The sequence below is a fragment of the Priestia sp. MDV22-iso46 genome, assembly GCF_058629175.1.
In genome coordinates, this window is record NZ_JBZVWT010000003.1 from 112159 (window position 1) to 167673 (window position 55515).

The 55515-nt window shown below is 39.1% G+C and carries 64 protein-coding genes, 6 tRNA genes, 1 rRNA gene, 2 other RNA genes, 1 pseudogene and 2 riboswitches (2 of these 76 cut by a window edge); of the genes and pseudogenes, 54 read left to right on the forward strand and 20 right to left on the reverse strand.

Annotated elements, in window-relative coordinates; genetic code table 11:
• The 7 genes from AC4NPH_RS17710 to AC4NPH_RS17740 all read left to right on the forward strand — a co-directional run.
• Positions 1-56, forward strand: partial view of a RidA family protein gene (locus AC4NPH_RS17710; protein WP_098196798.1) — the final stretch only. Its footprint begins 418 nt before the window's first position; 56 of the gene's 474 nt are visible here — the last part of the coding sequence; its start codon lies off the left edge, out of view; the stop codon is at positions 54-56.
• Positions 53-1522: an aldehyde dehydrogenase gene (locus tag AC4NPH_RS17715; RefSeq protein WP_063672326.1), complete on the forward strand. Its 1470-nt coding sequence runs from the start codon at positions 53-55 to the stop codon at positions 1520-1522. Before AC4NPH_RS17710 ends, AC4NPH_RS17715 begins: the two co-directional genes overlap by 4 nt.
• A gap of 24 nt (positions 1523-1546) precedes the next feature.
• Positions 1547-2326, forward strand: coding sequence for a 2-keto-4-pentenoate hydratase (locus tag AC4NPH_RS17720; protein ID WP_013058276.1), 780 nt, complete (start codon positions 1547-1549; stop codon positions 2324-2326).
• A gap of 23 nt (positions 2327-2349) precedes the next feature.
• Positions 2350-3267: an acetaldehyde dehydrogenase (acetylating) gene (locus AC4NPH_RS17725; RefSeq protein WP_013058275.1), complete on the forward strand. Its 918-nt coding sequence runs from the start codon at positions 2350-2352 to the stop codon at positions 3265-3267.
• Positions 3257-4282, forward strand: a complete 1026-nt coding sequence (gene dmpG, locus AC4NPH_RS17730; RefSeq protein ID WP_387567991.1) for a 4-hydroxy-2-oxovalerate aldolase — start codon at positions 3257-3259, stop codon at positions 4280-4282. Before AC4NPH_RS17725 ends, dmpG begins: the two co-directional genes overlap by 11 nt.
• Positions 4283-4284: 2 nt before the next feature.
• On the forward strand, positions 4285-5073 hold the full coding sequence (locus tag AC4NPH_RS17735) for a 2-keto-4-pentenoate hydratase (RefSeq protein ID WP_013058273.1): 789 nt from the start codon (positions 4285-4287) through the stop codon (positions 5071-5073).
• Between the two features lie 78 nt (positions 5074-5151).
• The gene (locus tag AC4NPH_RS17740; protein ID WP_013058272.1) at positions 5152-5355 is read left to right on the forward strand and encodes a 4-oxalocrotonate tautomerase; all 204 of its coding nucleotides are present in this window, start codon (positions 5152-5154) and stop codon (positions 5353-5355) included.
• A 107-nt stretch (positions 5356-5462) separates the two neighbouring features.
• Here the strand turns inward: AC4NPH_RS17740 and kynB are convergent, their stop codons facing one another.
• The 4 genes from kynB to kynU form a co-directional block, all read right to left on the reverse strand.
• A complete protein-coding gene (kynB, locus tag AC4NPH_RS17745; RefSeq protein WP_013058271.1) occupies positions 5463-6089 on the reverse strand; it encodes an arylformamidase in 627 nt (208 codons plus the stop codon).
• 32 nt (positions 6090-6121) lie between these two features.
• Entirely contained in the window at positions 6122-6976 is an 855-nt protein-coding gene (gene kynA / locus AC4NPH_RS17750; protein ID WP_013058270.1) for a tryptophan 2,3-dioxygenase, read from the reverse strand.
• A 39-nt stretch (positions 6977-7015) separates the two neighbouring features.
• Entirely contained in the window at positions 7016-8458 is a 1443-nt protein-coding gene (locus AC4NPH_RS17755; RefSeq protein ID WP_055992711.1) for an amino acid permease, read from the reverse strand.
• Between the two features lie 117 nt (positions 8459-8575).
• Positions 8576-9862 carry a kynureninase gene (gene kynU / locus AC4NPH_RS17760; RefSeq protein ID WP_098196796.1) on the reverse strand — a complete coding sequence of 429 codons (1287 nt, stop codon included), beginning with the start codon at positions 9860-9862 and terminating at the stop codon, positions 8576-8578.
• 189 nt (positions 9863-10051) lie between these two features.
• Here kynU and AC4NPH_RS17765 point away from each other — a divergent pair, with 189 nt between their 5' ends.
• On the forward strand, positions 10052-10666 hold the full coding sequence (locus tag AC4NPH_RS17765) for a TetR/AcrR family transcriptional regulator (RefSeq protein WP_013058267.1): 615 nt from the start codon (positions 10052-10054) through the stop codon (positions 10664-10666).
• Between the two features lie 184 nt (positions 10667-10850).
• Here AC4NPH_RS17765 and AC4NPH_RS17770 read toward each other — a convergent pair whose 3' ends face one another.
• Positions 10851-11402, reverse strand: a complete 552-nt coding sequence (locus AC4NPH_RS17770) for a DUF4352 domain-containing protein (RefSeq protein WP_063672322.1) — start codon at positions 11400-11402, stop codon at positions 10851-10853.
• 433 nt (positions 11403-11835) lie between these two features.
• On the opposite strand from AC4NPH_RS17770, the gene AC4NPH_RS17775 reads away from it, so the two are divergent.
• Positions 11836-12840 (forward strand): AbaSI family restriction endonuclease, encoded by a 1005-nt coding sequence (locus AC4NPH_RS17775; RefSeq protein ID WP_098196910.1) that lies wholly within the window; start codon positions 11836-11838, stop codon positions 12838-12840.
• Positions 12841-13093: 253 nt separating this feature from the next.
• On the opposite strand, the gene AC4NPH_RS17780 is transcribed toward AC4NPH_RS17775, so the two are convergent.
• Complete coding sequence (locus AC4NPH_RS17780; protein WP_013058266.1) at positions 13094-13249, reverse strand: hypothetical protein; 156 nt, start codon at positions 13247-13249, stop codon at positions 13094-13096.
• 356 nt (positions 13250-13605) lie between these two features.
• Between AC4NPH_RS17780 and AC4NPH_RS17785 the strand changes: the two genes are divergently transcribed.
• The 12 genes from AC4NPH_RS17785 to AC4NPH_RS17840 all read left to right on the forward strand — a co-directional run bounded on the left by AC4NPH_RS17785 (position 13606) and on the right by AC4NPH_RS17840 (position 17455).
• On the forward strand, positions 13606-13866 hold the full coding sequence (locus tag AC4NPH_RS17785; protein WP_013058265.1) for an Rpn/YhgA-type helix-turn-helix domain-containing protein: 261 nt from the start codon (positions 13606-13608) through the stop codon (positions 13864-13866).
• A 526-nt stretch (positions 13867-14392) separates the two neighbouring features.
• Entirely contained in the window at positions 14393-14572 is a 180-nt protein-coding gene (locus AC4NPH_RS17790) for a small acid-soluble spore protein H (RefSeq protein WP_013058264.1), read from the forward strand.
• Positions 14573-14837: 265 nt separating this feature from the next.
• A non-coding RNA gene (gene ssrS / locus AC4NPH_RS17795) (6S RNA) lies at positions 14838-15026 on the forward strand.
• Positions 15027-15039: 13 nt separating this feature from the next.
• Positions 15040-15304: signal recognition particle sRNA large type (gene ffs, locus AC4NPH_RS17800), an RNA gene on the forward strand.
• 52 nt (positions 15305-15356) lie between these two features.
• Positions 15357-15472, forward strand: a 5S ribosomal RNA gene (gene rrf / locus AC4NPH_RS17805).
• 125 nt (positions 15473-15597) lie between these two features.
• Positions 15598-16449, forward strand: coding sequence for a tyrosine-type recombinase/integrase (locus AC4NPH_RS17810; RefSeq protein WP_029323362.1), 852 nt, complete (start codon positions 15598-15600; stop codon positions 16447-16449).
• A 340-nt stretch (positions 16450-16789) separates the two neighbouring features.
• Positions 16790-16866: transfer RNA gene (locus AC4NPH_RS17815), tRNA-Ile, on the forward strand.
• Between the two features lie 15 nt (positions 16867-16881).
• Positions 16882-16974: transfer RNA gene (locus tag AC4NPH_RS17820), tRNA-Ser, on the forward strand.
• An 18-nt stretch (positions 16975-16992) separates the two neighbouring features.
• A tRNA-Met gene (locus tag AC4NPH_RS17825) sits at positions 16993-17069 on the forward strand.
• Positions 17070-17079: 10 nt separating this feature from the next.
• Positions 17080-17164 (forward strand) — tRNA-Leu (locus tag AC4NPH_RS17830).
• Between the two features lie 9 nt (positions 17165-17173).
• Positions 17174-17250 (forward strand) — tRNA-Arg (locus tag AC4NPH_RS17835).
• A gap of 114 nt (positions 17251-17364) precedes the next feature.
• Positions 17365-17455 (forward strand) — tRNA-Ser (locus tag AC4NPH_RS17840).
• Between the two features lie 341 nt (positions 17456-17796).
• Here the strand turns inward: AC4NPH_RS17840 and AC4NPH_RS17845 are convergent.
• Positions 17797-18972 (reverse strand): NupC/NupG family nucleoside CNT transporter, encoded by a 1176-nt coding sequence (locus AC4NPH_RS17845; protein ID WP_098196795.1) that lies wholly within the window; start codon positions 18970-18972, stop codon positions 17797-17799.
• A gap of 434 nt (positions 18973-19406) precedes the next feature.
• Here AC4NPH_RS17845 and AC4NPH_RS17850 point away from each other — a divergent pair, with 434 nt between their 5' ends.
• Complete coding sequence (locus AC4NPH_RS17850; protein WP_013058261.1) at positions 19407-20072, forward strand: MOSC domain-containing protein; 666 nt, start codon at positions 19407-19409, stop codon at positions 20070-20072.
• A gap of 57 nt (positions 20073-20129) precedes the next feature.
• Here the strand turns inward: AC4NPH_RS17850 and AC4NPH_RS17855 are convergent, their stop codons facing one another.
• Entirely contained in the window at positions 20130-20969 is an 840-nt protein-coding gene (locus AC4NPH_RS17855) for a C40 family peptidase (protein WP_013058260.1), read from the reverse strand.
• A 514-nt stretch (positions 20970-21483) separates the two neighbouring features.
• Between AC4NPH_RS17855 and AC4NPH_RS17860 the strand changes: the two genes are divergently transcribed.
• Complete coding sequence (locus tag AC4NPH_RS17860) at positions 21484-22398, forward strand: DMT family transporter (protein WP_063672313.1); 915 nt, start codon at positions 21484-21486, stop codon at positions 22396-22398.
• Positions 22399-22446: 48 nt separating this feature from the next.
• On the opposite strand, the gene AC4NPH_RS17865 is transcribed toward AC4NPH_RS17860, so the two are convergent.
• Complete coding sequence (locus tag AC4NPH_RS17865) at positions 22447-23097, reverse strand: DUF975 family protein (RefSeq protein ID WP_013058258.1); 651 nt, start codon at positions 23095-23097, stop codon at positions 22447-22449.
• Positions 23098-23290: 193 nt separating this feature from the next.
• Here AC4NPH_RS17865 and AC4NPH_RS17870 point away from each other — a divergent pair, with 193 nt between their 5' ends.
• Complete coding sequence (locus tag AC4NPH_RS17870) at positions 23291-23644, forward strand: DUF4181 domain-containing protein (RefSeq protein WP_057273695.1); 354 nt, start codon at positions 23291-23293, stop codon at positions 23642-23644.
• On the opposite strand, the gene AC4NPH_RS17875 is transcribed toward AC4NPH_RS17870, so the two are convergent.
• Together AC4NPH_RS17875 and AC4NPH_RS17880 are read right to left on the reverse strand one after the other, a co-directional pair.
• Positions 23619-23801, reverse strand: coding sequence for a hypothetical protein (locus tag AC4NPH_RS17875; protein ID WP_098314723.1), 183 nt, complete (start codon positions 23799-23801; stop codon positions 23619-23621). The two genes, AC4NPH_RS17870 and AC4NPH_RS17875, sit on opposite strands and share 26 nt — an antisense overlap.
• 142 nt (positions 23802-23943) lie before the next feature.
• Positions 23944-24957 carry a S66 family peptidase gene (locus AC4NPH_RS17880; RefSeq protein ID WP_098196794.1) on the reverse strand — a complete coding sequence of 338 codons (1014 nt, stop codon included), beginning with the start codon at positions 24955-24957 and terminating at the stop codon, positions 23944-23946.
• A 148-nt stretch (positions 24958-25105) separates the two neighbouring features.
• Between AC4NPH_RS17880 and AC4NPH_RS17885 the strand changes: the two genes are divergently transcribed.
• A complete protein-coding gene (locus tag AC4NPH_RS17885) occupies positions 25106-25618 on the forward strand; it encodes a sigma-70 family RNA polymerase sigma factor (RefSeq protein WP_098196793.1) in 513 nt (170 codons plus the stop codon).
• 19 nt (positions 25619-25637) lie between these two features.
• Positions 25638-26801 (forward strand): DUF5643 domain-containing protein, encoded by a 1164-nt coding sequence (locus AC4NPH_RS17890; protein ID WP_098196792.1) that lies wholly within the window; start codon positions 25638-25640, stop codon positions 26799-26801.
• A gap of 45 nt (positions 26802-26846) precedes the next feature.
• On the opposite strand, the gene AC4NPH_RS17895 is transcribed toward AC4NPH_RS17890, so the two are convergent.
• Positions 26847-27266, reverse strand: coding sequence for a MarR family winged helix-turn-helix transcriptional regulator (locus AC4NPH_RS17895; RefSeq protein WP_013058252.1), 420 nt, complete (start codon positions 27264-27266; stop codon positions 26847-26849).
• 143 nt (positions 27267-27409) lie between these two features.
• Here AC4NPH_RS17895 and AC4NPH_RS17900 point away from each other — a divergent pair, with 143 nt between their 5' ends.
• Both AC4NPH_RS17900 and AC4NPH_RS17905 read left to right on the forward strand, forming a co-directional pair.
• Positions 27410-27757 carry a DUF6054 family protein gene (locus AC4NPH_RS17900; RefSeq protein WP_491938837.1) on the forward strand — a complete coding sequence of 116 codons (348 nt, stop codon included), beginning with the start codon at positions 27410-27412 and terminating at the stop codon, positions 27755-27757.
• A gap of 202 nt (positions 27758-27959) precedes the next feature.
• Complete coding sequence (locus AC4NPH_RS17905) at positions 27960-28343, forward strand: FixH family protein (RefSeq protein ID WP_097812302.1); 384 nt, start codon at positions 27960-27962, stop codon at positions 28341-28343.
• An 80-nt stretch (positions 28344-28423) separates the two neighbouring features.
• Here AC4NPH_RS17905 and AC4NPH_RS17910 read toward each other — a convergent pair whose 3' ends face one another.
• Positions 28424-28804, reverse strand: a complete 381-nt coding sequence (locus AC4NPH_RS17910) for a VOC family protein (protein ID WP_029323343.1) — start codon at positions 28802-28804, stop codon at positions 28424-28426.
• Between the two features lie 329 nt (positions 28805-29133).
• Between AC4NPH_RS17910 and AC4NPH_RS17915 the strand changes: the two genes are divergently transcribed.
• Positions 29134-29301, forward strand: a complete 168-nt coding sequence (locus AC4NPH_RS17915; RefSeq protein ID WP_013058248.1) for a hypothetical protein — start codon at positions 29134-29136, stop codon at positions 29299-29301.
• A gap of 247 nt (positions 29302-29548) precedes the next feature.
• Here AC4NPH_RS17915 and AC4NPH_RS17920 read toward each other — a convergent pair whose 3' ends face one another.
• Complete coding sequence (locus AC4NPH_RS17920) at positions 29549-30478, reverse strand: DUF3298 and DUF4163 domain-containing protein (protein WP_013058247.1); 930 nt, start codon at positions 30476-30478, stop codon at positions 29549-29551.
• Between the two features lie 408 nt (positions 30479-30886).
• On the opposite strand from AC4NPH_RS17920, the gene AC4NPH_RS17925 reads away from it, so the two are divergent.
• The 5 genes from AC4NPH_RS17925 (at position 30887) to AC4NPH_RS17945 (ending at position 34563) form a co-directional block, all read left to right on the forward strand.
• Entirely contained in the window at positions 30887-31144 is a 258-nt protein-coding gene (locus tag AC4NPH_RS17925; RefSeq protein ID WP_013058246.1) for a FeoA family protein, read from the forward strand.
• On the forward strand, positions 31137-31868 hold the full coding sequence (locus AC4NPH_RS17930) for a FeoB small GTPase domain-containing protein (protein WP_013058245.1): 732 nt from the start codon (positions 31137-31139) through the stop codon (positions 31866-31868). Before AC4NPH_RS17925 ends, AC4NPH_RS17930 begins: the two co-directional genes overlap by 8 nt.
• Positions 31869-31881: 13 nt before the next feature.
• Entirely contained in the window at positions 31882-33249 is a 1368-nt protein-coding gene (locus tag AC4NPH_RS17935; RefSeq protein ID WP_053487989.1) for a nucleoside recognition domain-containing protein, read from the forward strand.
• Positions 33250-33429: 180 nt separating this feature from the next.
• Positions 33430-33993 (forward strand): hypothetical protein, encoded by a 564-nt coding sequence (locus AC4NPH_RS17940; RefSeq protein WP_491938838.1) that lies wholly within the window; start codon positions 33430-33432, stop codon positions 33991-33993.
• 192 nt (positions 33994-34185) lie between these two features.
• Positions 34186-34563, forward strand: a complete 378-nt coding sequence (locus tag AC4NPH_RS17945; RefSeq protein ID WP_053487569.1) for a hypothetical protein — start codon at positions 34186-34188, stop codon at positions 34561-34563.
• A 45-nt stretch (positions 34564-34608) separates the two neighbouring features.
• On the opposite strand, the gene AC4NPH_RS17950 is transcribed toward AC4NPH_RS17945, so the two are convergent.
• A complete protein-coding gene (locus AC4NPH_RS17950) occupies positions 34609-34989 on the reverse strand; it encodes a FixH family protein (RefSeq protein WP_013058241.1) in 381 nt (126 codons plus the stop codon).
• Positions 34990-35228: 239 nt separating this feature from the next.
• On the opposite strand from AC4NPH_RS17950, the gene AC4NPH_RS17955 reads away from it, so the two are divergent.
• Together AC4NPH_RS17955 and AC4NPH_RS17960 are read left to right on the forward strand one after the other, a co-directional pair.
• Positions 35229-35378 carry a hypothetical protein gene (locus AC4NPH_RS17955; protein ID WP_335482013.1) on the forward strand — a complete coding sequence of 50 codons (150 nt, stop codon included), beginning with the start codon at positions 35229-35231 and terminating at the stop codon, positions 35376-35378.
• Positions 35379-35390: 12 nt separating this feature from the next.
• Positions 35391-36212: pseudogene (locus AC4NPH_RS17960) on the forward strand (HD domain-containing protein); the annotation flags it as partial.
• A gap of 90 nt (positions 36213-36302) precedes the next feature.
• Here the strand turns inward: AC4NPH_RS17960 and AC4NPH_RS17965 are convergent.
• A complete protein-coding gene (locus AC4NPH_RS17965) occupies positions 36303-37409 on the reverse strand; it encodes a GntR family transcriptional regulator (protein ID WP_013058239.1) in 1107 nt (368 codons plus the stop codon).
• A 338-nt stretch (positions 37410-37747) separates the two neighbouring features.
• Between AC4NPH_RS17965 and AC4NPH_RS17970 the strand changes: the two genes are divergently transcribed.
• The 14 genes from AC4NPH_RS17970 to AC4NPH_RS18035 all read left to right on the forward strand — a co-directional run bounded on the left by AC4NPH_RS17970 (position 37748) and on the right by AC4NPH_RS18035 (position 50835).
• Positions 37748-39379, forward strand: coding sequence for a xylulokinase (locus tag AC4NPH_RS17970; RefSeq protein ID WP_013058238.1), 1632 nt, complete (start codon positions 37748-37750; stop codon positions 39377-39379).
• Positions 39373-40071, forward strand: a complete 699-nt coding sequence (locus AC4NPH_RS17975; RefSeq protein ID WP_013058237.1) for an L-ribulose-5-phosphate 4-epimerase — start codon at positions 39373-39375, stop codon at positions 40069-40071. Before AC4NPH_RS17970 ends, AC4NPH_RS17975 begins: the two co-directional genes overlap by 7 nt.
• A gap of 29 nt (positions 40072-40100) precedes the next feature.
• Complete coding sequence (gene araA / locus AC4NPH_RS17980; RefSeq protein ID WP_013058236.1) at positions 40101-41525, forward strand: L-arabinose isomerase; 1425 nt, start codon at positions 40101-40103, stop codon at positions 41523-41525.
• Positions 41526-41672: 147 nt separating this feature from the next.
• Positions 41673-43052 (forward strand): sugar porter family MFS transporter, encoded by a 1380-nt coding sequence (locus tag AC4NPH_RS17985; protein WP_013058235.1) that lies wholly within the window; start codon positions 41673-41675, stop codon positions 43050-43052.
• A 572-nt stretch (positions 43053-43624) separates the two neighbouring features.
• Positions 43625-43762: a hypothetical protein gene (locus tag AC4NPH_RS17990; RefSeq protein WP_156405031.1), complete on the forward strand. Its 138-nt coding sequence runs from the start codon at positions 43625-43627 to the stop codon at positions 43760-43762.
• A complete protein-coding gene (locus tag AC4NPH_RS17995) occupies positions 43759-44499 on the forward strand; it encodes a metallophosphoesterase family protein (RefSeq protein ID WP_491938839.1) in 741 nt (246 codons plus the stop codon). The genes AC4NPH_RS17990 and AC4NPH_RS17995 overlap by 4 nt, the downstream gene beginning before the upstream one ends.
• Before the next feature lie 299 nt (positions 44500-44798).
• On the forward strand, positions 44799-45050 hold the full coding sequence (locus AC4NPH_RS18000; RefSeq protein WP_013058233.1) for a hypothetical protein: 252 nt from the start codon (positions 44799-44801) through the stop codon (positions 45048-45050).
• An 80-nt stretch (positions 45051-45130) separates the two neighbouring features.
• Positions 45131-45241, forward strand: a riboswitch (SAM riboswitch).
• A gap of 79 nt (positions 45242-45320) precedes the next feature.
• Positions 45321-45509, forward strand: a riboswitch (cobalamin riboswitch).
• A 150-nt stretch (positions 45510-45659) separates the two neighbouring features.
• Positions 45660-47954 carry a 5-methyltetrahydropteroyltriglutamate--homocysteine S-methyltransferase gene (gene metE / locus AC4NPH_RS18005; RefSeq protein WP_097812295.1) on the forward strand — a complete coding sequence of 765 codons (2295 nt, stop codon included), beginning with the start codon at positions 45660-45662 and terminating at the stop codon, positions 47952-47954.
• Positions 47955-48096: 142 nt separating this feature from the next.
• Positions 48097-48714 (forward strand): acetate uptake transporter, encoded by a 618-nt coding sequence (locus tag AC4NPH_RS18010; RefSeq protein WP_013058231.1) that lies wholly within the window; start codon positions 48097-48099, stop codon positions 48712-48714.
• A 144-nt stretch (positions 48715-48858) separates the two neighbouring features.
• Complete coding sequence (locus tag AC4NPH_RS18015; RefSeq protein ID WP_098793978.1) at positions 48859-49359, forward strand: GNAT family N-acetyltransferase; 501 nt, start codon at positions 48859-48861, stop codon at positions 49357-49359.
• Between the two features lie 182 nt (positions 49360-49541).
• Positions 49542-49676 carry a hypothetical protein gene (locus AC4NPH_RS18020; RefSeq protein ID WP_255255966.1) on the forward strand — a complete coding sequence of 45 codons (135 nt, stop codon included), beginning with the start codon at positions 49542-49544 and terminating at the stop codon, positions 49674-49676.
• Between the two features lie 187 nt (positions 49677-49863).
• A complete protein-coding gene (locus AC4NPH_RS18025; protein ID WP_013058229.1) occupies positions 49864-50064 on the forward strand; it encodes a helix-turn-helix transcriptional regulator in 201 nt (66 codons plus the stop codon).
• 161 nt (positions 50065-50225) lie between these two features.
• Positions 50226-50390: a hypothetical protein gene (locus AC4NPH_RS18030; protein ID WP_176519014.1), complete on the forward strand. Its 165-nt coding sequence runs from the start codon at positions 50226-50228 to the stop codon at positions 50388-50390.
• 31 nt (positions 50391-50421) lie between these two features.
• Positions 50422-50835, forward strand: a complete 414-nt coding sequence (locus AC4NPH_RS18035; protein WP_097812293.1) for a DUF5301 domain-containing protein — start codon at positions 50422-50424, stop codon at positions 50833-50835.
• A gap of 99 nt (positions 50836-50934) precedes the next feature.
• Here the strand turns inward: AC4NPH_RS18035 and AC4NPH_RS18040 are convergent, their stop codons facing one another.
• Together AC4NPH_RS18040 and AC4NPH_RS18045 are read right to left on the reverse strand one after the other, a co-directional pair.
• Positions 50935-51075, reverse strand: coding sequence for a hypothetical protein (locus AC4NPH_RS18040; protein ID WP_013058226.1), 141 nt, complete (start codon positions 51073-51075; stop codon positions 50935-50937).
• Positions 51076-51241: 166 nt separating this feature from the next.
• Positions 51242-51874, reverse strand: coding sequence for a LysE family translocator (locus AC4NPH_RS18045; protein WP_029323312.1), 633 nt, complete (start codon positions 51872-51874; stop codon positions 51242-51244).
• Positions 51875-52011: 137 nt separating this feature from the next.
• Between AC4NPH_RS18045 and AC4NPH_RS18050 the strand changes: the two genes are divergently transcribed.
• Entirely contained in the window at positions 52012-52623 is a 612-nt protein-coding gene (locus tag AC4NPH_RS18050; protein ID WP_097812292.1) for a transglutaminase-like domain-containing protein, read from the forward strand.
• A gap of 81 nt (positions 52624-52704) precedes the next feature.
• A complete protein-coding gene (locus tag AC4NPH_RS18055; protein WP_013058223.1) occupies positions 52705-52839 on the forward strand; it encodes a hypothetical protein in 135 nt (44 codons plus the stop codon).
• A gap of 77 nt (positions 52840-52916) precedes the next feature.
• On the opposite strand, the gene AC4NPH_RS18060 is transcribed toward AC4NPH_RS18055, so the two are convergent.
• A complete protein-coding gene (locus tag AC4NPH_RS18060; RefSeq protein WP_097812291.1) occupies positions 52917-53357 on the reverse strand; it encodes a DUF5391 family protein in 441 nt (146 codons plus the stop codon).
• Between the two features lie 429 nt (positions 53358-53786).
• Positions 53787-54275, reverse strand: coding sequence for a DUF2500 domain-containing protein (locus tag AC4NPH_RS18065; RefSeq protein ID WP_097812290.1), 489 nt, complete (start codon positions 54273-54275; stop codon positions 53787-53789).
• A gap of 126 nt (positions 54276-54401) precedes the next feature.
• Between AC4NPH_RS18065 and AC4NPH_RS18070 the strand changes: the two genes are divergently transcribed.
• The gene (locus AC4NPH_RS18070) at positions 54402-55367 is read left to right on the forward strand and encodes a 2-hydroxyacid dehydrogenase (RefSeq protein ID WP_013058220.1); all 966 of its coding nucleotides are present in this window, start codon (positions 54402-54404) and stop codon (positions 55365-55367) included.
• Positions 55368-55378: 11 nt separating this feature from the next.
• On the forward strand, positions 55379-55515 hold the 5' portion of the coding sequence (locus AC4NPH_RS18075; protein WP_029323305.1) for a YczI family protein. Its footprint extends 94 nt past the window's final position; only the first 137 of its 231 coding nucleotides appear in the window; its start codon is at positions 55379-55381; the stop codon falls past the right edge of the window.

Here is a 55515-nt window from a genome sequence, read left to right on the forward strand (position 1 = left end):
CAGCTGTAGAAATTGAAATGATTTTAGAGATTGAGGATGAGGAGGATATCCGATGAGTAAAGAGGCAGTTATTGAAAAAATGACGGTAAAAGACGCAAAGCTTTTTATTAATGGAGAATACGTAGATGCCCTATCCGGTCAAACCTTTGATACCTTTAATCCAGCAACGAATGAGAAATTAGCTTCTGTAGCTAATGGCGGCACAGAAGATGCAAAGCGCGCTATCGACGCAGCTCAACGTGCATTTGAAAGCGGTATTTGGAGCAAAATGCCTGTTGAAGAGCGCTCTGCTATCCTTTGTAAAATGGCTGACTTAATTATGGAGAAAGTAGATGAACTAGCTTATTTAGAAACGCTAGATGTAGGCAAACCTATTAAAGAAAGTCGAGAGTTTGATATTCCACGAGCAGCTCAAAACTTCCGTTTCTTTGCTGAGATGGCTAAATATATGGTGCATGAGCATTACGAAAAGCATAATGTAATGTCCTATGCCAAGTATTCACCAGCGGGAGTTACAAGCCTCATTATCCCTTGGAATCTACCGTTTATGCAGATGACATGGAAAACTTCCGCTGCTTTGGCATCCGGTAATACAGTGGTTATTAAGCCTGCTTCTTATACACCGTTAAGTGCAGTGATGCTTGGAGAAATCGCTAACGAGGCTGGATTGCCTCCTGGTGTGTTGAATATTATTACGGGTCCGGGGAATACGGTAGGAACTACTATGTCTACTCACCCGTCCGTTCGGCGTATTTCATTTGTAGGGGAAAGTAATACAGGAAAAACGGTCATGCGAAATGCAGCAGAAAACCTGATTCCTGTTTCGCTGGAGCTTGGAGGCAAATCAGCCAATATTGTATTTGAAGATGCGGATTTAGATGAAGCAGTAAAAGGATCTATCGAAGCAATCTATCGAAATCAAGGAGAGATATGTTTAGCAGGTTCTCGTTTACTTGTACAAGAAAGCATTTATAAGCAGTTTCTTGAAAAGTTCACAGCGGAGGTAAAAAATATTAAAGTAGGCGATCCTCTGAGTGAAGAGACAAACATGGGAGCACTTGTATCACAAAGTCACTTAGAAACGGTCGATGAATATGTTCGAATTGGTTTGGCGGAAGGAGCTAAGCTGGCATGCGGAGGAAAAAGAGTAGAAGGTTTAGAAACAGGAAATTTTTATGAGCCGACTGTTCTTTACGACGTAGATAACAAAATGCGTGTAGCTCAAGAAGAAATTTTTGGTCCTGTACTTGTTGTCATTCCGTTTAAAACAGAAGAGGAAGCAATTCAAATTGCCAATGATTCTATTTATGGATTAGCAGGGGTTGTCTGGACAAATGATTTACGAAGAGCACAACGCGTTGCTTCTGGAGTTACTGCTGGATTACTTTGGATCAACTGCTGGTATATTCGTGATTTAAGAACGCCATTTGGTGGAGCAAAAGCAAGTGGAATTGGTCGTGAAGGCGGCCGGCACAGCTTTGAATTTTATACCGAAGCCAAAACAATTACGATGAAACTTTAACTCTATAAAAGAGGTGATTAACGGATGCGTACACTTATTAGTGAGCTTGCAGAAGAACTTTTAGAAGCAGAAAAGACGAATCAGCCAATTTCTCCTATTACAGAACGACATGCTGCTTTATCAGTAGCTGATTCTTACCATATTCAATTAGAGATTGTAAAAAGAAAGCTGGAAGAAGGAAAAAAAATTATTGGTAAAAAAGTTGGTCTAACCAGTAAAGCAATGCAAGATATGTTAGGAGTTAGTGAGCCTGATTATGGACACTTATTTGATGATATGAAAGTAACGGATAATGAAATAATCAACATTCATTCAATGGTGGCTCCAAAAATTGAAGCGGAAATTGGATTTATTCTAGAAGAAGATTTAAAAGGGCCAAACGTTACCTATTTAGATGTCTTAATGGCAACGAAATACGTCGTGCCGACCATCGAAGTAATCGATAGCCGTATTGCCGATTGGAAAATCAAATTAGTGGATACGGTTGCAGACAATGGCTCTTCTGCCAAAGTAGTGGTAGGGAATAAATATTCCACAATTGAACAAGCCGATTTACGTACGACTAGTATGCTTCTCTATAAAAACAAAGAGCTCGTCGCAACAGGAGCTGGAGCAGCTGCCCTTGGACATCCGGCACATGCGGTTGCATGGCTGGCAAATAAGCTATCTGATTTCGATATTTGTTTAAAAGCCGGCGAATTAATCTTACCAGGGGCTCTATCTTCAGCAGTACCAGTTGCGAGCGGGGATGTAGTAAAAGCAGAATTCGGTTCTCTTGGTTCAGTATCCGTACGTTTTGAATAATATCGGAAAGAAGGTGAAGAGTAGTGGAAAAAGTAAAAGCCGCAATTATTGGCTCAGGAAATATTGGGACCGATTTGATGTATAAGCTTCAGCGCAGCGAATTTATCGAGTTAACAGCTGTTCTTGGAATTGATCCGGATTCAGATGGTCTAAAAAGAGCGAGAGAAGCAGGATATCAAACATACAGCAATGGAATAAAAGCCCTTGCTGAAAATCCAGATCTGGCAGAAATTGTGTTTGATGCTACATCGGCTAAGGCTCACGTTAGACATTCAAAGATTTTAAAAGACTTAGGAAAAATGGTTATCGACTTAACTCCTGCTGCCAAAGGACCTTTTGTGTGTCCTCCTGTTAACCTTGGAGAAAATCTTGAATCAGAAAATGTAAACATGATTACATGCGGCGGTCAAGCAACGATTCCTATCATTTATGCAATCAACCAAGTTGCAGATGTAACATATGGAGAAATTGTGGCTACTATTTCTAGCCTAAGCGCTGGACCAGGAACACGAGCAAATATTGATGAGTTTACTGTTACCACAAGAAAAGCTATTGAAAAGGTAGGAGGTGCAGACTGCGGAAAAGCTATTATTCTCTTAAATCCGGCTGATCCACCTATCTTAATGCGCGATACAATTTATTGTAAAGTGAAAAATGTGAATAAAGAAGCTATTCAAAAGGCTATCAAGGATATGGTCAAAAAAGTACAAGAATATGTACCAGGCTATAATTTAAAGCAAGAACCATTATTTGATAGTGATCAAGTAACAGTCTTTTTAGAGGTAACTGGAGCTGGAGATTATTTTCCTTCTTATGCCGGTAACTTAGATATTATGACGGCTGCTGCAGCGAAGGTTGCGGAAGATTATGCCCGCTATAAAATCGAAGAGAGCTTATATGGAGGAATAAAGAAAGAGAGGGCTATAACGAATGAAACGTAACAGTGATCAGCCTATTAAGATTACAGAGGTCAGCCTCCGAGATGGAAGTCACGTAGTCAAACATCAGTTTACAGAAGCCCAAGTAAAAAGTATCACGAAAGCGCTGGACGATGCAGGGATGCACTATATCGAGGTTAGTCATGGAGACGGGTTAGGAGGCTCGACTCTGCAATACGGAAAGTCTCTCGTTGACGAAATGAAATTAATTGAGGCTGCGGTAGAAGAAGCGAAACAAGCCACCGTTGCTGTTCTTTTAATTCCGGGAATTGGAACGGTACATGAGCTGAAGCAAGCAAATAGCCTTGGGGCAGGCTTAGTCCGAGTAGCTACACATGTGACGGAAGCAGATGTTTCTGCACAGCACATTGAATATGCTCGGAAACTAGGGATGGAAACTTTCGGTTTTCTGATGATGGCCCATTCAGCACCCGTAGAAAAGCTTGTGGAGCAAGCAAAGCTAATGGAAAGCTATGGGGCACAAGGAGTTTACATAACTGATTCAGCAGGAGCTCTTTTGCCTCATGAAGTTCGTGAACGTGTTAGAGCACTGCGTAACTCTCTTCAAGTTGAAGTAGGTTTTCACGCTCATAACAACCTTTCGTTAGCTGTTGCAAATACGCTTGCTGCTATTGAAGAAGGCGCCACGAGAATAGACGGAAGTGTTCGTTGTTTAGGAGCCGGAGCAGGTAACACTCAAACTGAAGCATTGATAGCCGTGTTAAACCGTTTAGGAATAGATGTAGGTATTGATTTATATAAAATAATGGATCTGGCTGAAGAAGTAGTAGGACCTATCCTGCCAGGCTCTCAAGAGATTCGAAAAGGCAGCCTCGCAATGGGTTATGCAGGCGTGTATTCTAGTTTCTTACTTCATGCAGAGCGTGCTGCAAAGCGTTTTAATTTGGATTCACGTGATATTTTACTTGAACTTGGTAAAAGAAAAGCAGTCGGCGGTCAAGAAGATATGATTCTAGACGTGGCTGCTGAGTTAGCTCAAAGAAAGGTGGAAATGTGATAATGCCTTTAACGAAAAGCGCAAATTTAGAAATCGTTGACTATCTTTTATCTGCAGAAAGAGAAGGGTATGAAGTAACAAAAGTGACGGAACGCTACCCTGATTTGACAATTGATGACGCTTACAGCTTGCAAAAACAATTGATTGAACGAAAAGTACAAGACGGTGTAAAACGAGTAGGTGTAAAGCTTGGTTTAACAAGTAAGGCTAAGCAGGAAATGATGGGGGTACATGAAGCGATTTATGGATACTTAACAAGCGACATGTTGGGACTTGAATGGGAACCTATAGTATTTAATCAGCTGATTCACCCAAAGGCTGAGCCTGAAATTGCTTTTTTAATGGGGGAAGACCTCTGTGGAACCAACTTAACTGAAGAAGATGTTTTAAAAGCAGTAAAATATGTTGCACCAGCTCTTGAAATTATCGACAGCCGTTACTTGGATTTTAAATTTACTCTTCCTGATGTAGTAGCTGATAACTGTTCGTCTTCACGTTTTATTGTAGGGAGCAATTGGATAAAGCCTGACCAAGTGAATCTAGCTAATATCGGAATGGTGATGTCTAAAAACGGAGAGGTTGCTACGGTAGGCGCGGGTGCTGCCGTGCTAGGACACCCTGCTAAAGCTGTCGCCTGGGCGGTTAATAAACTAGGTGAACATAAAGAAGGGTTGAAAAAAGGGGATATCGTATTAACTGGAGCGGTATCTGAAGCAATTTCTTTTAGATCAGGTGATAGTATCCATGCACAGTTCGCTGATTTAGGCAGCGTATCATTCAGCTGCAGCTAACTAGAATTTTTTAATAATTATTTCATCTGAACATAAAGGCCCTTTGTTGTATAGAAAACTTTAAGGGAAGTCGATAGTATGCCGATTGTACAAGTTCACCTTTTGGAAGGAAGAGAAGAAAAAGACATTAAAAACATGTTAGTAGAAGTAACCGAAGCAATTTCTAACAGCCTTCACGTTGAAAAGGAGAGAGTAAGGATCATTGTCAACGAGGTTCCATCTTCGCACTGGGGAATTGCAGGAGTATCAAGGAAAGAAATAGATATGAATAAGAAGAAATAATTTGATTAGCTATAATAAAAGAGCGGTATATTTATATACCGCTCTTTTTTGTATACATCGGAAACTATCTAAGGAAAAAGAATCGTTCTTTTAATAGTCGCTTTAAGTTAGTTGATTTTTTTCAACAGCGCGCGCACAGGACTTCCATCAGCTTCAACTAAAGGAAGAGGAGCTGCGATTAGTTCATAGTCTCCTGAAGGGATTTTATCTAGTAAAACACCTTCTAAAATATGAATTTTATGGTATGCAAGTTCATGGTGAGCCGCTAGTTCTTTACTATCGAGTGGATCTACTGAAGGCAGATCAATGCCTAGCAGGCGAATGCCAAGCTTAGCAAGGTAAGGAGCTAAGCTTGGTTCAATGTAAGGAATGGTTTCCGGGAAAACACTTCGGTCTTGCCACGCGTCTGTTCGAATCAATAAGCGTGTAATACCTTTTAAAGTAACATCTGACAATTCATTTATTCCAATGCTTTTATTAGCTGGGATATGGACAACTTTTGTACGTCCAATATATAAATCTAAGTCCAAATCTATAACCTTTTTTCCGTTATCATCGAAATGAAAAGGTGCATCGATATGAGTGCCGGTATGGATACTCATTGTTATTTTTCCAACATTTACAGAACCGGTCTCTTCTTTACTCCAATTCACTTCATAAGAAAAGGGAGTATCACCAGGCCATCCTGCTGTTTTTTCGTCTAGAGGCTGTGAAATATCAATCCATTTGCTCATTCTTACTACCTCTCTATCTTTTTATAGAATATTTATAGCTTAGTTCGCAGGCTCCATAGTTCTGGGAAGAAGTGCTGATCCAGAGCTCTCTTTAAGTAATTCACTCCAGAAGATCCGCCTGTACCTTGTTTGTTTCCAATAATTCTTTCTACTGTACTCATATGACTAAATCGCCACATTTGCTGTTGATTTCCGATATCAACTAATTTTTCTGCTAATTCGTATAAGTCCCAATACTGATCAACGTTACGGTATACGGTAAGCCATGCATCCTCTACGCTGGCATTCGGTTCGTAAGGCTGTGAACAATCTCTTTGTAAAACTTCTTGATCTACCGGCAACCCGCGTTTCATAAGAGCATGAATAGCAGCATCATAGATACTAGGCTCATGAAGAGCCGTTTGCATTTTTTGATACAAATCCGCGTCATGCTGGTAAACAGAGAGTGTATGGACATTTTTATTTCCTAAAGCAAATTCTATCAGGCGATTTTGATAAGATTGAAAGCCAGAAGATTGACCTAATTTATCTCTAAATTCCATGTACTCTGCCGGTGTTAAGGTAGAGAGAACACTCCAAGATTGAATTAGCTGCTGCTGAATTCTTGAAACGCGTGATAACATTTTAAATGAAGGTTCCAGGTTATTAGCACGGATGCACTGAATAGCAGCTGTTACCTCATGTAGAATTAGTTTCATCCATAGTTCACTAGCTTGATGGATGACAATAAACAGCATTTCATCATGGTGATTAGAAAGTCTATGCTGACTAGATAATATTTTATCAAGGTGCAGGTAATCTCCATATGACATAGCTTTCTGAAAGTCCGTTTGAAGTTCTTTCTCTAGTTCAACTGCATTTGGTGCCTTGTTATTTGTCGTTTTCATTTTGTATCCCCCTTGTTTTTATGTAAAATAACTTGAACGTTAACGTAATTCCTCTAATTCCTCTTTCAAGCTGCTATTAGCCATATCTTCTGCAAAATGATGGTTAACTTTTCTTTTCTTAGAGATAAAATAAGCAATGGATAAGAATGCTAACCAAGGAATTCCAAACTGAAGCATAATTTTAAAATCTGTAAACCAAGTGGTAATCATTAAACCGAGTAATAAGATGGCTCCTAAAATCGTAAAATAGGGGAAGCCAAGCATTCTTACCGGTAATTTTCTTCCACCAGATTTCTCCCATTTTTTTCGGAAGTAGAGGTGAGAAACAAATATCATAAGCCATGTGAACATAGCTCCGAACATTGAAATACCCATCATAAAGGCATATGAAGAGCTTGGGAGCAGTCCATTAACTGCTGCCGCAAGAAAAATGCCCAGGGTTGATACAGCAAGGGCCCATAGCGGTACACCTTTTTTACTTAGTCTCCCTAAAAAAGCTGGTGCATGTTTACTTTGAGAGAGAGAGAACATCATACGTGTAGAAGCATATAACTGACTGTTCATAGCTGATAAAGCAGCCGTTAAAATAATGAAATTCATAATTCCAGAGGCAGCCGGGATATTCAGAATTTCCATTACTTTCACAAATGGACTTTTATCAACTTGAGCTGACTTCCATGGAACAATCATTAACATGATGCCTATAGTCAAAACGTAAAAAGTAGTTAAACGAAACACAGTTGCTTTTAAAGCCTTCGGAACGGCTACATCAGGCTCTTTTGCTTCTCCAGCTGTAACTGCAATCATTTCGGTTCCTAAGAAACTAAAGAGGGAAATAAAGACAGCTACCCACATTCCCCACCACCCGAAAGGAAGGAATCCACCATCATTTACAAAATTATCTGTACCCATATTAGGGCGTGCATCTGTTCCAAACAGAACATAGGATCCTAAAAGAATAAAGCCCACAATTGCACTGATTTTTATCATAGAAAACCAATACTCAAAAGTAGCAAACGTATTAACACTAGTTGCGTTTACATAGATTAGTATAGCAGCAAACACTAAAATCCAGACAATACCCGGAACGCTTGGAAACCAGTACTTCATATACACGGCTATTGCACTTACTTCTACTCCAACGGCGAGAACGTTGGCTATCCAATATGAATAGCGAACCAAAAACCCTGCCAGGGGATGTACATATTTTTCAGAAATTGTTCCAAACGATCCAGAGGTAGGGTGGGCCACTGTCATTTCTGCCAAACACCCCATTAAGAGTAATACAACAAAAGCTCCTAAGGCATAACTAACCAATACACTAGGTCCAGCTGTTTGAATCGCAAGTCCACTGCCTAAGAATAGTCCAGTTCCAATTGCACAGCCCATCGAAATCATTGTCAATTGACTTGTTTTTAGATTTCGTTTTAATCCCTTTTCTGCGTCATCTTTGTTTGGCAATTGAGTATTGTGGTTTTTCATATTTCATCTCCCTCATAGTTTCAAAATAATGGTTTGGCTGCATATCTACGTAAAATAGCTTCCTTAAGAATTAGAAAGCGCTTACTTTTCTCGTTAAAAAAACAAGTAGTTTAGCTTTTACGCCACTACTTCACGTTCGTTTTTAAATTTTTCATATTCTTTATCGTTCATAATTTTCTTCAAAGTTTGTACTACTTCCCAGACTTCTGTATAAGAAGTATAAAGAGCAACAGGAGCAAGACGAATAATATTCGGAGCGCGAAAATCTGGAATGATACCATTCTCTTTTAATGCTTTACAAATGCGCGCTGCTTCCTTATGTTCAAGACTTACGTGCCCTCCGCGCTTTTTATCTTCTCTAGGGCTTCCGAGGGTAAAATTGAAGTCACTCAGTTCTTTTTCTAATAAATACATTAAATAATGATTGATTTTAAGAGATTTAGCTCGAATATTATCTATACCAGCCTCAGTGAAAATTTCTAGCGATCCAATTAAAGGAGCAAGACTTAAAACGTGGGGTGTTCCAATTTGATAAGCACCGGCTGAATCAGCAGGTGTTAATGTGTGCTCCATATCAAACTGCTTTTCTTTTTTTGAACTAAACCAGCCTGCTAAACCAGGTGCTGTTCCAAAATGTTTTTTATTTACATATAAACCGCCTACACAGCCAGGTCCACCGTTTAAGTGCTTATAATTACACCAATATGCAAAGTCTACATCCCATTTACTAAATGAGTGAGGAATTGCACCAATAGAGTGGCAGCCATCAAATCCAATCAAAATTCCACGTTTGTGTGCTTCAACCGTCAATCGTTCCATATCTAATATTTGGCCGCTGCGATAGAGTACAGTTGGTAGGATAATTAAAGCAATCTCATCGGTCATAGCCTCAATAATGTCATCTTCTTCTAAAAAACGGCCATCGCGGCTTTTTACACGTATAAGGTGAGTGTCTGGACTGTATCCGTGGGTTCGCAGCTGACTTTGAAGCGCATAAATATCAGATGGGAAGGTCAATTCATCAGCTAAAATCTTTGTGCGCGTTCCTTTTGGGTTGTAGAAAGTAGCTACAAGCTGATGAAGGTTAACTGTTGTCGAACCAGTTACAATGACTTCTTCGCTAGAAGCCCCAACTAACGGCGCACTCATTTCACCTAATTTTTCGGACAAGGAGAACCATGGATGTTTCCCCTGAGTCCATCCATCAATTCCTTGTTCTTTCCAATCATTTAATACTTCTATAAGTCTGCGTTCAGCTCTTTTAGAAAGGAGCCCCAATGAGTTTCCATCCATATATATGGAATCAGGCTTTAAATAAAATTCGTTACGAAAACTTGAAAGGGAGTCTTCTTGATCCAACTGTTTGGCATACTCTAATGTGGGTTTAAAGGTATTTAATTGCATAATTTTCCTCCTCTGCATTACTTAATATGTATCCTAGAAGAATCGTAACAAAGAATATGACACAGTGTCAATAATATAATTTTGAAAATTAAAAAAATAATTTTTGTAATAAATTCTCTTTATTACTTTTCGTTTTGTGAAAACTTCTATATCCTAGAGAGTAAAACGGATAGGGAGGAAGGAGCCTTAATGAATGAAAATAATATTGAAGATAAACGGCATTTACGTTCAATAAAGACTCGACAAAAATTATTAGAAGCTGCAAGAGAAGTATTTATACAAGAAGGTTTTCACAAAGCAACTATCACTCAAATAATAAAAAAGGCAAGGGTTGGGTATGGGACTGCATACGTTCATTTTGAAGGAAAAGAAGACTTTTTAGTTGTATTAATGGAGAATGTTATGGAGAAATTTTATGAAATTGCCGAGGCTGCATTTTTACCCGCATCTGTAAATGAAGCAGAAGAAATGATTCATAAACAAACGAACGAGTTTTTAAAAATGGCTGAGGATGAACAAAAAATGCTGCAAGTGTTTGAGCAGGCTATTGGTATTTCTCCTCTCGTTTCAGAGAAATGGAAGAACATTCGGGAAAAGTTTATTCAACGAATTTCAGAAGACATTGCCTATGCGCAGCGCAATGGATTAGCACGTAAAGATGTACATAACGAGTTAGTAGCAAGAGGGTGGTTTTTCACTAATGAAATGTACCTTTGGGAAATTGTTCGTAATGAATATGAGCACCCTGTCGAACAAATTGCTAAGAATATCGCATCTATTTATATTAAAGGACTCTATTTATAATTTCGGTGCGTAAATTGCACTTGTTTGAAACAAGTATATAGTATCCCGTTACTATTCAACATTCTCTGCAGAAAAAGGGGCCGTTTCCCCATATACTCTCTCACGGGTATAGATAATAGTATAAATATAATAAAGCTCACTAAACGTTGAACGTTTAGTGAGCTTTTTACTCTATGGAAAAGTATTATTTAATTTGAACTTTACTTCCGTTTATTTCAATATACCATTTACCTTTTGCATAGCTATCTTTTGAAACCTCAAATACGTCAACATCCGTAACTTTGATACCTGGATTTAAATCACTTGCAATCTTAGAGTCATCAATGTTAGTTTCAACTGCATAATTTGATGTTGCATCAATATCAGCGTCATATTTTGTTCCTTTTTCATCAATGAGGTTAATTGTTGGGGTTGAAAAAGCACCTAATGGTTTGTCAGAGATGTTTTTAACAGTCCATTGGATAGCAACAAGTGTACCGCCTTCAGAAGCTTTTTTATTTGCATATTGGTTTCCAACTTGTTCTCTTTCTTCTACTTTTGTTACAGAAACTTCTGCTTTATCATCTACTGTAAAAGTGTCTCCCACTTTATGAGCTTTTTGTTCTTCTGATTTTGAAGAGTTAGAACTAGATCCAGAACCACTATCGTCTCCACCTGATGCTACGACAGCAATTACTACAATAAGTGCAATAAGAATAATAAATCCTAAACAGCCAATCTTAAAAAATTTTTTCATTTCAGTACATTTCCTCCTGTAAACATTAAACATGCATTTATTATGTATTTAAAATACATGTTTAATGTTTACATATATATAGTTATATTACAATATTAAATTTCCTTATTTTAATAATAGGTTAGATCAAACTGCTTAATATACACTAATATGGACTTGTTATACTTAAATTAAGTCTCGATATGTTTGTTTTGGTTAATTTTAGTATATATAAATTATTTTACCAATATATATATACTAAAATAGGATGTGAGTATGTATATCAAAATAACTAGCAGAAACTTCTAGCAATAAGAAGAGGGAATCGTAAATGCAAGGTCCAGTAGACAGTTTATTAAAAGAGTTGCACTCCCCTCATCGTTCGGATATGGTTATTTAGGAATTCATTTTCATAATGCTACAGAAGAGGAAAAAGAGAGGATCTAGAAAAGTAATGAGCAAGTATGACTATATCAAAAGACAATTAGCAAAAACGAATAAAAAAAATGATGAGAATTATATCATTACAAGGATCTGGCATTTGCTTGATAATTACGATATAAAAATAAATACTCAACAGTATGTAGTACGATCAAATAAAAACCAAAGGGTCGAATACGGCTTAATTGATTTGTATTTTCCACAGTTTAATTTGGCCATTGAAATTGATGAAGCCCATCATATGAATGATATAAATCAAACACTGGATGAAATTAGAAAAAACGATATTGTGAACGCCTTAGATTGTGATTTTATAAGAATAGATGCTACTCAATCTCTTGAAAAGATTCATGAAAAGATCGACCAGGTAGTAGAAAAAATTAATCTGCTAATAAAAGAGCAATGGTTTATTCCATGGGATTTGGAGAAGGAATATGATCCAAATACTTATATTGAACAAGGATATATAGATGCTGATGACAATGTTTCTTTACGGTTAGTTGCAGACTGTTGCAATGTGTTTGGAGCTGGCTATGCTCACGGAATTCAAAAAAGCGGAGCCCCGCACAAATTTGAAGAAGATACAGATATTAAAAGATTAAAATTTTTCCCTAATGAAACTTGGAACAATCAACTTCTTGAAAATGAGGAAATATTTATTGAATATAATACAATTCCAGAAGAGAACGAAGCCTACTTTCAAAAAAGAATGTATCAGCTGAATCAGAAGATCGCGCTATTTGCATATGCTAAAACTTCTTCTGAACGATTTGAAGCGATATTTAAAGGACTTTATGTACTAAATCGTGAAAAAAGCAAAGATACAGGCGTTCTAACTTATAATCGTATATCGACCATAATGCCGACTTACTATCCAAAAGATGTTAAACAACCTCTTAGAATCGCAGAAGCCTATAATAACGAAGGATATAAAGTAGCACACTTTTATACAGAGAATCAGGTTAGAAAATTTGAAGGTAAATATAAAAAGAGATATAAGATAATATCGTATTCATAAAAAAATGTTTTTATTATAAGTTTCGGAAAGAATGGTTATGTTAAGCTACACTTTTTTATTTTGTTATAATACTTAACGATTATCTAATGTGAGATACTTTCTTTTTATTTGAATTCTGTTTTCATAATAGAATTCAAATTCTCTTTAGCTTGGTGCCTCTTTTGCACATAAGTCTTCTTCACTCTATAAAAGAAACCTCAGTTCAAGTCATACATTTGAACTGAGGTTTCTTATTATCCTCGAAAGGTTAAATTTATTTTTTATTTACTTGGCGTCCACTTTTTTTCTGGCTCTGGGAACTTGTGTTGCCAGTTTGAAATTCATTGCCTAATTCAACATCATTTCTTTTATCTTGCTTCTCTACTTGCTCTCTTGTCTGATTCTTTTTCTGTATCCCTTGTTTTGACATTACTTATCTCATCTCGCTTTCATCTAGTATTGTTTTTAATATGTGCAACTATAAGAAAAAACATATAAATTAAATAAATAATTTGTTAGTTGCTTCTGAATCAAAGCTCTATTTATCACCAAGCTACCCCCGGCATATAAACAACCGAGCACATCTTACATTACTACCTACGTCTTACCTAATGCAGTAATTATTCTTTTTTAGTTTTAGGGTGGACGGACAAGCTTTATGGGATTAATTTGATTTTGGAATAGGTGAGAATAGTATCGTAAAAAGGACACATAATTAGTAAAACAATTACTGTTGTTTAATATGTCAGGAAATGAAGATTTTACTCATTTTTGGAGGAAGTTGTAATGGAGAAAGATCAAACTTTGAAAAATGCGATGAATGAATGGGCACGTGTAACTGAAGACCCAGAAATGTTAATGACTTATGAAGTAAACCAGGAATTCCAAGTAGATGAAACATTAACATTAAAAAAAGCTGAAAAACAAGGGAAAAAAAGAGCTATTAAGAGAGTAGCGTTAAGAATGCTACAAAAAGGTATGGATAATCAAACAATATCTGAATTAACTGAGCTTACAGAAGAAGAGATTGAACAGATTCGTAAATAACGAATGTAAACCGAGGGTAGGAAGGAATATATCCAAAACAAAATTTTATTTTATCACGATAAAAAAAGGGCTACCCCAAAATAGGAAAGAGGTAGCTTGCTCTACTCAAGCAAAAAATTGAATACATTGGTTGAGTTAAAACAACTACATTATTTTAACATGTATAAAATTTTTAGTAAAACGCTATCATTTCCAGTTTTATTACCTAATTTCCTCTGCTAAAATGGAATCATAGGGATGAAAAGAGAAGGGTAGATGAGGCATATGAGTACGAGTCTATTGCTAACTTTAGGAGTTATATTTTTGGCAACAATAGCTATAGCCATTTTAATTAAGATTCCAGAAGAAGATTAAACTGAATAATAAAATAAAAAGCTATCTCAAATAATAAAGGAGATAGTTTTTTTACTGCTTTATGTCCCATTTGAAAAATTAAAATTGATTTTATATAGAGGAATTAAATGCATAAAAATTAATTAAAAACAAATACTTTCACTGTCATAAATAAAAAGGAGGCTAGATAAAGATGGATGCACAAAGAGCACAAGAAATTGCCGATTCAGTGGACATGGCCAATGTAATATATAACGGGAAAAGCATTTACATTGAGCATGTAGACCAACAAAATGGGGTAGCTACAATTCATAACCTGGATGAACCAAATAATAAGCAAAGTGTTTCTATATCTGAACTAACAGAACAATAATTTACTCTTAGAATAAAAAAGCCATTTTATTTAGGCTTTTTTTATTTTTCTCTTATTTTTATGGAGAGAGGATAAGAAGAAAAAATAACCACATTAGAAAAGTAGTGTTAGATCAAGGATGTATAAAAATCTAACCGTAATGAACTTCACTTTTAAATGGAGGACTCAGAAAATGTTGAGGGTTAGAAGTCATTTTTTCGTTTATGTTGACTTCTACGAAATTTTATTGTAGGATAATCTATATCATCAATAAACACATTAAATACTTATCCTACGATGCACGTTATGCCCTATTTGTTTTGAACCGTACTGTTTATTTGGGATTCCTACATTTGTTGACTGATGCCATGCCTGTCTTTGACACAGGATCGCTGGAACGTTAATATACGGAAACCCACCTGCGAGATCGCGGGTTCACAAAACAGATTGGGAGGACGACATAGGTGGGAATCCCTTAACTATACATACCGTGCTAGACGGGGAGATGGCGGTGCCCTGTAACCTGCAATCCGCCTTAGCAGGGTTTAATTCCTAACAGAGGTATGAGTCAGGTAAGGTCTGACTTGGACAAGTGGTGTTGACAACTGGGTCCTGCACAACAGAAACCTATGAACATGGTCAGGTCCGGAAGGAAGCAGCCATAAGTAGATTCTTCTGTGTGTTGCAGCACAACCCGGTCGAGCTAACTGTACAAGTAACGCTTATTTGATCATGTCAATGACGGGTGCACGGTGTTTTTACTTAGCAATTTTTATTTAGTGTTAAGAAAACTATCTTTAATAGGTCTGGTGGCGATAGCAGAGAGGTCACACCCGTTCCCATATCGAACACGGAAGTTAAGTTCTCTAGCGCCAATGGTAGTGGGGACTTTGTCCTTGTGAGAGTAGGACGTTGTCAGGCAAAAAAACAGCTCATCATATCAATGATGGGCTGTTTTTTTGTATATTAATTTCGTTTAAATTGATTTCTACGAAATTAAATGTTATGTTTTATGTAATTTATTAGTACATGTAGGAGGATTTAGAGTGAAAAAAAATAGCCTAGAAGTTATTCCGTTGATTGATGACTTTAGCCAATGGTTAATAGAATCAGGCAAATCTGATAATACGATTAAAACCTATCGAGCAGTGCTAAACCAATTTCATGAATGGCTTCTAAGTGAAGGTAGACATTTAGATCAAGTAACAAAAAATAATGTCCAAACTTATATGATTAACCTTGAATCTAATAATAAAAGTGCGTCGACTATAGAAAAAGCTTTTGTCACAATTAGCGTTTTTGCACGCTTTCTTGAAAAAACAGAAATTGTTCAAAATATTGAACGTAAACGAAAAGAGAAAAACAACGAGGTTGTACCACAGTCATTAGAAGCAAGTGAGCTTGACCGTCTTTTATCTGAAGTAAAGCAACAGGGAAACCTTCGTGATATTGCTATTGTATATACTTTATTACATACAGGGGTTCGAGTATCAGAAATTTGTGCTTTGAATCATAAAGACGTAGAGATTAACAAATCTGACGGTTTTTTAATTATCCGTAATGCTAAAGGGTGTAAAAAGCGATTTGTTCCTCTTTCTACAGAAGCAAGGAATAGTTTAAAGAAATATATTGATTCACTTGATTCTAATCATGAAGCTTTATTTGTCTCTAATTTTGATAGAAGAATGTCTCCACGTACGGTTCAGTACATGTTAAAAAAATATAATGTAAATCCTCATAAATTACGCCATACTTTCTGTCATGAGTTAGTTAAGAAAGGGATAGATATTGCAACAGTTGCCGAATTAGCAGGCCATTCTGATGTGAATGTTACAAAACGATACCTAAAATCTTCTACAAGAGATTTAGAAAATGCGATTACGCAAACCTTTTTATAAAAATAAGCTCTGTAACAAGAATCATGATTCTTGTTACAGAGTTTTTTTATTTAGGTGTATGTTCCTACTTAATAATTGCAAAATTAAGTATTAAAACAAAACTTACATAGATGTTGACTTCTGCGAAATTATAAGATAAAATAATTTTTGTTGGTAGCGAAACAGATATTAATTATTAAATTACTAGTCCATGTTTCATATGAAGGGGTAACATACGGATAAATGTGACTGACTATAAATAATTTCCATACTTATTGGTGGCATAGTCAAGGTCTGCAATACCTTTATCACCGGTTCAAATCCGATTGCCGGCTCCACATTCTAATAGAGAGCTTAGAAAGGACCTTTAGCTCAGCTGGTTAGAGCAGACGGCTCATAACCGTCCGGTCGTAGGTTCGAGTCCTACAAGGTCCACCATTGAACCTGAAATATGGAGGAATACCCAAGTCTGGCTGAAGGGATCGGTCTTGAAAACCGACAGGGGTGTCAAAGCCCGCGGGGGTTCGAATCCCTCTTCCTCTTCCATTATATCTTTGTTATTATCGCGGGGTGGAGCAGTTCGGTAGCTCGTCGGGCTCATAACCCGAAGGTCGCAGGTTCAAATCCTGTCCCCGCAACCATTTTTCACATGCGGATGTGGCGGAATTGGCAGACGCGCTAGACTTAGGATCTAGTGTCTTATGACGTGGGGGTTCAAGTCCCTTCATCCGCACCATTTTAGGAAGCGCCCGTAGCTCAATTGGATAGAGCGTTTGACTACGGATCAAAAGGTTAGGGGTTCGACTCCTCTCGGGCGCGCCATAAACGGGAAGTAGCTCATTTTGGTAGAGCCCAAGTCTGATAAGCGTGAGGTCGGTGGTTCAAGTCCACTTAGGCCTACTATTATTCCACAGTATTTCAATGGAAGATCCATACAGAGAAGTACCCAAGTGGCTCAAGGGGCTCCCCTGCTAAGGGAGTAGATCGTTAACGCGGTGCGAGGGTTCGAATCCCTTCTTCTCTGCCATTTTATAATTTTATCTGGTCCGTTAGCCAAGTGGTCAAGAAATTATCCTTTTAAAAAGGTAACACGGGTTCGAATCCCGGACGGGTCATTACAAAAAAGGCAGTTTGCTGATAAAGCAAGCTGTCTTTTTATTGGATAAGAGATATTGCTTTAATCCATTATGTAAAACTAATTTAAATGTTATTAGAATGAAGATAAAAAGCATTTGATAATAGTGCCGATAACTCGGAGTATGTCAACAGAGATATTTAATAAATTTCAACATTGTAGAAACGCTCCAGCTATAACCCAAAAAGAACAACCAAACAAAAAAGCACTCACCACAAGTGAGTGCTTTTCCATTAAATAAACAATCCAACCATAATACCTGTTAAAATCGATCCCATTGTAGCGACTAACAGCATTTTCAAGCCGAACTTTGCAACCCGTGAAGCTTGTTCGCCGTTGATTGCTTGGATCGTACCAAGAACGATACCAATTGAGCTAAAGTTTGCAAATGAGATTAAGTAAGCTGATACGATCCCGACCGTTTTTTCAGAAAGGTGAGGCATCATTTTTTGGAAGTCAAGCATGGCAACGAATTCGTTTGCTACTACTTTTGTTCCCATTACGCCGCCGGCTCTCATTAGTTCATCTGCCGGAATACCCATGATAAAGGCAATTGGGTAGAAGATATAGCCTAAAATGTCTTGAACAGTTAATCCAATTACGCCGTTTAATACGTAGTTCACTAATGCTAAAAGACCAACGTACGTTACAAGCATCGCTGCTACGATTAACGCAACGCGTCCGCCGTCTAGTGCTCCGTCACCGATTGCTTCAAACAGCGTGCCTTGCTTAGTAGGCGCTTTAATATCGACTTCGTTTTCATCTTCTACTTTTACAGGTGCAACGATAGAAGAAACGATTAAGCCAGAGAATACGTTTAGCGGAAGGGCAATTAATACGTATTCAGCCGGAATCATCTGCATGTATGCGCCTAGAATCGAACAAGAAACGGATACTAAAGATGTTGTTGTGACGATAAATAAACGGTTTGGTGCTAAACCTCCGATGTGGTTTTTCACCGCAATTAGCGCCGTTGTATCACCAAAAATCATTGCGTTCACGGCTGTGAAGCTTTCAATTTGGGGAAGTCCGGTAATTTTTGAAACAAGTCCTCCGATATATTTGATCCCAAAGGGTAAAATACGAGAGTAGTTTAAAATACTTAATAATGCTGAAACGAATACAATCATAACTAACGTTTGGATAAAGAAAATGCCTTTTCCTGCAAGATCTCCAAACACGAACGAAATTCCGTCGTTACCAAATGATAAGATCTTTGTAAATACACTCGTAATAAAGTCAAGCACCTTGCGACCAATCGATGTATTCATCATAAAAGCAGAGATAGCGAGCTGAATAACCAGCATAACTGCGATGCCTTTGTAGTTGATAAGTTTCTTGTCGTTTGACATGAGGAACGCAACTGCTAAGACAATTACAATTCCGATAATTCCCATTAAAATTGACATTTACTTTTCTCCTTACATGTACTCTATATTTATAAAAGAGGGACGTGCATAGAAATGACTATGTAAATCGGCCTCTATTTTATATAAAAATCAGGACTTTCACGCTAGTTTTAGTAAAAATGGGCAAAATTTTTTAGGCCATTGTAAAAAATGACGTAATGGTAAAATAATATTTACTATGTGCTAATATGTAAAAAAACATGCAGAACTGACATAATAACTTATATTTCGACAACCTCTACTATCTTAAATCATTTCGAACAAAAGAAAAAGAGGAAATGAAGATATTTTTAATATAATTGTGAAATATTTTTTAAACTTTCATGATATTGCCAAGATTTTAGTGGAATACACAAAAAATAAGAGCGCCATCTTTAAAATGTGGTAAAATATGACGTAATTAGTAAGGGAAAACGGGGAAGGGAGAGGCACGAATGAATCAACGTAAAATAATTCATTTAGCAACCGGCATGCCTGAACAAATGGCATACAGTCCTGACAAAGAAATGCGCACAGGCATATGCAAGAAGCAAGTAGACGAAACGTTTTTAGCAAAAGAAGGGTTTCAAGGCGACGGCGTAGCGAACTTAAAGTATCACGGCGGTCCGGATCGTGCGGTGTGCGTGTATCCGTATGAGCACTACAAAAAATGGAACGAAGAGTTTGATACGGAGCTGCCAATGTCTGCGTTTGGAGAAAATCTTGTTGTTGCAGGCATGCTTGAAAAAGAAGTATGCATTGGAGACATTTATCAAGTAGGAGACGCCGTTATTCAAGTGACGCAAGGGCGAAATCCATGCGACACAATTACAAAGCGAACGGGCGTTAAAGGGATTTTAAAACGAATGATTGAGACAAGCTATACCGGATACCTTTGCCGCGTGCTGAAAGAAGGTACGATTACGCAAGGTGCAGAAGTGAAATTGATTGAAGCTCATCCAAACCAAGTATCCGTTTGGTTTACGCTTGATTTATATTTCCATCGTTCAAAAGATGTAGAAGGGATGAAGCGGGCTTTAGAAGTGGCTGAGCTAGCTGAAGACTGGAAGCATAAATTTCAAACGCGTATTGAAAAGGCGCTTTCCGTCGCGCAGCGATAAAAAGTAAATGCCCTCTAATCTTTAGAACGTATCTAACGATTAGAGGGCATTTTTTTCTTAGAAGCGTCCGTATCCTAAGAAATGATCTTGATAATAAGAAACATCTAGGTCAGCTACAGCTACACCGTGTGAACCAGCATGAATCATTTGGCCGTTTCCGATGTAGATTCCCATGTGAGATGGGCCGCTTGTGTATGTGTTTTGGAAGAATACTAGATCGCCTGGTTGTGGAGACGAAATTTTTGTCGCCATGTTCCAGTAGTTTGCTACGCTTGTACGTGAAATGCTGTGACCGCTATGGTTGAACACGTATGCGATAAAGCCTGAGCAGTCAAATCCGCTTGGTGTGTTTCCTGCCCATTGGTAAGGTGATCCTACTAAACTACGTGCAACATTTACTGTGCTTCCAGAAGCCGTGCTTGTTGTTGGAGCAGGTGCTGGTGTGCTTGTTTCTTGTGCTGCAGATGTAGATGCTGTAGAAGTAGAAGGAGTTGATGTGCTTACACCTTTTACTTGGCTTGCGCTTGGTTTACCTGATGCAATTGTTACATAGCTTGAGCTTTTTGAAATCCATTTATTTGGTGCAATTTCAACTAAGCCGTTTGCTTCTTTTAAAATAGCAAACTCTTGACCTTGTGTTGCAGTTCCAACAACTGGAGATGAAAAGCTAGCTCCTTGACGAATATTTAACGCACTCACGTTTACGATGACTTTTTGATTAGTAGTAGTAGTTGCTTGTTGTTGAGGTACGCTTGGCGTTACCTTTTCTTGTACGGGTGCTGGTGCAGCGCCTCCGTCATTTGCACTTGCTGAAGTTGTGCTAAATGTTAGGGCAGCGGGAACAAGTAATGCTGCTAACCCCATATTCATAACTGTACGATTTGCTTTCTTTAGCATGTTCTTTCTCCCTTTCCATAACTTGTTTTATTCACAACTGTGAGTCTATCAATCCTGACAGGAAAAGTAAACATCTAATTCCAAATTACGACATTTTGTAACATAGTTTTAATATTAAAGGGCGATATAAGTAGAATTGTCACCTTCTCTGTAATAATTCTGATAATTTATCTAGGTAGAAATGTTTAGGAGATTCATAGATTTATTAGAAAATATGTAAGCTAAATGAAAAAGGGGAGCAGAAACCCAGCAGCTGAATGGCTTCAAGGCTTTTAGGATGTATAAAAGCTATAGGTAAAAATGATATCGTCACTAGCGATGCACTTTATTTTTTCCTAAATGAGCACATAGAGAAGAAAGATACGCTGTCATAAAAGAAACTCAGTTATTATAACTGCTATGCATGAAGTACATTAAAAGCGTGCAATTGAAGTGAGCAAAAAAGAAGCGTAGTATACAAGGAGGAATGAACGCGTGAATCATTTACATTCATATATGTAGGAGTGGTTGTTGTATGAAACAGTCATCATCTTTTATTAATGGAATTCTTTTAGCTGCTCTTGTACTGATTTGGGGATTAACGTGGCCGATGTCGAAGCTGGCGCTTGGCTATTCATCGCCTATTTTGTTATCTGGACTGCGGTCATTAAGTGCTGGAATCATCTTATTAGCAGTCGCACTGCCAAGATATAAACAGCTTCACTGGAAGCAGAACTGGCGTAAATATATGGTGTCAGGTCTATTTAATTCAATCTTATTCTACGGTCTGCAAACGATTGGACTTATGTTTATGCCAGCAGGAGTCTTCAGCGTTATTGTCTACTTACAGCCGGTGCTCATCGGCATTATTGCATGGCTGTGGATTGGAGAAAGCATGAACGCTGTGAAGATAGGGGGCTTGCTTCTTGGTTTTGTAGGTGTAGCTACCATCAGCATGGGAGAATTATCTGCTAATGCTTCAGCCATTGGAATTCTTTTAGCTGTCCTTACGGCACTGAGCTGGGCGATTGGAACCGTTTATATCAAGCGTATTAGCGACAGTGTAGATGGCATTTGGCTTATTACTGTTCAAAGTCTTGTCGGCGGAGTAGTTATGACAGCAGCTGGCAGCAAAGTGGAAGGATGGTCTCATATGATGTGGAATTCATCATCTATGCTGCTGCTTTTATTTTTAGCACTGTTTTCTGTTGCCGTTGCGTGGCTCATTTATTTTTATTTAATTAGTAAAGGAGAGGCCAGCAAAGTGGCGTCCTTTAATTTTCTTGTTCCGATTATTTCAATTGTCATTGGCACGCTCTTTTTAGACGAACCGTTTACGTCGTCACTTCTTGTAGGGCTGGTGCTTATTATTATCAGTATTTATTTAGTGAATAAAAAAGCGAAGAATCAAAAGTTAAAGCCCTCTGATGGAGGAGACCAGGCAGCGTGAAGCTATTCATAAAAAAACCGTATTCGCAACTCGAATACGGTTTTTCGTTTATTCAGCAACTTCAGTTTCATTTGCTTTTAGCTTTTCATAAAATACGCCAAGCGAAGTCGTTACATACGGAACAAGCCATAATAACCCAATGCCAAGCGTGATGATACTTAAAATTCCCCAGCCGATAAAGCTTAAAACAAGTAAAAAGTAGGTCCACTTGTAGCCGTTCATTAACCGTCTGCTTTCAGTAATAGACTGATTGACTGAATAATCTGGGTTATCGCGGAATACGTAGTAAGCCTGTGAATAGGCAAGGCTTTTGATGATGCCAGGAATGATTAATAAAATGCTCCATAGCACGGTATAAATAATCGTTAGCAAGTAAAGTCCGAGGGTTCTAAAATATAATCCCGCAGATGAAAACGAATCAAACACGTTTCCTACACGTACACTTTCTCCTCGCACCAGACGCAATAGTACCCAGTAGTAAGAGAAAAAGAGCGGTACGAGCAGCAGGGATACAATATTAGCTAAGGTAGACTGAGAGTATTCGGTTTCAGACCCGCTTGGAAATCCGTTGATTAAAAAGTCAATAAGTCCTGGAATACCGGCAGCAATTAGATACGTAACGAACGTAAGCAGTACGGCAAATCCCCAGCGGTTTTTCAGCGCTGCGAGTGCACCTTGCTTCACTTCTTTTATTCTCATAACTTGATGTCCCCCTCTAGGTGAGTTTATACAGAGAATTTAACCTGTACATTAGTCAATATATTAGCGATTTTTGAATATATGAATGCTTGCACTAATAAGTTGTGTAAAGATTTTTTAGATGCTTGAAATTTGTGGAAAGTCCTTTAAAATGGAATTATAAGGATATTTCCGGTGGGAAGGAGGAATGAAAATGACGCTTGTGTATTTGCTGATTCTGGCAGTCGTCTATGTCTTTCTAGATTTTTGCCTGCGAAAAAAGCTGCATACAAAGATGACAAAAAGTTATTGGAGAAGCTTTAAAGGAAGGCGTCCGCTGTTTATTACAATTGAAATGGTGATGCTTGCTTCGTTTTTAGTGCTGATCTTTGTTATACCTCCAGCCTACACCTCCGTTTTTATGTTTCTTTTCTTGTTTCTCCTGTACGTGCTTCGAGGTTTCGAAGAATGGAAGTTTGAAAGAAAGCAAAAAGAGCACTACCACTCGTGGTTTGGTGCAACTTTTTTCTTATTTGGGACGTTTATATTACTGATGACAGATATGTAAAACAAGATTGAGACATAACGAAATGAACCGCTGTTGATTTCCGTGCAAGACTTCGCTTTCCGCGGGCGGCCGGTGAGCCTCCTTGTCGCGTGTGCTCCTGCGGGGTCTCGCCTGTTCCGCTTTTCCCGCAGGAGTCTTCGTCTTGCTCCCCAATCAATCACTAGAAGCACCTACATATATGAAACAAGCCTACGTTCACCATACCCATGAAAAAATCCGAACGAATTGGATTCTCCATCAAGAATCAAGTTCGTTCGGATCTCCCTTCAATCAAACTACTTTTATACAAGCTTCTTTTTTTACGTAAAGTATTGAACGACTGTGCCTTTGTTCTTCTCTACGTTAACACTCGCATACGCGCCGTTAATAAGCGTGAGCTGAGGAGGGAGGTGGCCGCAGTCGATGTCATAGATAACTGGAATATGTAAGTCAGAGGCAAGGTCGCGATACACATCTTCAGCGGTGTAGGAATCAACGGGTTTATTAGCGCTGCTTCTGCCAAATAAAATACCCGAGCAGTTATCAAACCAGCCCGCTAGCTTAAGCTGAAGAAGTGAACGGCGAAGGTCAGCCGTCGTCAGTTCACAGTTGTCAAAGTACCAAATGACGGGCTCAGCAGGAATGTGTTTTTCTCGAAAAGCTTTTACGTCTCCAAAAGGAGTGCCCGCTAAGTGTCTGATTACGTCAATGCATCCTCCGAGCAGACGCCCTTCGATGTGCACGTCGCTTAACTCTGTATGCTTCCAAGCAGTTTGTTCCGTTAAATGAAACACACATGGTGACGGGTTGTCGTGCTGCCATTCTTTTTGATAGCGATCAGAAGAAACTTGAACCACGCTTTCTCCTTTTTTGGTCGTCAGCACCTGCTGCCACATCGCAGTTGTTGGGTCCCAGTATTCTCCTCGCAAGTCCACAAAGTTGGTTCCATGAGCCGTTGCAATCCCAGTATTAAGTGTAATAGTCAGCAAAAGAACGCTGGTGTCAGAATAGCCAAGCACCCATTTTGCTGTCCATTTCGTAAAGTCGAGATGTTCAAGAATTTCAATCAGCAGCTCGCCTCCCCAAGGAGGAATAATGATATCAATGTTTTCATTAGCAATCATGGCTTGAAGTTCATTTGCACGTTTTTTAGGAGAAGCGGATTTTGCTTTATGCTGCGTCCACACGGTTTCTCCCGGTATAACAGAAAAGCCTTTTTCTTTCATGCGTTCACACGATAAAGAAAACATGGAATGAAGAGCTTGAGGTACACCAGAAGAAGGTGCGGTTATGCCAGTGGTTGGGTTAGATGTAAGAAAAGGATAGGTAATCATAGCGGCCTCCTTCAAAGGTTTTAGCTTATTTTACCAGCGAGAGAAATACTGAACAAGCTTATTTTTCATTTAATTTAGGAAGATTGATAGGTTTTGTAAAAAGAATCCGTATTAATAGATGTAAAAGCAAGCGGAAAGGAGCAATGTCATGGAAGATGACTGGATTGTTGCGTGTATAACGCGAAAAAAAGAAAAAGGATTAGAGCTGTTAATCGATCAGTACGGAGGGTTAATTACGGCCATTGTACGCAAGCATCTAGGCATGCTGAAAAGTTATGAAGAAGAGTGTGTAAACGACGTGTTATTAGCGGTGTGGCATCATATTGATCGCTTTGATTCGGAGAAAAACACGTTTAAAAATTGGGTTGCGGCTATTGCGAAGTATAAAGCCATTGACTATCAGCGCAAATACATAAAAACGCAGCACGAATCGCTTAGCGAAGCGGGAGTGGGTGAAACATCAGAAGTTCATAACATTCAAACAGACGACGTGGAAGAACTTTTAGGCCACTTAAGTGAAGGAGACCGCGAGCTGTTTAAAGCGTATTACTTACAGGAAGTCGAGCTGAAGCAAATTGCTGAAAAACAGCAGACCACCATCAGCAATTTATATAACCGGCTGTCGCGCGGACGAAAAAAATTAAAAGCGATTTTTAAATGAGAAATAAGGAGGGACAAAGATGAAAAATCAATATGACTTATTAAACGGATCTTCTGTAGATTTTGATGAATATGAAGAAATTGAGCTAACGGCAAGCGAGAAAAAGCGAATGAAAAAACGCTTAAAACGTGAAATAAAGCCGGCACGAAAAAAAGCGCGTCCGCTGATTGCCGCTGCGGTGCTGCTGCTTGCTGTGACGCCTGTAATGATGCAAAACGAAACGGTATGGGCATCGGCTGTGCGAATCAGTCAGCAAATTGGCCAGCAAATCGAGCTGCTTATGAACAAGCCTGAAGGCAGCTTGAGCAGCTATAAAAAAACGGTAAATGAAACGGCAACGGACCAAGGCATTCAAGTAAAAGTAAATGAGCTGATGCTTGATGACGGACAGTTGCTGCTTGGGTTAACGATTAGCGCAGATGAATTTAGAAAAACGGGACTAGGTCTTAACAGAAACACGCCAATTCGACCAGGAGAGCTGCGCGTGAAAATTGGCAATATGTCGTTTTTTGATTCGGCTTCCAGTATTAGAGAGGAACCAATCAAAAACAAAGAGGGAAGCTGGAGCTATCTGTACGCTTTAAAACTAACGCAAGCGGACACGGACGGAGACGGGAAAATCGATGTGGAAGGCTACAATGTGCTAGATCATATTGATCCGAATAAAAACTATCAAATCAGCGCTCAGTTCACGAGCCTTGATTTTGAAAAGAATCCTAGCCAGACGAAAAGCGGGAACTACCGGGATTCCTACGGGGAAATTAAAGGAAATTGGACGGTTCATACAAGCGTAAATGGCTCAAAAATCATCGCTGATACAAAAGTGTATCCGTTGAATAAAGAAATTCCGATTAACGAAAAAGGAATAAAAGGCGTATTGTCCATCAAAGAAGTTCGCGTATCGCCTGTTTCGATTAAGCTACACTATACGTTTACATCGTCAACAGGAAGCATTCGAAACGGAACGAACGTGGGCGTAAAAATAAAAGATCAAAATGGAAGAGATCTTTCTGAAAGCGGCAGTGGAGGAGGAACAGACAGAGTGCTAGAAATGGACGAAGAGTACCGAAACGACAAAGGAGTGGTTATGCTTCGATTTGTTCCGTATGTAAGTGATTACGAAAACGACAGTTCAAAAGATTTAACTTCGGACGCCTTTAATTTGAAGGTAAATAACAAATAACAAACTAAAAACCAGATGCCTGCTTAGCGAGCATCTGGTTTTTTATTAGATATCCATTTTATTTAACAAGCGAAGAAACGTCTGTAATTCTTCATCCGTAAAATGTCCAAGCTTTTCACCATATTCTTTGGTGAGCACTTTTTCCATTTCTTCTGCAAACTCTTTTCCTTTATCCGTAATCGATAAGTAGACAACGCGACGGTCTTTTTGACTGCGTACGCGCGTAACAAATTCTCTTTCCATTAATCGGTCGCTGATGCACGTCATGCTACTGTTTGAGATGTGCATATGCTCGGCAATCTCAGAAACGATATGATTCCCTTCTTTATACAGCATGTGAAGCGCTAAAAATTCATTTAAAGGAATATATGATTTTAAAGTAGGGATAACCGATAGCTGCATTTTTTTCGTTTGGTTTCGCATCGTTGAAACCACATTTTGGATAAGTTCATCTCGTGTATTCATTGAGGTTGTGTGCTCCTTTTTCCGTTCAAACAATTTCTTTTCTTTTCTATTGTACCATATTGTTTATAAAGATAATGGGCAGGTTTTTTAAAGAGAAAAAGAGAAGTAGTATCTATCTGTTGCGATAGAAAGGGGCTTGAGTGATGGACAAGATAATTGAATTTAAAACGACGCTGCTTCCTTTTGATGGAGCAAAAAAGCTTATGAATGCAAATAATTCGGAAAGTGACTTATTATACAAGGAATATTATGATCTCGGAGACGGCAAGCAGATCTGTACGCTTGTGTTTGAACGCTATTTTTTCCACACCGGCGGCAGGGGATCACTAACGATTATTTTAGAAAATGTGTCCGGTCCAAACAAAGTAAAGTGTATTCCTTCAGGAAGCGCAGAAGGGATATTAAATATTGATTGGGGAGCAAGCAAGGATTTTGTACGATGGGTAGAAAACGCACTGTCATCGTACACGTTAGAAGAACCGCAGAGATAAAGGCAAAGCTGGAGAAGGCAATGAGCTTCTTCAGCTTTTTTTGTGAAGCGAAGGGCGAGTAGAGAAATGAAAAGATGCAAAAGCTACTGTAGAAATAAGAACTTTATGTGGACAATAGGCATTTTTTCTCTTTTTACCGGATAAATGAGTATAATATTAAATTGCAGGAAGACTTCACATTTACATAACAAAGGAGAACATAATGAAAAAACTCAGCATTGTATTATTTGTTTTAATGATAGCTATAGTAGGCTGTTCAAAAGGAAATGATTCAAGTTCAAAAGAAGTAAAAGGAACGATTGAAGCACCGGAATCAATTCAAGCAAATGAACAAGTCAAGCTTAAAGTCCTTGTGACGCAAGGAGATAAAAAAGTGGAAAACGCCGATGACGTGCAGTTCCAAGTTGAAAAAGAAGGCTACATCAATCAAGAAATGACAAAAGCACCGCACGAAGGAAAAGGTGTATACAGCACGGACTATACGTTTAAAGAAGACGGCGAATATATGATTACCGCTCACGTTACGGTAGACGGTGACATGAAAATGTTTACGAAAAAAGTAGAGGTAGGCAAGTCTAAAGAGTAGTACCTATAATTGAAGAAGCGGCTTATATAGCCATTTAAAAGAGAATGCCTCGTGCATTCTCTTTTTTTAATAAGGTTGTTTTAATCTAAGTAATTCGATAGCTCAATCAAATTGTGATCAGGATCTCGAATATAGACAGAAACAATAGGCCCTACAGCACCTGTACGTTTGACCGGTCCTTCTTCAATTTCTACATTATGTTTTTGTAAATGATTGATTACGCTCTCAATTTTTTCCTCCGTAATAAAACATAAATCAGCGGAGCCTGGAAGAGGATGCTTTGCTTTTGGCTCAAATTCATGGCCTGCTTGATGTAGGTTTATTTTTTGTTCACCAAAACGAAGCGCTATTCTTCCTTCTCCGAACGTTTCTTTCTGCATGCCTAAAATAACCGTATAAAAGTGAGTCGTTTTTTCCATGTTTTTTATCGTTAGCACAAAATGGTCCAACTTTTTAATCATTTCGTTTCCTCCTAACAATGTGAACTTTCTTCCTCTGAAAATAGAGTAAGTATTGGATGAGATCTGAGAGGTTTTTCTATAAATAAGTATATCATTTGTAAGGAGGAGGATAGCCAAAGACAGCTGTATGCCTATTTTTAGTTCAAAAGAGCGTTTTATAAATAGCCTGTTTTTTAAAATGTTGTGGTTTTACACAATGCATTAAAGGTTTATGGGATTTTATGTTAATATTGGATGAAGAGTGGCACTTGTTTTAGTAACTTGATCTGGAAAGTTTGTTGAGTAGATGTGTTAAAAATTTAAATACATATAAGAATGGAGATGCTCATATGTCTATGGGGATACTTTCTTTAATCACTTTTGTTATCTGGTTTGTAGCAATTCAAGAGTTTTTAAAACCTGAAAAGAATCAGAGTAACCGAAAAATAATGATGTTAACATCCGCAGGCTCCTTGCTGACGTTAGTTCTGACCATTTCACTTTTTCAAACACTATAAAAATACCTCGAAAAGCAGTTTTTCCTCGGCTATCGGAAGCGTAATTTAAGCAGCCCTGAGTTCTTCCATGGCTGTATAATTTGATTTTCTGCAATATCTCAAAAAATGATGGTAAAAGGGAAGGGGATTAGGAATAACCTTTCTTTTTTGCTCCGCTTATTCTGCAGAAAAAAAGAAAAAGAAGCTTATGAACTGATGGTTCGTAAGCTTCTTTTTTCTTGTACTAGTTTAGTTTTATACGACCATATTACTTATAAACGCTAGACGGAATTTTAAAGGTATGAATGCCGTTAGAATATGGGCCGTACTCATATTCACCAAATATAATGGCAATGCCGCTACTTGTGTAGTAAAACTGATCTTCTTTTAAATTTACAGACTTAAATTCATTAACCCAGAACTGAGCACCTTTTTTATTACGAGCAATCATTTCATTACGAATATAGTTATTAACTTTATTTAACTTAGTGTTGTTGTTAATAATATCTTTTAAGCTAATTTGTCGAGCTTTCAACAAATCGTAATTGTACGTATCAATCCAAGCGTTGCCGTGAGCGCCGCCAGCGTACGCATCATTCGTAATAGCAACACTTAAAATATTATCTTGGTTGTAAGGTACAGAGTATGTCATATTACGAGAATAAGGACCTGGTGCCCAGCCGTTTTTGCGGTCTTCCTTCTCTTGTTCTTTTAGCTTGTTGTGTTCTTTTTGTGCTTCCTTAGCAATGTTTAAAAACTTTCGATTATAGCTAGCCTCAAATGGTTTATTGATAAGGCCGGATACCTGCGGATAGCTAATGTTGCTTGCTAAAGACTTCTTCGTAACCGTTACTCCTAGTGCTTGAATTTTGTCACTAGGCGCTTTTTCATACTTAATACTTGATGACTTTTGAGCATAGGTACCCTTTGATACCCCATAAAGACCACCAAATTTACTTGACTCAGAATACACGCGGAATACTTGCCCTTTTGTCACTTTTCTAGCCGCTACTAACTTGTTGTTTTTGATGTTGTAAAGATTAGTATTCTTTAAAACGGTAACGCGTCCTATTTGCCCTTTAACCAGTTCCTGATTCCCCCACACGACTTTTGCTTCTGCAACTGTTTGCGGAGCAAGCGGTGAGAATAACAAAGCCAAACCTAAAACAACTGCGCTAACCCTTTTGAACCTTTTCATAAAAGCCTCCTAAAGTGATTTTTGTAGGTTTTAAAACTAATCAATACTTTATTTTCAAAAAAACCCATTTATTAGTATAGCACAGGATTTACAGGTTTTTACTGTTTTTTTGTTTCTTTTTTACTGATTTATTTTCAGTATGATTTTTCATAAATATTTACGAACACAGGCTGTAAGTAAGAAAAAACACAGTATTTTACCCTAGACTAAAAAAGTTTCCTGTGGTAAACTTTCGATATCATGACAAGTGAAAACTGAAAATTTTAAATAAATCATGCTGACATGTTCATTTTTCTGCACTAGCAGAATACCCTATTAAAAATCAACGAGCATATTTTTTTACCTTAAAAGTTGGTCTAACGAAAAAAATATAACCTTAGATAAAAAATGAGAAGGGACGAAAAATAGATGGCTAGTGTAAATAATTATCCATTGTCTACATTTACGACAGGTGAAACGGTGCAGCTAGAGCGAATCGAAATCGAAGGTGCCTTAAAGCGACGCTTGTTAGATTTAGGATTTATTCCAGGAGCAATTATCAAAGTGCTTCAAAAAAGCCCGTTAGGAGATCCTGTTGCCTATCAAGTAAGTCATACAACGATTGGTCTCAGAAAAGAAGAGAGCTCAAAAATTTATGTGAAAAAAGTAGGTGACGACGGTGAGTAAGTATTGTATTGCATTAGCAGGAAATCCGAACACAGGAAAAAGTACGTTATTTAATAGCTTAACCGGTCTTAAGCAGCACACGGGAAACTGGACGGGAAAAACCGTAGCCAAAGCAGAAGGGACGTTTGAACATCACCAGCAGCTCTACACAATCGTCGATTTACCTGGAACGTATTCACTGTATTCAAACTCGGCGGACGAAGAAGTAGCGCGTGACTATATTTTATTTGAAAGACCTGACGTTACGGTAGTGGTGGTTGATGCAACGGCGATGGAGCGAAATCTTAATTTAGCGCTGCAAGTGATGGAAATGACTGAAAACGTCGTGATTTGCGTGAACTTAATGGATGAAGCAAAGAAAAAAGGAATTGTGATTAACGAAAAAAAGCTGGCTGAATCGTTAGGCGTACCGGTTGTGCCTATATCAGCACGTAATAAAAAAGGGATTACGAATTTGCTAGATGCAATTGAACAAGTCGTACGCGGGCAGGTAAAACTTAACCCTTACCAGGTGCAGTACACAAAAGAAATAGAAGCGTCATTAAAGGAGCTAGAACCTCAAGTCGCTTCTATTGTTGGAAATCAATTTCCTCTGCGCTGGATTGCTTTACGGGTTCTTGATGGAGACACGTCATTTTTAGAAACCATTCAGCAGCGTCAGCAGCAAGGTATCAGTCACACAGAAAGGAGGAACAGCGCATATGGGAAATCCGTTAACTCCTGAAAACTCATTAGCGATGGAACAATTAACTCGCTATGCGCAGCAGGCAAAAGAAAAAGATCATCGTTCCAATATGGTCGCAAGTATTTATCAGTCGTCACAGCAAATATGTAAAAAATCAGTTGTGTACGAAGACCGCTCAAAGCTTCAGCGTACAGAAAAGTTAGATAAAGTCTTTACCTCGCCAATTTGGGGCTTTCCGATTATGCTTGGTATTTTATCGGTCATCTTTTATATCACAATAGCCGGCGCAAATGTTCCTTCTGGATTAATCGCACAAGGATTTGGCTGGGCCGAAGGGTATTTAACAGCTTTCTTTCAAGCTATGCATGCGCCAGAATGGCTGCACGGAATTCTTGTATTAGGGCTGTTTCGCGGTACCGGATGGGTCATTAGCGTGATGCTGCCTCCGATGGCCATCTTTTTCCCGGTTTTTGCTCTTTTAGAAAACTACGGATATTTGCCTCGCGTAGCGTTTAATATGGATCGTTTGTTCAAACGAGCAGGCGCACACGGCAAGCAGTCGCTGACGATGGCGATGGGGTTTGGATGTAACGCCGCAGCGATTATGTCAACGCGTATTATTGAATCGCCTCGTGAACGTATGATGGCGATTTTAACAAATAATTTTGTTCCATGTAACGGCAGGTGGCCTACGCTGATTTTGTTAGCTTCTTTATTTATGGCAACAGGCTTTACAGGGAGTGCTAAAACTTTCGTAACGGCGCTTGTTGTGGTTGGAACGGTGTTATTTGGAATCGTGGTGACGCTGTTTGTATCGTGGGCACTGTCTAAAACAGCGCTGCGCGGAGTTCCGACACACTATACGCTAGAGCTTCCGCCTTACCGCAAGCCAAAATTTGTAGATACAATTGTACGCGCGACGCTGGATAAATCGCTGTTCGTGTTAAAACGCGCGATTATTGTTGCAGCACCCGCAGCGGTGTTAACGTGGGTATTGGCCAACATTTATATCGGTGACACAAGTATTTTAATGCACTTTGTTCAGTTTCTTGACCCATTCGCTAAGTCGCTAGGACTAGATGGGTATATACTAGCTGCTTTTATCATTGGCTTGCCGGCTAATGAAATTGTTGTACCGGTTCTACTGATGGCGTATTTATCAACGGGCTCATTAATTGAAATTGAAGATGCGACTCGACTGAAACAAATTTTCCTTGATCACCACTGGACGTGGCTAACGGCTCTTAACATGATGTTGTTTTCACTCCTGCATTTTCCGTGCGGAACGACGCTTGTGAATATTTATAAAGAAACCAAAAATGCAAAGTGGACGTTTCTTGCTTTTGCAATACCAACAGTGATTGCGATTGGCGTTACGTTTACGGTTGCGCAAGTGGTAAAAGCGTTTAACCTTATTTAAATATGAAATAAAAGTGCAGGGCTTTGAAAAGAGCCCTGCTTTTTTTATGAGTTGTTAATTAACTAGATTTTCAGTTTTATAATGTAAGATTAATTGATATTTTTTGGGGTAAATGGTAATTTGTATGATATGCACTTCGTTCATGATGCACATACATGTAACTTCTGGGGGAGAACAACTATGGTGAAAAACAAGGTCATAGAAACCATCTGCTGGCTGGCAATCCTTGCTCTCCTTATTCTCAGTATTGTAAATGTCGTTTATAAAGGTACAAAACAAACGCTTCTATTTACAAGAGATGAGCTGAATTCTGGAGAAGTAAGCAAAAGCTGGGAATCATTTCGAAAAGAACAGCAGCTGTCACAGCACAAAGCAAAAATAGAAGATTTTCGTTTGACGCTAGATAGGGATCAAAACATATCTTCTATGCGGTTTACAGTGATAGATCCTTCTGATGATAACTCATATACAATGCTAGATTACATCTCTTGTTTTTTATGTGAAGACAAAGGAGAGGATCGGTTGACGGTTACAAGTGACAAAGTTGATCGAAAGCCTGCTCAATACGACCGATTAATGACCGCAGATGAGTTCTTTTTGAAGGTAGAAACCCTTAACAACCAGCATTTCTTTACAACTAGTCGCTATGCGTACACGCACCTTCATTCTTCCGGTGAGTACGAGAATACGAGTTATGACGGCCCTTACTTTATTTTAGAGGGAACGGAGTTAAAACAACTATAAACCTCTCATTCTTTGGACAAAGATTATCGTAATTACGGCAGCATACAAGTGATTGGCAGCAACAGTTCAGGAAGCTATCAGACAAGCGAGGGTACAACCAAAAGCATCATCATTAGGTAAAAAAAGCTGCTGTTTGCACCACGAGAGATTAATAGAAAAAAGCGCCAATGAAATGCTAAAAGGAGGCTGACGGTGGGGATATTTTTTAATAAAATAGATTCAAAAAAAGCTAATAAGTATCAAACAAGGCTATACTCTTGTTTCACCATTCTGATAATAGTGAATGTGATTAACAGCTGGTTTCTCGATTGGCTTTGGCTTTATATTACCACAAGTAGCGTTCTTGTTATACTAGTGATATTCCTGCTCAAAACACCTAAACGTGATTTAGATGAAGAGTGGAAGCAGCTAGAAATAGAGAAAGACGAGGCTTTTGAAAACAGAGTCAATTTGATGGTTATGAATGGCCGAAGTGATGTGCAGGCTATTAAATACATACGAAAAGAAAAAAATCTTGGTCTGCTTCATGCGAAGCAGTATCTTGACCGTATTAAAGAATCAAAGAAATAATAAAAGCGACCTTTGACAAGCAGAGGTCGCTTTTTGATAGGCTATTTACTTTTTCTCGCCAACCGTCACTTTTTTCGTAAACATTTTCATGTCGCCTTTTATCGTCACATGAGCGGTAATCGTATATTCGCCGTCGTCTTTGAACGTATAGTCCGTGCTGTATGCGCCGTTATCCTGATGTTTGGCATCGATCATTTCCTGGTTAATATAGCCTTCTTTTTCAACTTGAATTTGTACGGCGTCTGCATTTTCGATTTTTTTATCTCCTTGTGTAACGAGTACGTTAATAGATGTTTTTTCGTTTGCTTTAATAGTTTGCGGCACTTCAATTGTTCCTTTTACTTCCTGTGACTGTTGCTCATTTCCTTTTGAACAGCCGACCACGGCAATGACTAAAACGAGCAGCAGCATGCTAAGCTTTTTCATAAATATCTCCTTTTTATTTTCTATCTTGTTAGTAAATAAATTTCTCTATAAAACTTTATCACTGAAGTCATAAAATAAAATCATCACAATGAGTGATTTTTTACGATTGTGACGCCAAGGAAATTGAACATTTTGTTACAAAAAATAGTTTGCTATTACAACGCGAGAAGGGGTGCTTTACAGCATTGTGCCATACGTTTAGGATTAAACATAATAAGCTAGGAAAAGGAGAGAGAAATATGCTCATACTTTATGATGAGCTGTACGGGAAATTTGAAATAGACGGCGTTCTTTTAGAACTCATTCAAAGTGATCCCGTACAGCGTTTAAAAGGAATTTACCAAGGCGGAGCGAGCCGGTTTGTAAATGGAAACTGGAATACTACTTGATATGCTCATTCCGTTGGTGCGATGATGCTTGTCAACAGATTAGGAGGCTCTTTGGAAGAGCAAATAGCGGCTTTATTACATGATGTTTCACATACGGCATTTTCTCATGTGATTGACTATGTTTTGGAACAAAAAGAAGAAAATTATCATGAAATGATTTACGAACAAATTGTGACCCAGTCGTCTATTCCTCCTGTTTTAAAGAGCGCCGGTTTAAACTGGCGAGATATCTTACTTGATGAAAGCCAATGGACGCTGCTCGAACAGAAAGCTCCGCACTTATGCGCTGACCGCGTGGATTATACGCTGCGGGATTTGTACGTATGCGGGGAGATTACTTTACAAGAAGTGCATGCGTTTTTGGATCAGCTTGTCGTATTTAATGGACAAATGGCATGCAGTAATTTATCAGCGGCAGAGTGGTTTGTGGATGCTTACTACAAAGAAGTGATTGGCTTTTTTATGAATCCGCTTAATATGTTTGGAAATTATCAGCTGACGGAGATTATCAAGCTTGCTTTGCAAAAAGATATTTTATCTATAGAAGATTTTCTAAAGCAGGATGAAGATGTGGTTCGGTTGCTGAAAAACGCTGGAGATAGCAGCATTGAAGCAATGTTAGCTGCTCTTTTTAACAGCAAAGCAGAAAGAGGAACAGCCTCTTGTCATGATGTTCACCAAACGACAAAAATGCGCTGGGTTGATCCTCTTGTTATTGGTTCAGATGGGGCGGCTCCTGTATCTCAGTTATCACTTACCGCTAAAAGAGTAATAGAAGAAGCAAAACAAAAGATAGAAAAAGGAGTATATCTCAGCATTCAGGCTCCGTTATAAAGGGAATCATTACATAAAGAAAGGGATGCATAATAATGTGCATCCCTTTCTCTCATAAGAAGTTTTATAGACCTCTAAGGAAGCCTTCTCTTAACGAACTTCATCACGCTTCGCATTTAACTCTTTAATCGTTTCACCTTCAACTAATACAGGCTGATAGTAGGTTTCGGTTGGTAACTCTTTTTTGCCCTGCAGCTTTTTAATAATCCAATCCGCCGCGTCGTGTCCCATTTGTTCCTGCGGATGGGTTAAAGTTGTTAAATTAATCGTCGCATTTTTAGCGATGTACGAATTGTCTTGACCAATAATTGACAACTTGTCCGGAATAGAAATGCCAAGCTGTCTGCATACATTTACAACTTCTAATCCGACTTCATCGTTATAGCAGACAAGAGCCGTCATTTCGTCTTGATTTTCAGTAAGAAACGTCTTTAAATTAGCGTACAAATCAAGCTTTGTTTCGGTGTTAAAAGACAAAATATGCTCAGGCTGAAAGCGGAGCTTTGCTTCACCAAGCGCTTTTATGTAGCCTTTCATTCGGTACTTTCCTTGCAGGTCATCCATTTTTGCGATGAGTCCAATTTGTGTATGACCTTTTGAAATTAATTCATTTGTGGCAAGGTAGCTTGACTGAACGTCGTCTAGACAAAAAAACGGAACGTCCAATTCTTCGTAGTAGGCGTTAATCATCGTAAACGGAACGTCTTGTTCTTTGAATGATAAATAATACGAGATGTTTGGATTGTACAAATTACTTTTTGTAGGCTCAACAATTAGACCGTCTACTCCGTAGGAAAGCATCATTTCCAATGCTTTTTTTTCTTGTTCTACATCATTATTCGTGCTCGCCAGCAGCAGCGAATAATTATCTTTATTTAATCTGCTTTCAATTCCGCGAATAATAGAAGGGAAAATATAGTCGGAAATATACGTGGTAATTACGCCGATTGTTTTGTTGGCAGAAGCCCCGCTAGATTTGGATTGATACTGATTGCTCACATAGGTGCCAGAGCCTTTTTCACTTCTTAAAAAACCTTCATTCGACAGCTCTAAAATGGCTTTTCGAACCGTATGTCTGCTGACACCATACGTTTCTTGCATAACCGATTCAGTAGGGATTTGTTCGCCCATGCTGTAATCGCCTGAAAGAATTTTGCTTTTTATATCCTCAATAATCACCTGATATTTTGGCTTCATGTTTTCACTTCTTTCGTAGTTGTATACATTCAACTTTTTTTATGTATAAAATTTGTATGGACATATTTTATCATGAACGTGAATAAATGAAAAGATTTCCTTGATTTTTAATCGAAAGGAGAATGATTTAAGGGTTGGATACCGATTTTTTAAAAGTTTGAGAAGGGAATAGTATGGTGTTTTGAATATTTGTGTGCATATATAATTTTTATATTGACAAATGTACGTACAAATAAATATACTTAAGTTGTTAACAAATTCAAACAGCGTTACATAAAACGGAAAGCGCTTCCTTACTGCTATAGGTATCTTTATAGCTATCAGAAAGGAGATTAAACGTGAAAACAACTCAAGAAAGCATAAAACAAGCAATTGCTAAAGGGAAAACGTCCCTTGGAATTGAACTTGGATCTACTCGTATTAAAGCGGTGCTGATTGATGAAAACTTTGAAACGATCGCATCAGGCAGTTATGAATGGGAAAATCTCTTAGAAGACGGTTTTTGGACGTACAACTTACTCGATATTATTACAGGTCTGCAAAGTGCTTACCGTGAAATGAAGCAAGAAGTGGAACGAAGCTACGGGATCACGATTCGAACAGTTGGCTCCATCGGCGTTTCAGCTATGATGCACGGATATATGGCATTTGATAAAACGGGTGAGCTGCTTGTTCCGTTTCGAACGTGGCGTAATGCAACAACAAGCGCAGCAGCAAAAGAATTAACTGAACATTTCCAATTTAATATTCCTGAACGATGGAGCATTGCGCATCTGTATCAGGCAATCATCAATCAAGAAAAACATCTGCCGCGCATTGATTACATGACAACGCTAGCCGGCTATATTCACTGGCTGCTGACAGGCAGTAAGGCGCTTGGCATTGGAGATGCTTCAGGAATGTTTCCAATTGATGAACGCACGCAAAATTACAGTGAAAATATGATGAAGCAGTTTGATGATCTCATTTCTCATAAAGGGTATCCGTGGCAACTATCAGATATTCTGCCTGCAGTCCATACTTCAGGCGAGCAAGCAGGTACATTAACAGCCATTGGGGCTAGTATTTTAGATCAATCAAAAAATTTGCAGCCGGGAATTCCATTTTGTCCTCCAGAAGGAGATGCGGGAACGGGAATGGTGGCGACAAACAGCGTAAGAAAACGCACGGGAAATGTTTCAGTAGGAACGTCCGTTTTTGCGATGATTGTACTAGATAAAAAGCTTTCAAACGTTTATCCGGAAATTGATTTGGTTACTACGCCAAACGGCAGTCCAGTTGGAATGGTCCATGCGAATAACTGCTCAAGCGACTTAAACGCCTGGCTCGGATTGTTTCGCGAATTTTCGGAGGCGATGGGACAAAAAGTAGAATCGGATAAATTATTCGAAGTGATGTTAAATAAAGCGCTAGAAGCTGATCCTGATGGAGGAGGCTTGCTTAGCTACGGCTATTTCTCAGGTGAAAATATTACCGGAGTAGAAAGTGGACGTCCGCTATTTGTTCGTTCAGCAAAAAGTAATTTTAATCTAGCAAACTTTATGCGAACGCATCTTTTTACAGCTTTTGGCGCTTTAAAAATAGGGATGGATCTTTTAGTCAAAGAAGAAAACGTAAAGATTCACAGTATTTTAGCACACGGAGGATTATTTAAAACGCCGGTAGTTGGTCAAAAAATGATGGCAGCGGCAATTAATACCCCGGTTTCCGTCATGGACACAGCTGGAGAAGGCGGCGCGTGGGGAATGGCTATTCTTTCTTCTTATATGCTTAATAAAAATGAGAATGAAAGTTTAGAAGATTTCTTGGATGATAAAGTCTTTAAAGAAGTAACCGCACAGGAAATTTATCCTGACGAACTCGATGTAAAAGGGTTTGAAGCATTTATTAAAAGATATAAAAAAGGGCTAGTGATTGAAAAAGCAGCTGCAGAGCACCACAGCGAAGAACGGGAGGAATTAGTGTGCTAGATAAATTAAAAGAAGAAGTATTTCAAGCAAACGTCGATTTGCCAAAACACGGACTGGTTAAGTACACGTGGGGAAATGTAAGTGCCATTGATCGAGACAGCGGTTTGTTTGTGATTAAACCAAGCGGTGTGACGTACGAGAAAATGACGGCGCAAGACATGGTAGTCGTTGATTTAGATGGCCGCGTGGTAGAAGGGGAGCTTAATCCGTCATCGGATACGCTGACGCATGCCGTACTCTATAAACATTACCCGCAAATCGGCGGTATTGCCCATACGCATTCAACGTGGGCGACCATTTGGGCTCAAGCAGGACTTGATGTGCAGGCAATGGGAACGACTCATGCCGATACCTTCTATGGTTCCGTACCGTGCGCGCGCTTTTTGACAGAAAAAGAAGTGAATGACGGATATGAAGTGGAAACGGGCAAAGTGATTATCGAAACGTTTGAAGAGCGCGGCTTAGATGTGCTAGCGGTTCCTGGCATTTTACTTCAAGGACACGGGCCGTTTACGTGGGGAAAAGATGCCAAATCGGCGGTAATGAACAGCGTCGTACTAGACGAAGTATCCAAAATGAATTTCTTTACACAAAAATTAAACGGACTGGCTGAAGAGCTGCCGCAGCGTATATTAGACAAACATTATTTACGAAAACACGGACAAAACGCGTATTACGGGCAAGGACAATAAAAGACTTACATACAGAAAAGGGGATTATCATGTTAAAAACAGCTCAAAAAGAATTTTGGTTTATTGTTGGTTCACAGCATCTTTACGGAAAAGAAGCACTAGCAGAAGTAAAAGCACACGCGCAAACTATGACTGATGCTTTAAATGAAAGCGGTGTCTTGCCTTATCCAATTGTTCTGCAAGATTTAGCTGTGAGTGCTGATACAATTACAAGCATGATGAAAGAAGTGAATTACCGAGATGAAGTTGCCGGTGTAATCACGTGGATGCATACGTTCTCGCCTGCAAAAATGTGGATTCGCGGTACCAAGTTACTGCAAAAACCGCTGCTTCATTTGGCGACACAATTTAACGAAAGCATTCCTTGGGAAACGATTGATATGGATTTTATGAACTTGAATCAATCCGCTCACGGTGATCGAGAATACGGTTTTATCAACGCGCGTTTGAACAAGCAAAATAAAATTGTAGTAGGCTACTGGGAGCGCCCCCAAGTACAGCAGCAAATTGCACAATGGATGGACGTAGCCGCTGCTTATAACGAAAGCTTCAACATCAAAGTTGCCCGTTTCGGTGACAATATGCGCAACGTCGGAGTAACGGAAGGAGACAAAATTGAAGCGCAAATTCAATTTGGCTGGACGGTTGACTACTTTGGAATTGGTGACCTTGTTCAATATGTAAATGCCGTTACGGAAGAAGAAATCAATGATTTGTTTGCTGAATATGCCGACGCGTACGAATTTGTCTACGGTGATTATTCTGCAGAAGAATGGGAGTCTAGCGTAAAAGTACAGGCAAGCTATGAAATTGCGATTAAACGTTTTCTAGACGAAGGCGGCTACAGCGCTTTTACGACTAACTTTGAAGATCTATACGGTATGAAACAGCTTCCTGGTCTAGCCGTACAACGCTTGATGGCACAGGGCTACGGCTTTGCTGGTGAAGGAGACTGGAAAACAGCGGCGCTTGACCGCTTGCTTAAAGTAATGAGCCACAATCAGTCAACGGGCTTTATGGAAGACTACACGTATGAATTAGCTCCCGGACGTGAGTCTGTGCTTCAATCTCACATGCTTGAAGTCGACCCGACGCTAGCGGTAAACAAGCCAAAACTAATTGTCTCTCCGCTAGGTATCGGCAACCGCGAAGACCCGGCCCGCTTAGTGTTTGACGGTAAACAAGGAGAAGGCGTAGTGGTTTCCATGGCTGACTTCGGTACGCATTACAAGCTGTTAATTAACGAAGTATCCGCATTTGAGCCGGAAGTTCCAGCTCCAAATCTTCCGGTAGCGCGCGTGCTTTGGAACATTAAGCCGAACTTCCAAGACGGCGTTAAAGCGTGGATTGAAAACGGAGGCGGCCATCATACGGTACTTTCATTAAATTTAACGACCGATCAAATCGTGAGCTATGCAAAGCTTGTTGATCTAGAGTACGTCATTATTAAGTAAGCACCACTACTTCCGAGGGAGCACTGCTTCCTTGGAAGTGAAAATATAGCGTCAGTAAAAGAACGCCGTTTTTAGAAACAAATGAAAGCGTTTTAAATAAGTGTGGTAGGAAGCAAAACTAAGACAATACAAAGGGGATATATAATCATGAGTAAAGTATCAAGTAAGTTTATCTTCTTCTTCGGCTCATTTGCCGGTATTTTATTCGGTTATGATATTGGGATTATTGCTGGTGCAGAAAGTCATATCCGTGAAGCGTTTCATTTAAGTCCGCTCTGGCTGGGGATTGTGGTTTCGTCGCTAATGGGAGGAGCAATTATCGGTTCCATTTTAAGCGGATTATTAGGAGATAAGTTTGGACGAAGAAAGTTAATTTTAATTTCATCTATCATCTTTCTTTTAGGCTCCATCGGTTCAGCGATTGCACCAGAGGAAATTACGTTAACGATTGCGCGCGTCTTTTTAGGTACAGCAGTAGGAACAGCTTCTTCGTTAGTTCCTGCTTATATGTCAGAAATCGCACCCGCTCATATTCGCGGGAAGCTTTCAGGTTTGAATCAGCTAATGATTGTAATTGGATTATTATTAAGCTATATCGTAGCCTTTATTTTTGAGCCGGTTCCAAACAGCTGGCGATTAATGCTTGGCAGCGCCGGTATTTTTGCGATCGTCTTATGCATCGGTATGATCAAGCTTCCAGAGTCGCCTCGCTACTTAATTAAAAACGGAATGGCAGATAAAGCGCGTGAAGTACTGCGTACGCTTCGCCGGTCAACAGCTGAAGTAGAAGCTGAAGTGTCTGAAATTGAAAGCATAGCTGTTCATGAACAATCAGGCATCAAACAGCTGTTTCATAAAAAGTTTCGTTTAGCATTAATAATCGGCGTCGGAATGGCAACTTTTCAGCAGATTCAAGGCTCAAACTCAATTGTTTATTATGCAACAAGCATTGCTCGTCAAGTTGGTTTAGCGCCGCAGGTAGCTGCTGGTTTTACGGTCATCGTTGGGGTAATCTTCGTGGTGACAACACTTATTTTTCTGCAGTTTGTTGATAGATTCAACCGCCGTACCATTCTTACGATTGGCGGCGCGGGTATGGCTCTTTCATTTTTCACACCGGCTATTCTAGGAGCATTAGGCGTTAATGAAGTCGTCGTAAACTGGGTTACGTTAATTGCTCTTTGCTGCTTTATCCTTTGCTATGCGTTTTCTTGGGCGCCGCTTACGTGGATCATTGTAGGAGAAATTTTCCCGCTTTCTGTACGCGGAATCGGTGCTGGGATTTCATCTGCTTTTAACTGGACAGGATCGCTTGCAGTAGGGCTTGTGTTCCCAATTTTAGCTGACCAGTTTAGTTTAGGCGTGATCTTTTCAACGTTCGGGATCATTTGTATTCTCGGATTATTCTTCATACGCTTTGTAGTTGTTGAAACAAAAGGACGCAGCCTAGAGCAAATTGAAACGGACATGGCAGCTCGTTCTGCAAGGAAGTCTTTAAGTCCAGTTGAGCGTAATAAATATGTTTGATTGTCGTAAATGTTTTAAATGTAAGGTGCTGAGATAAAAGTATTTTAGCTGAAGTGAAAAACGAACCACTAATCAAAGTGTTTGATTAGTGGTTCGTTTTTTTATGGTGAACGCAGGTTTCATCTGTTTCGTTTCTTCTAGCAGTTGATTGGAGAGCAAGGCGAAGACTCCTGCGGGAAAAGCGGAACAGATGAGACCCCGCAGGAGCACAAGCGACGAGGAGGCTCATCGGACGCCCGCGGAAAGTGAAGCCTTGCACGGAAATCAACTGTGGGGTAACAAGCGGCTCAGCACATGTCGGCCTTTGTTCGTCCCCAGCCTCTTTCTTATTAGTAGATATAGAGATTTCAGCTTTTACACTGTCATATTAGTGCCTAATAAAATGGAAAGATAGGTTAGCTTATCATAGAGTGGACTTTAATAGATATTCATAACTAGCAATTTCTAAAACGAAAGCTAAATGTGCGTTCTGCTTACAAGAAGGTAGTGACCTTCGTCAACAAATTCTCATATAAACAAGTAAGCTTGTTTACTTTTAACTAAATTTATTTATTAATAGGGGGATTAACTAGTTGATGAATTTGACGCTTCATGAACGTTCTGAAAAGTTATTAAAGCAAAGAATTAAACAATTAAATCCGATCCATTTAACTTTGTTTTTATGGGCGACAGCAGAGGTGACGGACCAAACGATAATTGTTTCACGATGAGCGGTGAATTTGAGCTTGTATTAAAAAAGGCGGTGGAATTGAACCCGCTGTTTATTATTCATAGGGGAGACACCGTCTATACAGGGAAAAAAGAGTATTTGGAGCACTTTGTTAAGGTTGTCGAAAAAATCGCATCAAACATTCCTATGTTTGTATGCGTAGGGAATCATGATGAACTGTACCTTGATGAAAGCAATCTCGAAAACTTCAGAGCCACTATCGGAAAGGCACACTGGGTCATTGATATTCCTGTCTTCAACTTTCGGTGCATCGCATTAAATAATGTCATCAGTCCCAAGAATAAAATATATGGATTTACAGATAGAGAGCTGAATTATTTAGAGCAGCAGCTAGAGGATGCTCCTCGTAATACCGTTGTAGCCATGCATGCGCAGCCAAATATTGGCCGGTGGTCAAATCTTGAAGGGTTTCCTGTAACGACTCCTCAAAGTCAAGAATTTTTTGATTTAATTCAAGAACACCGCGTGAAAAAAGTTCTCGTTAGCCACGTGCATGCATATGACGAACAGTTTATTAGAAAAAATAGAAACGGGTCGTTTACGCTTGGAAGAGGCACTGATTTTGTATTGTCAGGAGGCGCCGGTGCTCCTCTTGATTTTGAGCAGCCTTTAATTTTAAATAATTATAATTTTACGGAGTTTTTTGTAAGCAGGTACAACATATTAGGACCTCTTCTTTGGAAGGATTTTGGACGACCTCGAAGAAATTGTTTGTAAAAACAAGAGAATAGAAAGCTATGTTTAGCCAAAAGCCTGCCCGTAATTCACAGGCAGACTTTTGGAAGATTATGCATAATGTTTACAGAAACCTTGTAGCAGAAGGCTCAGTCAAACGTTATAATAGATAATGAATGATGATATATTCTCTATATTTGTCATATATTTGTATTACATATGTAATTGAAGAAAAACATTCACTTGATATACTGTTTAATGACTTAACTTTATCTTAAAATTTACAGTGAAATGCCTGTTTATAGAGGCTTAGAACATACACAGCAAATGGAGGAGCAATCATGGCAAACGAAAAGATGCAAGAAGGACTTGATCGTTTTATCAAGGAAGATTTAAATGACCTTTTAGGTAGACTGTTCCCCTTAATGGACCGGGAGTGTGCCGAAGAAAAAAGAAAGCTTATCGAAACAGCGGTAGAGTATATTTATTCGTCAGGATATCACCAGGGAGCCAAAGATTTAATTGAAACGCACCGAAAAGACGATTACAAATTGTTAAGGCAAAAATTAGCGTCAGCGCCTCCTAAAAACTAATTTTTTTGAAATTTCTTTTGACAACATAAATCTAAGGTGTTAAGATGACTCTACATTCAAAATATTATAAACAATTAAAACTCTTATTGAGAGAGGCGGAGGGACTGGCCCTGTGAAGCCCGGCAACCATTTAACATTCTTGTTGAAAAGGTGCTACATCCTGCAAAGCGTACAGCTTTGAAAAATAAGAGAGGATTTCATAGATACTATGCCTCTCTATTCGTGATAGAGAGGCTTTTTATTTTATGTGAATATGTTTTGAATGGACAATTTTATAAAAATGCATCAGGTGCTGTGTAACGAATGTACGCAGCTTAAAAGGGAAGACCGGTGAAAAGCCGGCGCGGTCCCGCCACTGTAATGGGGAGCAACTTATTAACCACTGTTTCATGTTGAAATGGGAAGGGATAGGAAGCGATGAACCTAAGTCAGGAGACCTGCCTGTTGTATGCACTTAAGCTCTACGGGATATAGAGAGGAGTGAGGAATACGTGTTGAGAAAAACAGGCTGTCTCAACTCTAGTTAAGTATGCGTATTATCTCTCTTTTCATTTCGAAAAGAGAGATTTTTTAGTTTACCGATAAAAAAATATACAGGGAGTGGAAAAAATGAGCAGTGTAAAAAGTTCGAACTTAGGTTATCCAAGAATTGGTGAAAAACGAGAATGGAAAAAAGCGCTTGAGCAGTTTTGGGCAGGAAAGCTAGAGAAAGGTATCTTTCTTCAAGAAATTAAAGCTCTTCGTCTAGCGCATCTAAAAAAACAGCGTGACGCAGGAATTGAATTGATTCCAGTCGGCGATTTTAGCTTATACGATCACGTGTTAGATACAGCTGTTATGTTCGGTCTAGTGCCAAAGCGCTTTGAGTATAACGGAGGACCAGTATCGCTTGAAACGTATTTTGACATCGCGAGAGGAACAAAAGGTGCGGTAGCTTCTACGATGACAAAATGGTTTAACACAAATTATCACTACATCGTACCGGAGCTTGAGGAATGTACGCCGGCACTTGTAGAGAATCGCCCGCTTCAGTTTTACAAAGAAGCAAAAGAAAAGCTGAATATTGAAGGCAAGCCCGTGATTTTAGGTCCAGTAACATTTGTGAAGCTGTCAAAAGGATATAAAGAAAGTGAGTTTAAAGAAGTAGTTGAACAGTTTGTTCCGCTTTATGCAACTATCTTAGCGGAGCTGCAGGCAGAAGGAGTAGAGTGGGTACAGATAGATGAGCCAATTTTATCTACAACGCTATCAAAAGAAGACCTGGCGCTTTACACAGAAGTCTATCAAACTTTGAAGGAAGCGGCACCGAATGTAAAAGTCATTTTGCAAACGTATTTTGACAGCGTTGATCACTACAAAGAAGTTGTGTCTCTTCCTGTTGAAGGAATCGGTTTAGACTTTGTGCATGACCGAGGCGAAAATCTCACTGCGCTTAATAAATATGGTTTTCCAACTGATAAAGTGCTGGCTGCGGGAGTGATTGACGGACGCAACATTTGGCGTGAAAACTTGGACGAACAGCTTTTAACGCTTAGTGAAATTGAAGAAGCCGTATCAAAAGACCGTTTGATTCTGCAGCCTTCATCAAGTTTATTACATGTTCCTGTCACGGTGAAAAATGAAGAAACCATTGATCCAGTATTGAAAAATGCGCTCTCTTTTGCAGATGAAAAGCTAAAGGAAATCACGCTTTTAACAAAAGCAGTGCAGCAAGGAAAAGAGTCGATAGAAGAAGAAATAAACGTAAGCAAACAGGCGATTCAAGCATTAAATGGTTCATCTTTTCGAAATCATCAAGACGTGCAAAAAGAGCTGAAGCAGCTGCACAGCTATAAAGCAGCGCGACAAGCGCCGTTTGACGTACGTCAACGCGTTCAGCAAGAAGCGTTTCAACTGCCGCTTCTTCCAACGACAACGATTGGAAGCTTTCCGCAAACAAAAGAAGTGCGAAAAGAGCGTTTAAAATGGCGTAAAGGCGAGTTAAGCGATGAAGCATATGAAGCGTACATTAACGAGGAAATAAAAAAATGGATTGAAATTCAAGAAGACATCGGCTTAGATGTCCTTGTGCACGGAGAGTTTGAGCGTACGGACATGGTCGAATACTTCGGTGAGAAATTAGGAGGCTTTCAGTTTACGAAGTTTGGCTGGGTGCAATCTTACGGTTCTCGCTGCGTGAAGCCGCCGCTTATTTACGGAGATGTATCGTATGAGCAGGCGATGACGATCAAAGAAACGGTCTACGCACAGTCTCTAACAAATAAGCCGGTTAAAGGAATGCTGACGGGTCCGATTACGATTTTAAATTGGTCGTTTGTGCGTGATGATATCCCGCGCTACGACGTGGCAAATCAAATTGCGCTTGCTCTTAGAAAAGAAGTAGAAGCACTTGAAAGTCAGGGCATTTCAATGATTCAAGTAGATGAACCGGCACTGCGTGAAGGATTGCCGTTAAAACGAGAAAACTGGGACAGCTACTTGAACGCTGCGGTGTATGCATTTAAACTAGCCACGGTATCGGTGCAAAACGAGACGCAAATTCACACGCATATGTGCTATTCAGAATTCGAAGAGATTATTGATGCCATCAAAGCGCTTGATGCCGACGTGATTTCCATTGAAACGTCTAAAAGCCACGGTGAATTAATTTATGCGTTTGAAAAACATACGTACAATCAAGGAATCGGACTTGGCGTGTATGATATCCACAGTCCGCGCGTACCGAAGCTTGAAGAGCTTCAGCGAAACATTGACCGCGCTCTGCAGGTACTTGATCCTGCATTATTTTGGATTAATCCCGACTGCGGCCTTAAAACAAGAGGAATCAGCGAGACGGTTGAAGCTTTAAAAGTCATGGTTGAGTCCGCAAAACAAACCAGACAAAATTTATTACAAAACGTTTAATGATAAGAAATTAAAGAACAAGCAGTGTAACCGCTACACTGCTTGTTCTTATGGGATTTTAAAAGGCCAAAAATATCCATTGACACTTCCCCTACATTTTTGTATCTTTTTAAAGGTGTTTTTAAAATCAGGGAGGTACAACATGAGTAACAACAGCACGCAGCACGTTAAAATTGTAACAGCGGATCCATCAGCGCTAGGTCTATTCGGACTTGCCATGGTGACACTTGTTGCATCGTTTCAAAAGCTTGGGGTAACCGATGGTGTTTCATTGGTATTGCCATGGGCGATTTTTTTAGGCGGGATAGGGCAGTTAATCGCGTCTATGCAAGATTTCAAACATAATAATACCTTCGGCGCAACTGCTTTTGGTGCCTTCGGGTTATTTTGGCTAGGTGTAGCTATGACATGGCTTATTCAGCTTGGAGCATTTGGGGAAGCGCTCGCAAAAGAAGCGGATCCGAAGCAGCTCGCATTTGCTTTTGTCGGCTACTTGATTTTCAGCGTTTTTATGACAGTTGGAGCAATGGGCACTCATAAAGTATTATTTATTATTTTTGTGTTAATCGATTTCTTATTCATTGGATTATCGCTAAGTACATTTGGTGTGGCATATGAGTACACGCACTTACTAGCAGCAGTTTCAGAGCTATTAATTGCTCTGTTTTCATTCTATGGATCTGCAGCGGCTGTATTAAATACTCACTACGGTCGAGTTGTGCTTCCGGTGGGCAAGCCGTTTGGTGCATTTATTAAATAATCAAGACGTTAATTAAAAAGCGAAGTAGGATTGAATTCTGTATGATGCAGAGGTCAATCCTTTTTTGTTTGGGCATTTTTATATATAGTAGAAAGAGATAGTTATATGTAAGAGAAGCTTTTAGAGAAAAAAGAGAAATACATAATGAAAGGAAACGTTTCAATGATTATAAGACAAGTGGATGAAAAAGATTTAAACCAATTAATTACTTTAGAAAACAAAGGCTTTACACCTGAAGAAGCTGCCTCAAAAGACGCATTCATCACGCGGATCAGCACCATTCCTGATACGTTTATCATCGCCCAAGAAAATGAAGAAATAATCGGATATGTGAACGGTCCCGTCATTTCAGCTCCGTTTATTACGGATGATTTGTTTGAAAAAACGATTTCGAACCCTGAGACAGGCGGTCATCAAAGTATTTTGGGTATCGTTGTAAATCCCAAGCATCATCACAAAGGAATTGCCAGTATGCTGTTAAGAGAATTTGAAAAACAAGCGCGGAACAAACAGCGCTTAACGGTTACCTTAACATGTAAAGAAGAATTGATTCCGTTTTACGAAAAAAACGGATATGTGAATCAAGGAGTAGCGGAGTCTCAGCATGCAGGCGTGCAGTGGTTTAATATGAGTAAGGAGCTTTAACAAACAGACAATGAAATATAAAAAAGCACAAGCTTCTTTTAAGGAGTTTGTGCTTTTTTATATTAATTTCTGTGTAGTTATTGTAAATATGTAAAAGTAAAGATGGTATTTACATGAATAAGTACGGCTTTTTTTATTGAGAGGGTGAACATGTGTTTAATCTATTTCGTTGCTTCTAGCGGTTGATTGGAGGGCAAGGCGAAGACTCCTGCGGGAAAAGCGGCACAGATGAGACCCCGCAGGAGCGAAAGCGACGAGGAGGCTCAGCGGCCGCCCGCGGAAAGCGAAGCCTTGCACGGAAATCAAGAGCGGTGTAACAAGCGATTCATACTCAATCATTTCTCCCATTTTTTCGTCTTTAGATTGGATTAATCTCGTTATATTTAAATCTCTTTTTTAGGTAGGTAAGAGACATTGATTTGTCAAATATATTTGACAGTAACAAGGAAGATAATATAAGATATGGATGTAAAAAGTTTTTTACATTTTAGAGATGAGTGATGAATGGTGGAAAATCGAATTAAAGAACTGCGTAAAAGCAAACGAATGTCTCAAGATGAATTGGCAAAAGTATGCGGCGTATCGAGACAAACGATTAATGCAATTGAAAACAATAAGTATGATCCAAGCTTGACCCTTGCTTTTCAACTGGCTGCAGAGCTGGGAGCAACAGTAGATGAGCTGTTTTTATTTCATAAATCATGATGAGTTAGTTAAAAAGAGAAGGTAATGTGAAGTAGCGATCTTACTAGTAGAAGTTTTGACATTTCTGTACTATAAGCTAAAAGCACATAAGTAAATAGTAGATCAATATTACTTCTATCACTTTATAAAAAGAGATTTACAGAGCAACGGTGGTGAAATGAATGAAAAATCGAGCTGCCGGAGTAGCTCTTACAAGTACGGGCATGTTACTGTTGATGGTAACGTTAGTACTTCCTGTTCCGGGATTAACGTATAGTTTACTTGTAGGAAGCAGCATTGTACTAAAGGGCTGCGGAACAGGAGGAATAAAAAGGTGTATCATGTGAATGCAGCGTGATGTAGAAAAGGAGGTTCCTTTTGAAAAAAAGAACGATTATTATAGCTGCACTTTTATTTATCGTCGTATTTTATTTTACATATACCGGGAAAGCCTATCAGTTAAAAGACGTCATAAAAGTAGATGAAGCAAACGTTACGCGTATTGAAATAGATACGGACGAAGGAAAACGTGTAGTAGATGATAAAAAAGAGATAAAGCAAATCGTACATTCTTTGGCAAAAGTAGAAGTAAAAAAAAGCAAGGAGCTCGACCCAAAGTTTGACCAAGCTTACTGGGTAAAAATCGTCGAAAACGGAAAAGATGCGTACGGCTTAACGATTTACGATAATGACTACATAAAAGCGTTTAGCTTTGAAGATAAAAAACAGGCGACATATACGATTGTTAAAGATCAAAAAGTAGATGTTAAAAAGCTGTTTTCAACTAAATAAACGTGAAATAAGTTTTCTCAAGCCTACTAAAAAAGACAGCCTGCGCTGTCTTTTTTTATTAAAATAATAGATTGAAAATTATGACTATTTAAAGCGAAATTAATCCTTGCCTATATAATTAATAAATGATTGAATTAGGTCAATATCAGGGTTAACCAATAGTGCTGGAAGAAGGCCGAATGTTAATAATACAAGAACGTTTGATCCAATAAAGATGCGAAGTGCTTTTTTGATTTTCATGATATTTCCTCCCTTTTTTATATTTTCGTATAAAAAGAGAAAAAAATCAATAGAAATGTGACGGAATTGTGAACTTTTTGTCTGATAGTCCCTGATAGATTATAAAAATTCCCTCTCTATACTAGATAAAGAGGGGATATAGCAAGTCATAAAATATGTAGAAACATTAAAAGTACATGCGCAGATTCCCAATGAAACGATAAAGAAAATAGCATGAAAAACCAATTAAGACACATCCTGCCGCAATAGAAACCCATTTAATATAAAGCTGATTCAGCACTTTTCTAGTTCCAGAGACAATCGTCATTAAGCCTAGGTCATGAATTAAAATCCCTGTTAATATTCCGGCAGCAATCAGCAGGAAATGAAAAGAATGAGAGGATTGAAGCGAATTAGTCAGCACCGTTCCAAACACGCTGAGCCAAAAAATGAGATTGCTAGGAGAAATCGCAACAAAGATCCCGTTCATATAGGAAGATGCAAACGACTTTTTTACGTGCTCTCCAGGAGACGTTATATCATGGTCGGCATGTCTAATGCTGTCATAGCCAATATAAAGTAAAAAAAGCGCTCCTATAAGCCACATCATAAGCTGTATAAAAGGAGCCGATAAAAAAGAAGCCAGTCCAGAGTAAAGAAGCACAATTAATAATAAATCAACCGTCATGCCCCCAAGTCCCACAACCCATCCGTGAAGAAAACCGTTTTTTAAACCTTGTTTTGTCATTTCAATTGTCACCGTACCAACGGGAAGGGCAATCGAAAGACCGAGCAGTACATTTGTTAAAAATAACGTCACCAAAAACAAAACCTCTTTCAATCTTGTATCTACTATTATTTTCCGTTTAAGTGGTCTTTCATTATATAAAAATATGTAATAAAATTCAATATTATGTATAAAAAACATACGGTAAATATAAGAGGAGGAAAAAGTAAATGAAATTAATTTGTGAATCGTTGGAAAAAGAAGACTATACGCAAGAACTTCTAGAGGTGAACTTTACACATCCTTTGATTCAACAAAAGGTACGTGAACTCAAAAGCGGCTTGCCTCATTCTTCCCTAGAGTACATAAAAAAAGCATATGAGTTTGTGAGAGATGAAGTATCTCATTCCTGGGATATTCAAAGCAGAATCATCACGAAAACCGCTTCAGAGGCTTTAAAAGAAAAGGAAGGAATTTGTTACAGCAAGTGTAATCTATTAGCCGCTTTGCTGCGTGCAGAAGGGATTCCAACAGGCTTTTGTTATCAAAGACTGATACTTGGAGATACAATAGACACAGGCTACTGTATTCATGCGTTAAATGCTGTCTATATCGAAATCGAAAAGAGGTGGATTCGATTAGACGCAAGAGGAAATAAAGAAGGAGTGCAGGCGGATTTTTCGCTAAAAAAAGAAAAATTAGCTTTTACAGCGAATTCTGCACGGGGGGAAGTGGATTATTCACTTATTTATACAAAACCTCATAAAGAAACAATGGACGTGTTGTCTCAGCATGAAGACTGCCTGGATATGTATTTACACCACTTGCCTACTGAGCTATAAAAAGAGGGTGGAACAAAAGTAGTGTAGTTAAAAGAAGATTCAAACGAGATGGATTTTTTATAATATAGGTGCTTCTAGCTGGTGATTGGAGGGCAAGACGAAGACTCCTGCGGGAAAAGCGGAAGGGGTGAGACCCCGCAGGAGCGGAAGCTACGAGGAGGCTCACCGGCCGCCCGCGGAAAGCGAAGTCTTGCACGGAAATCAACAGCGGTGTAACAAGCAGTTCAGCTCACCTCTCCAATTTGTTCGTCTTTAGGCAAAATGGACTTAGATACCTCAACCTCTTCACCATTTTAAACGCTTTCCTGCACGGTGGCTGACGGTCTTTTAAACGCAGCAACAAACCACACAATATTCGTAATCAGCAAACCTAAACAAGAAATCATTATTCCTATAATTGAAGATAAGTTTCCTGAGAAATCTTCTAATCCGAATAAAAACAGAGCCGGCATCAGTAATAGAGTACTAGCAGCGATTAAAAGTCCGATGCTGCAAAAAGCAGCCATGACAAATTTTAAAAAATGCATTCCTATCAGATAAAAAGCTAAAGGCAACAAATATAAAAACAGAACCATGCCAAGAGATAACCACAGCCCTGTTGAGCCGAACGTATTAACGTTGGGGCCTGAATCTGCTAGAGGAGAAAGCGAACCAAGAACCAAAACGAAGCAGAAAAATAGGGCGGAAAGCAAAGTGGTGACTATCACACTATTTTTTGCTGTAGAATTACGCACTGTTTTTTAACCTCCTTTCCAATAAATAAGCATATGGATTAATTTTACAATAAAAAATTCAATTAAAAAACCATTTCTTTACAAAAACCTTTGATAGGTTGGATAATAATGAAGAGAAGCCGGGTTAAGATAATACACGTGTACATATTTTTTGTGTGGACCTGGATAGTGGGTTTCGTGCCAGTATTGCGCCAGTATTGTTTGAATAGGATGCGAATGAGGGGCTTCGCCGTAATGTCCGTAGTAGAGGCCGCTGCCTGAATAAGGAGAATACATAAAATCACCTGCCTGCTTAAATGAATGTGTTACACGGTATGTTTTTATATGGATTAACGTTCTTCTACAGTGTAAAAAGGGCACAAATAGGTCATTGGCTATATGAATGCTCCATTACAGTAAAAAAGACCTCTAAAAGCAAGAGGTCATAAGCTAAGCATCTGTATGTTCTTCACTTGGATTCCTTTGAAAATCCAAAAAACGAGTTCCTTGAAACGTCAGCATTCCTTCGTCGCCTTCTGCAAGCATGCCGTATTCGCGGCCTGAAACAGTAAATTCAGAGCGGTCGGTGCTTTCAAACTGAAAGGTTACGTAGTAGGTTGTAGACGTGTGAGAGTGATGATGTTCGTGAGCGTGACTGTTGTGGCGGTGGACGTTTGTCCGTTTGCCCGTAACTTTTGCTTTTACGGAGAGACGGGGAGACTGCTCATTTTTACTCCACGTGCCGATTCCTTTAAAAATAGAAAATAGAAAAATACCAATAACTATAACAAAAAATAGCATCACAAACGTAGGCATTCCGTTAAATAACGCGTCATCTGGAAAAAAAGCGCCTCCGCTTACGTCATCGGGCACATCACCTTCAAAAACAATGTCATCTCCGGACGGGTCATCTTCAAATATCATTTCATCTTCAAACATTCGTATTCCCCCTTACTATAAATACGATTACTGAATGGAAAAAGTTTCATCTTTATAGTAGTCTTATGATAGGATAGCTAGTTACTATTCATACATATGAGTGAACAAGGAAAAGGAGAGATACACATGGGGAAATACAAAGTTGTTATGTCTGGAAAAACGTGGCCAAATGCTTACGAGAAGCTAGCGGAGCACTGCGATATTCAAATGTGGGAAGGAGAAGGAAAGATTCCACAAGAAACGCTGCGCGACTGGCTTCGTGACGCTGACGGCTTTTTTAATATCGGCCACATCACAGTGGACGAAGAGCTGTTAGAAGCAGCACCGAACCTGCGCGTTATTTCTCAATCAGGCGTAGGGTATGACAGTGTAGATGTCGAAGCATGCACCAAAAAAGGCGTGCCGTTTAGTAATACGCCAGGCGTGTTAGTAGAAGCAACGGCTGACTTAACGTTTGGTCTCTTGCTGTCAGCAGCTCGCCGCATTCATGAAGGCTATGAAAAAGTGAAACAAGGAAACTGGGAAACGGTATTTGGCGTCGATTTATTTGGAAAAACGCTTGGTATTGTTGGAATGGGCGATATCGGAAGCGCCGTTGCCAGACGAGCAAAGGCATCGGGGATGAACATCGTTTACCACAACCGAAGCCGCAAGCATGAAGCAGAAAAAGAGCTTGATGCCGTATACCTTTCGTTTGAAGAACTGCTTCACACAGCTGACTGTATCGTATGCCTAGTGCCGCTTTCAAATGAAAGCAAAGGCATGTTCGGAGAAGAGGAATTTAAAGCAATGAAAAGCAGCGCGTATTTTGTAAACGCAGCGCGCGGAGGATTAGTGAACACTGAAGCACTTTACGAAGCGCTGAAAAATGAAGAAATTGCATATGCTGCACTGGACGTAACAGACCCAGAGCCGCTTCCGGCAGATCATAAGCTGCTGCAGCTTTCAAACGTGCTGGTAACACCGCATATTGGAAGTGCTACGTACGAAACGCGCAATCGCATGGCAGATTTAGCCGTCCAGAACCTGCTTTTAGGTCTTGAAAAAAAGCCTTTAGTGACGTGTGTGAATGAAGAAGTGAATTACAAGTAAGGAGAGATTTTTTGTTAAAAGCATTACAGCTTATTCTTTCAATTATTACTGTTGGACTGGCTCTTTATATCATGCTCACTCACAGTTACCAGTTTCTTTCGTTTTTAAATATACTGCTCGGGTTTACCATGCTAGTTTTAGGAGCAAT

Coding starts and splice junctions, on each gene's coding strand:
- AC4NPH_RS17715 (WP_063672326.1), top strand. CDS start 53: ATGAGTAAAGAGGCAGTTATTGAAAAAATGACGGTAAAAGACGCAAAG.
- AC4NPH_RS17720 (WP_013058276.1), top strand. CDS start 1,547: ATGCGTACACTTATTAGTGAGCTTGCAGAAGAACTTTTAGAAGCAGAA.
- dmpG (WP_387567991.1), top strand. CDS start 3,257: ATGAAACGTAACAGTGATCAGCCTATTAAGATTACAGAGGTCAGCCTC.
- AC4NPH_RS17735 (WP_013058273.1), top strand. CDS start 4,285: ATGCCTTTAACGAAAAGCGCAAATTTAGAAATCGTTGACTATCTTTTA.
- AC4NPH_RS17740 (WP_013058272.1), top strand. CDS start 5,152: ATGCCGATTGTACAAGTTCACCTTTTGGAAGGAAGAGAAGAAAAAGAC.
- kynB (WP_013058271.1), bottom strand. CDS start 6,089: ATGAGCAAATGGATTGATATTTCACAGCCTCTAGACGAAAAAACAGCA.
- kynA (WP_013058270.1), bottom strand. CDS start 6,976: ATGAAAACGACAAATAACAAGGCACCAAATGCAGTTGAACTAGAGAAA.
- AC4NPH_RS17755 (WP_055992711.1), bottom strand. CDS start 8,458: ATGAAAAACCACAATACTCAATTGCCAAACAAAGATGACGCAGAAAAG.
- kynU (WP_098196796.1), bottom strand. CDS start 9,862: ATGCAATTAAATACCTTTAAACCCACATTAGAGTATGCCAAACAGTTG.
- AC4NPH_RS17765 (WP_013058267.1), top strand. CDS start 10,052: ATGAATGAAAATAATATTGAAGATAAACGGCATTTACGTTCAATAAAG.
- AC4NPH_RS17770 (WP_063672322.1), bottom strand. CDS start 11,402: ATGAAAAAATTTTTTAAGATTGGCTGTTTAGGATTTATTATTCTTATT.
- AC4NPH_RS17775 (WP_098196910.1), top strand. CDS start 11,836: ATGAGCAAGTATGACTATATCAAAAGACAATTAGCAAAAACGAATAAA.
- AC4NPH_RS17780 (WP_013058266.1), bottom strand. CDS start 13,249: ATGTCAAAACAAGGGATACAGAAAAAGAATCAGACAAGAGAGCAAGTA.
- AC4NPH_RS17785 (WP_013058265.1), top strand. CDS start 13,606: ATGGAGAAAGATCAAACTTTGAAAAATGCGATGAATGAATGGGCACGT.
- AC4NPH_RS17790 (WP_013058264.1), top strand. CDS start 14,393: ATGGATGCACAAAGAGCACAAGAAATTGCCGATTCAGTGGACATGGCC.
- AC4NPH_RS17845 (WP_098196795.1), bottom strand. CDS start 18,972: ATGTCAATTTTAATGGGAATTATCGGAATTGTAATTGTCTTAGCAGTT.
- AC4NPH_RS17850 (WP_013058261.1), top strand. CDS start 19,407: ATGAATCAACGTAAAATAATTCATTTAGCAACCGGCATGCCTGAACAA.
- AC4NPH_RS17855 (WP_013058260.1), bottom strand. CDS start 20,969: ATGCTAAAGAAAGCAAATCGTACAGTTATGAATATGGGGTTAGCAGCA.
- AC4NPH_RS17860 (WP_063672313.1), top strand. CDS start 21,484: ATGAAACAGTCATCATCTTTTATTAATGGAATTCTTTTAGCTGCTCTT.
- AC4NPH_RS17865 (WP_013058258.1), bottom strand. CDS start 23,097: ATGAGAATAAAAGAAGTGAAGCAAGGTGCACTCGCAGCGCTGAAAAAC.
- AC4NPH_RS17870 (WP_057273695.1), top strand. CDS start 23,291: ATGACGCTTGTGTATTTGCTGATTCTGGCAGTCGTCTATGTCTTTCTA.
- AC4NPH_RS17880 (WP_098196794.1), bottom strand. CDS start 24,957: ATGATTACCTATCCTTTTCTTACATCTAACCCAACCACTGGCATAACC.
- AC4NPH_RS17885 (WP_098196793.1), top strand. CDS start 25,106: ATGGAAGATGACTGGATTGTTGCGTGTATAACGCGAAAAAAAGAAAAA.
- AC4NPH_RS17890 (WP_098196792.1), top strand. CDS start 25,638: ATGAAAAATCAATATGACTTATTAAACGGATCTTCTGTAGATTTTGAT.
- AC4NPH_RS17895 (WP_013058252.1), bottom strand. CDS start 27,266: ATGAATACACGAGATGAACTTATCCAAAATGTGGTTTCAACGATGCGA.
- AC4NPH_RS17900 (WP_491938837.1), top strand. CDS start 27,410: ATGGACAAGATAATTGAATTTAAAACGACGCTGCTTCCTTTTGATGGA.
- AC4NPH_RS17905 (WP_097812302.1), top strand. CDS start 27,960: ATGAAAAAACTCAGCATTGTATTATTTGTTTTAATGATAGCTATAGTA.
- AC4NPH_RS17910 (WP_029323343.1), bottom strand. CDS start 28,804: ATGATTAAAAAGTTGGACCATTTTGTGCTAACGATAAAAAACATGGAA.
- AC4NPH_RS17915 (WP_013058248.1), top strand. CDS start 29,134: ATGTCTATGGGGATACTTTCTTTAATCACTTTTGTTATCTGGTTTGTA.
- AC4NPH_RS17920 (WP_013058247.1), bottom strand. CDS start 30,478: ATGAAAAGGTTCAAAAGGGTTAGCGCAGTTGTTTTAGGTTTGGCTTTG.
- AC4NPH_RS17925 (WP_013058246.1), top strand. CDS start 30,887: ATGGCTAGTGTAAATAATTATCCATTGTCTACATTTACGACAGGTGAA.
- AC4NPH_RS17935 (WP_053487989.1), top strand. CDS start 31,882: ATGGAACAATTAACTCGCTATGCGCAGCAGGCAAAAGAAAAAGATCAT.
- AC4NPH_RS17940 (WP_491938838.1), top strand. CDS start 33,430: ATGGTGAAAAACAAGGTCATAGAAACCATCTGCTGGCTGGCAATCCTT.
- AC4NPH_RS17950 (WP_013058241.1), bottom strand. CDS start 34,989: ATGAAAAAGCTTAGCATGCTGCTGCTCGTTTTAGTCATTGCCGTGGTC.
- AC4NPH_RS17955 (WP_335482013.1), top strand. CDS start 35,229: ATGCTCATACTTTATGATGAGCTGTACGGGAAATTTGAAATAGACGGC.
- AC4NPH_RS17965 (WP_013058239.1), bottom strand. CDS start 37,409: ATGAAGCCAAAATATCAGGTGATTATTGAGGATATAAAAAGCAAAATT.
- araA (WP_013058236.1), top strand. CDS start 40,101: ATGTTAAAAACAGCTCAAAAAGAATTTTGGTTTATTGTTGGTTCACAG.
- AC4NPH_RS17985 (WP_013058235.1), top strand. CDS start 41,673: ATGAGTAAAGTATCAAGTAAGTTTATCTTCTTCTTCGGCTCATTTGCC.
- AC4NPH_RS17995 (WP_491938839.1), top strand. CDS start 43,759: ATGAGCGGTGAATTTGAGCTTGTATTAAAAAAGGCGGTGGAATTGAAC.
- AC4NPH_RS18000 (WP_013058233.1), top strand. CDS start 44,799: ATGGCAAACGAAAAGATGCAAGAAGGACTTGATCGTTTTATCAAGGAA.
- metE (WP_097812295.1), top strand. CDS start 45,660: ATGAGCAGTGTAAAAAGTTCGAACTTAGGTTATCCAAGAATTGGTGAA.
- AC4NPH_RS18010 (WP_013058231.1), top strand. CDS start 48,097: ATGAGTAACAACAGCACGCAGCACGTTAAAATTGTAACAGCGGATCCA.
- AC4NPH_RS18015 (WP_098793978.1), top strand. CDS start 48,859: ATGAAAGGAAACGTTTCAATGATTATAAGACAAGTGGATGAAAAAGAT.
- AC4NPH_RS18025 (WP_013058229.1), top strand. CDS start 49,864: ATGGTGGAAAATCGAATTAAAGAACTGCGTAAAAGCAAACGAATGTCT.
- AC4NPH_RS18030 (WP_176519014.1), top strand. CDS start 50,226: ATGAAAAATCGAGCTGCCGGAGTAGCTCTTACAAGTACGGGCATGTTA.
- AC4NPH_RS18040 (WP_013058226.1), bottom strand. CDS start 51,075: ATGAAAATCAAAAAAGCACTTCGCATCTTTATTGGATCAAACGTTCTT.
- AC4NPH_RS18050 (WP_097812292.1), top strand. CDS start 52,012: ATGAAATTAATTTGTGAATCGTTGGAAAAAGAAGACTATACGCAAGAA.
- AC4NPH_RS18065 (WP_097812290.1), bottom strand. CDS start 54,275: ATGTTTGAAGATGAAATGATATTTGAAGATGACCCGTCCGGAGATGAC.
- AC4NPH_RS18070 (WP_013058220.1), top strand. CDS start 54,402: ATGGGGAAATACAAAGTTGTTATGTCTGGAAAAACGTGGCCAAATGCT.